The 47195-nt window shown below is 63.2% G+C and carries 41 protein-coding genes; 10 read left to right on the plus strand and 31 right to left on the minus strand.

Going from position 1 to position 47195, the window contains the following annotated elements; all coding sequences use genetic code 11:
* Window positions 1-66: 66 nt before the first annotated feature.
* From B348_RS0123635 to B348_RS1000000131650, 16 genes are all read right to left on the minus strand, one after another.
* Window positions 67-900 carry an urease accessory protein UreD gene (locus B348_RS0123635; protein WP_017738505.1) on the minus strand — a complete coding sequence of 278 codons (834 nt, stop codon included), beginning with the start codon at window positions 898-900 and terminating at the stop codon, window positions 67-69.
* A 31-nt stretch (window positions 901-931) separates the two neighbouring features.
* Window positions 932-1630: an urea ABC transporter ATP-binding subunit UrtE gene (urtE, locus tag B348_RS0123640; protein WP_017738506.1), complete on the minus strand. Its 699-nt coding sequence runs from the start codon at window positions 1628-1630 to the stop codon at window positions 932-934.
* A 132-nt stretch (window positions 1631-1762) separates the two neighbouring features.
* A complete protein-coding gene (gene urtD / locus B348_RS0123645) occupies window positions 1763-2596 on the minus strand; it encodes an urea ABC transporter ATP-binding protein UrtD (protein ID WP_026137014.1) in 834 nt (277 codons plus the stop codon).
* Window positions 2593-3660 (minus strand): urea ABC transporter permease subunit UrtC, encoded by a 1068-nt coding sequence (gene urtC / locus B348_RS0123650; protein WP_017738508.1) that lies wholly within the window; start codon window positions 3658-3660, stop codon window positions 2593-2595. The genes urtD and urtC overlap by 4 nt, the downstream gene beginning before the upstream one ends.
* A complete protein-coding gene (gene urtB, locus B348_RS0123655) occupies window positions 3660-5162 on the minus strand; it encodes an urea ABC transporter permease subunit UrtB (RefSeq protein WP_017738509.1) in 1503 nt (500 codons plus the stop codon). Before urtB ends, urtC begins: the two co-directional genes overlap by 1 nt.
* 140 nt (window positions 5163-5302) lie before the next feature.
* Window positions 5303-6568 carry an urea ABC transporter substrate-binding protein gene (gene urtA / locus B348_RS0123660; protein ID WP_017738510.1) on the minus strand — a complete coding sequence of 422 codons (1266 nt, stop codon included), beginning with the start codon at window positions 6566-6568 and terminating at the stop codon, window positions 5303-5305.
* Window positions 6569-6754: 186 nt separating this feature from the next.
* The gene (locus B348_RS0123665) at window positions 6755-7765 is read right to left on the minus strand and encodes an iron ABC transporter permease (protein WP_017738511.1); all 1011 of its coding nucleotides are present in this window, start codon (window positions 7763-7765) and stop codon (window positions 6755-6757) included.
* Complete coding sequence (locus B348_RS0123670) at window positions 7762-8709, minus strand: ABC transporter substrate-binding protein (RefSeq protein ID WP_017738512.1); 948 nt, start codon at window positions 8707-8709, stop codon at window positions 7762-7764. The genes B348_RS0123665 and B348_RS0123670 overlap by 4 nt, the downstream gene beginning before the upstream one ends.
* Window positions 8706-9488, minus strand: a complete 783-nt coding sequence (locus tag B348_RS0123675) for an ABC transporter ATP-binding protein (RefSeq protein ID WP_017738513.1) — start codon at window positions 9486-9488, stop codon at window positions 8706-8708. Before B348_RS0123675 ends, B348_RS0123670 begins: the two co-directional genes overlap by 4 nt.
* A gap of 142 nt (window positions 9489-9630) precedes the next feature.
* Window positions 9631-11739 (minus strand): TonB-dependent siderophore receptor, encoded by a 2109-nt coding sequence (locus tag B348_RS0123680; RefSeq protein WP_017738514.1) that lies wholly within the window; start codon window positions 11737-11739, stop codon window positions 9631-9633.
* 150 nt (window positions 11740-11889) lie between these two features.
* On the minus strand, window positions 11890-13272 hold the full coding sequence (locus tag B348_RS0123685; protein ID WP_017738515.1) for a PepSY domain-containing protein: 1383 nt from the start codon (window positions 13270-13272) through the stop codon (window positions 11890-11892).
* A gap of 116 nt (window positions 13273-13388) precedes the next feature.
* A complete protein-coding gene (locus B348_RS0123690; protein ID WP_032865147.1) occupies window positions 13389-15449 on the minus strand; it encodes a TonB-dependent copper receptor in 2061 nt (686 codons plus the stop codon).
* 93 nt (window positions 15450-15542) lie between these two features.
* Entirely contained in the window at window positions 15543-15944 is a 402-nt protein-coding gene (locus B348_RS0123695; protein WP_017738517.1) for a DUF2946 domain-containing protein, read from the minus strand.
* Between the two features lie 11 nt (window positions 15945-15955).
* Window positions 15956-16438, minus strand: a complete 483-nt coding sequence (locus B348_RS0123700; RefSeq protein ID WP_017738518.1) for a copper chaperone PCu(A)C — start codon at window positions 16436-16438, stop codon at window positions 15956-15958.
* A gap of 46 nt (window positions 16439-16484) precedes the next feature.
* Window positions 16485-16880: a DUF2946 domain-containing protein gene (locus B348_RS0123705; RefSeq protein ID WP_017738519.1), complete on the minus strand. Its 396-nt coding sequence runs from the start codon at window positions 16878-16880 to the stop codon at window positions 16485-16487.
* A 278-nt stretch (window positions 16881-17158) separates the two neighbouring features.
* Window positions 17159-17515 (minus strand): hypothetical protein, encoded by a 357-nt coding sequence (locus B348_RS1000000131650; protein WP_157356553.1) that lies wholly within the window; start codon window positions 17513-17515, stop codon window positions 17159-17161.
* A gap of 437 nt (window positions 17516-17952) precedes the next feature.
* On the opposite strand from B348_RS1000000131650, the gene B348_RS0123715 reads away from it, so the two are divergent.
* Window positions 17953-18201, plus strand: a complete 249-nt coding sequence (locus B348_RS0123715) for a DUF6124 family protein (RefSeq protein WP_017738521.1) — start codon at window positions 17953-17955, stop codon at window positions 18199-18201.
* 119 nt (window positions 18202-18320) lie between these two features.
* Here the strand turns inward: B348_RS0123715 and B348_RS0123720 are convergent, their stop codons facing one another.
* Both B348_RS0123720 and B348_RS0123725 read right to left on the minus strand, forming a co-directional pair.
* Window positions 18321-19040: a cobalt-precorrin-6A reductase gene (locus B348_RS0123720; RefSeq protein ID WP_017738522.1), complete on the minus strand. Its 720-nt coding sequence runs from the start codon at window positions 19038-19040 to the stop codon at window positions 18321-18323.
* The gene (locus B348_RS0123725) at window positions 19037-20242 is read right to left on the minus strand and encodes a bifunctional cobalt-precorrin-7 (C(5))-methyltransferase/cobalt-precorrin-6B (C(15))-methyltransferase (RefSeq protein ID WP_017738523.1); all 1206 of its coding nucleotides are present in this window, start codon (window positions 20240-20242) and stop codon (window positions 19037-19039) included. Before B348_RS0123725 ends, B348_RS0123720 begins: the two co-directional genes overlap by 4 nt.
* Before the next feature lie 38 nt (window positions 20243-20280).
* On the opposite strand from B348_RS0123725, the gene cobG reads away from it, so the two are divergent.
* The 5 genes from cobG (at window position 20281) to B348_RS0123750 (ending at window position 25630) form a co-directional block, all read left to right on the plus strand.
* Window positions 20281-21627: a precorrin-3B synthase gene (gene cobG, locus B348_RS0123730; RefSeq protein ID WP_032865150.1), complete on the plus strand. Its 1347-nt coding sequence runs from the start codon at window positions 20281-20283 to the stop codon at window positions 21625-21627.
* Window positions 21620-22246: a precorrin-8X methylmutase gene (locus tag B348_RS0123735; RefSeq protein ID WP_017738525.1), complete on the plus strand. Its 627-nt coding sequence runs from the start codon at window positions 21620-21622 to the stop codon at window positions 22244-22246. Before cobG ends, B348_RS0123735 begins: the two co-directional genes overlap by 8 nt.
* Window positions 22246-22977: a precorrin-2 C(20)-methyltransferase gene (locus B348_RS0123740; protein ID WP_017738526.1), complete on the plus strand. Its 732-nt coding sequence runs from the start codon at window positions 22246-22248 to the stop codon at window positions 22975-22977. Before B348_RS0123735 ends, B348_RS0123740 begins: the two co-directional genes overlap by 1 nt.
* The gene (gene cobJ / locus B348_RS0123745; protein WP_017738527.1) at window positions 22977-24614 is read left to right on the plus strand and encodes a precorrin-3B C(17)-methyltransferase; all 1638 of its coding nucleotides are present in this window, start codon (window positions 22977-22979) and stop codon (window positions 24612-24614) included. The genes B348_RS0123740 and cobJ overlap by 1 nt, the downstream gene beginning before the upstream one ends.
* Before the next feature lie 236 nt (window positions 24615-24850).
* A complete protein-coding gene (locus tag B348_RS0123750; protein ID WP_017738528.1) occupies window positions 24851-25630 on the plus strand; it encodes a hypothetical protein in 780 nt (259 codons plus the stop codon).
* Here the strand turns inward: B348_RS0123750 and B348_RS0123755 are convergent.
* The 13 genes from B348_RS0123755 to B348_RS0123815 all read right to left on the minus strand — a co-directional run bounded on the left by B348_RS0123755 (window position 25627) and on the right by B348_RS0123815 (window position 42618).
* On the minus strand, window positions 25627-26223 hold the full coding sequence (locus tag B348_RS0123755) for a MarC family protein (RefSeq protein WP_017738529.1): 597 nt from the start codon (window positions 26221-26223) through the stop codon (window positions 25627-25629). The genes B348_RS0123750 and B348_RS0123755 overlap by 4 nt on opposite strands.
* Before the next feature lie 163 nt (window positions 26224-26386).
* The gene (locus tag B348_RS0123760) at window positions 26387-29158 is read right to left on the minus strand and encodes a hybrid sensor histidine kinase/response regulator (RefSeq protein WP_017738530.1); all 2772 of its coding nucleotides are present in this window, start codon (window positions 29156-29158) and stop codon (window positions 26387-26389) included.
* A gap of 107 nt (window positions 29159-29265) precedes the next feature.
* Complete coding sequence (gene purD, locus B348_RS0123765) at window positions 29266-30558, minus strand: phosphoribosylamine--glycine ligase (RefSeq protein ID WP_026137017.1); 1293 nt, start codon at window positions 30556-30558, stop codon at window positions 29266-29268.
* 167 nt (window positions 30559-30725) lie between these two features.
* Entirely contained in the window at window positions 30726-32333 is a 1608-nt protein-coding gene (purH, locus tag B348_RS0123770; RefSeq protein ID WP_017738532.1) for a bifunctional phosphoribosylaminoimidazolecarboxamide formyltransferase/IMP cyclohydrolase, read from the minus strand.
* 82 nt (window positions 32334-32415) lie between these two features.
* Window positions 32416-32736 carry a DNA-binding transcriptional regulator Fis gene (fis, locus tag B348_RS0123775; protein ID WP_002555375.1) on the minus strand — a complete coding sequence of 107 codons (321 nt, stop codon included), beginning with the start codon at window positions 32734-32736 and terminating at the stop codon, window positions 32416-32418.
* Complete coding sequence (dusB, locus tag B348_RS0123780; RefSeq protein ID WP_017738533.1) at window positions 32733-33746, minus strand: tRNA dihydrouridine synthase DusB; 1014 nt, start codon at window positions 33744-33746, stop codon at window positions 32733-32735. Before dusB ends, fis begins: the two co-directional genes overlap by 4 nt.
* Window positions 33747-33931: 185 nt before the next feature.
* Window positions 33932-35173, minus strand: a complete 1242-nt coding sequence (locus tag B348_RS0123785) for a DUF3426 domain-containing protein (RefSeq protein ID WP_017738534.1) — start codon at window positions 35171-35173, stop codon at window positions 33932-33934.
* A gap of 30 nt (window positions 35174-35203) precedes the next feature.
* Window positions 35204-36082, minus strand: a complete 879-nt coding sequence (gene prmA / locus B348_RS0123790; RefSeq protein WP_017738535.1) for a 50S ribosomal protein L11 methyltransferase — start codon at window positions 36080-36082, stop codon at window positions 35204-35206.
* 267 nt (window positions 36083-36349) lie between these two features.
* On the minus strand, window positions 36350-37711 hold the full coding sequence (accC, locus tag B348_RS0123795; protein ID WP_017738536.1) for an acetyl-CoA carboxylase biotin carboxylase subunit: 1362 nt from the start codon (window positions 37709-37711) through the stop codon (window positions 36350-36352).
* Between the two features lie 17 nt (window positions 37712-37728).
* Entirely contained in the window at window positions 37729-38190 is a 462-nt protein-coding gene (gene accB / locus B348_RS0123800; protein ID WP_017738537.1) for an acetyl-CoA carboxylase biotin carboxyl carrier protein, read from the minus strand.
* Between the two features lie 24 nt (window positions 38191-38214).
* On the minus strand, window positions 38215-38670 hold the full coding sequence (aroQ, locus tag B348_RS0123805; RefSeq protein ID WP_017738538.1) for a type II 3-dehydroquinate dehydratase: 456 nt from the start codon (window positions 38668-38670) through the stop codon (window positions 38215-38217).
* Between the two features lie 262 nt (window positions 38671-38932).
* Window positions 38933-40894 (minus strand): methyl-accepting chemotaxis protein, encoded by a 1962-nt coding sequence (locus tag B348_RS0123810; RefSeq protein WP_017738539.1) that lies wholly within the window; start codon window positions 40892-40894, stop codon window positions 38933-38935.
* A gap of 53 nt (window positions 40895-40947) precedes the next feature.
* Entirely contained in the window at window positions 40948-42618 is a 1671-nt protein-coding gene (locus tag B348_RS0123815; RefSeq protein WP_017738540.1) for a PleD family two-component system response regulator, read from the minus strand.
* 280 nt (window positions 42619-42898) lie between these two features.
* On the opposite strand from B348_RS0123815, the gene B348_RS0123820 reads away from it, so the two are divergent.
* From B348_RS0123820 to speA, 4 genes are all read left to right on the plus strand, one after another.
* Window positions 42899-43966 (plus strand): DUF2333 family protein, encoded by a 1068-nt coding sequence (locus B348_RS0123820; protein WP_017738541.1) that lies wholly within the window; start codon window positions 42899-42901, stop codon window positions 43964-43966.
* Window positions 43967-43968: 2 nt separating this feature from the next.
* The gene (locus tag B348_RS0123825; protein ID WP_026137018.1) at window positions 43969-44505 is read left to right on the plus strand and encodes an NUDIX hydrolase; all 537 of its coding nucleotides are present in this window, start codon (window positions 43969-43971) and stop codon (window positions 44503-44505) included.
* Between the two features lie 195 nt (window positions 44506-44700).
* A complete protein-coding gene (locus B348_RS0123830) occupies window positions 44701-45072 on the plus strand; it encodes a translation initiation factor Sui1 (protein WP_012722004.1) in 372 nt (123 codons plus the stop codon).
* A gap of 144 nt (window positions 45073-45216) precedes the next feature.
* On the plus strand, window positions 45217-47130 hold the full coding sequence (gene speA, locus B348_RS0123835; protein WP_017738543.1) for an arginine decarboxylase: 1914 nt from the start codon (window positions 45217-45219) through the stop codon (window positions 47128-47130).
* The last annotated feature ends 65 nt before the right edge of the window (window positions 47131-47195 follow it).

Raw genomic sequence — 47195 nt, forward strand, 5'->3', positions numbered from 1 at the left:
TCAGGCAATGCATTTGTTGCTGACCCACCGCTATCGCAGGCAAGCCAGCTCCCACAGTTTTGATCTTCATGTGCTCCAGATTCTCGGTGCAATGGCTTCCCGGCCTAGCACTGCCGGGCGTAGCAATTTCCATAAATCAATCAACCATGCCCGTGCCAACAACGCCTCACTGGCCAGGCAGCGGGCAACCAACAGGCCCGGCAATTGGCTCAAGTCGCCGCGAACGGCATGGGGCAGGGCGCGGCAGGTTTCCAGTAATTCAGGGTCAATCTCGCCCGTCAGCAGCAACGTGGCAAACACCGGTTGCCCATCCAGCCCAATCGGCGAGTCGAGCAAACCATCGGCGCCGACAATGCGCTGGCGCTCGTGCCAGAGCAACTGGCCGTCGCGGCGGATATCCAGCTGGGATTGAAAGTGCCCCAGGTCAAAGCGCTCGCCGCTGGCGGGGCGGCCGAGGGCGACCACGTCCCAGTAGAACAGGTGCGCATCGCCTTGCAGCTCGATGCGGGTGGTGAGTTCGGCCTGGGCCGCGCTGAACACGATGGTTTCCTGGGGCAGCCATTCCAGCGTCGCACCCGCTTCGACCGTGAGGTCAAGCTGCTGGAACGCCGGGCCGCTGGCGCGGTACCACTTGGCCGCGCCGGGGCTGGTCAACTGCGCCCAGGCACCCGCGCCGACGTGGGCGCTGATGTCCAGGCGATCACCGCCGGCAATCCCGCCGGGCGGGTGCACGATGATGTGCTGGCACACCTCGGGGCCTTCGGCGTACAGGTGCTTTTGCACCCGCAGCGGGCCGAGGTGGCGGCGCATCACCGGGCGCGTGGTGTCGCCGAAACGCGCGTAGCCGAGGTTCAGCTCGGCGTGCCAGCTGGGGGTGAACAGGGCAGAGGGCAGGTTCATGTCGTTGTGCTTATCGTTAGGACGCTACAGATTAGATCGTAACGAGGCCGCGCACACCCTCGCTCTCCATGTTTTCGCCACGGCCCTGGGCCACAATTTCGCCTCGGGACATCACCAGGTACTGGTCGGCCAGTTCGGCGGCAAAGTCGTAGAACTGCTCCACCAGCAGGATCGCCATATCGCCACGGGCCGCGAGTTTTTTGATCACCGCGCCGATCTCCTTGATCACCGACGGCTGGATGCCTTCGGTGGGCTCATCGAGGATCAGCAGGCGTGGCCGGCTGGCCAGCGCGCGGCCAATCGCCAACTGTTGCTGCTGGCCGCCGGACAAGTCACCGCCGCGCCGGTGTTTCATTTGCAGCAGCACCGGGAACAGCTCGTAGATAAACGCCGGGACTTCCTTGGCTTCCGAGCCGGGGAAACGTGCGAGGCCCATCAGCAGGTTTTCTTCCACCGTGAGCCGGCCAAAAATCTCGCGGCCCTGGGGCACGTAGGCGATGCCGGCGTAGACGCGCTGGTGCGGCTTGAACGTGGTGATGGCCTTGCCTTCCCAGTTCACTGCGCCTTCCTTGGCGGGCAACAGACCCATCAGGCACTTGAGCAGGGTGGTCTTGCCCACGCCGTTACGGCCGAGCAGGCAGGTGACTTCGCCGACCTTCACGTCAAAAGACAGGCCGCGCAGAATGTGGCTGCCGCCGTAGTACTGGTGCAATTTGTCGACTTGCAACATCTTCAAAACCTCCTCGATCCCCCTGTGGGAACCGGTTCAAATGTGGGAGCTGGCTTGCCTGCGATGGCGGTGTACCTGATGCACCGCTATCGCAGGCAAGCCAGCTCCCACATAAAGCAGTCCGTGTCTGGGTTAGCGACCGAGATAGACTTCGATCACCCGCTCGTTTTCCTGCACCTGCTCCAACGACCCTTCAGCCAGCACGCTGCCCTGGTGCAACACGGTCACATGGTCGGCAATCGCGCCGACAAAGCCCATGTCGTGCTCCACCACCATCAACGAGTGCTTGCCCGCCAGGCGCTTGAACAGGTCGGCGGTGAATTCGGTTTCGGCGTCGGTCATGCCCGCCACCGGTTCGTCCAGCAGCAACAGTTGCGGGTCTTGCATCAGCAGCATGCCGATTTCCAGGAACTGCTTCTGCCCGTGGGACAACAAGCCGGCCGGGCGCTGTACCGAGGCGGTCAGGCGGATGGTGTCGAGGACTTCGTCGATGCGGTCCTTCTGCTCGCCACTCAGGCGCGCGCGCAGGCTGGCCCACACGGACTTGTCGGTCTTCTGCGCCAGCTCCAGGTTTTCGAACACGCTGAGGGCTTCGAACACCGTGGGTTTCTGGAACTTGCGGCCGATGCCGGCCTGGGCGATCTGCACTTCGCTCATGCCGGTGAGGTCGAGGTTTTCGCCAAACCAGGCGGTGCCATGGCTGGGCCGGGTCTTGCCGGTGATCACGTCCATCAGCGTGGTCTTGCCCGCGCCGTTGGGGCCGATGATGCAGCGCAACTCGCCCACGCCGATGTACAGGTTCAAGTTGTTGAGGGCCTTGAACCCGTCGAAGCTGACGCTGATGTCTTCCAGGGTCAGGATGGTGCCGTGGCGCGTGTTCAGGCCCTTGCCGGCGGCCTGGCCAATACCGATGGCATCGCGGCCGCTGCCGGCGTCGAAAATAGGTTCCAGCATGACGTTCCTCATTTCTTCAGCAGCCCGATCACGCCCTTGGGCAGGTACAGGGTGACGATGATGAACAGCGCCCCCAGGAAGAACAGCCAGTATTCCGGGAAGGCCACGGTGAACCAGCTCTTCATGCCATTGACCACGCCGGCGCCGAGCAGCGGGCCGATCAACGTGCCGCGCCCGCCGAGGGCGACCCACACGGCGGCTTCGATGGAGTTGGTCGGCGACATCTCACTGGGGTTGATAATGCCCACCTGCGGCACATACAACGCCCCGGCCAAACCACACAGCACCGCGCTCAACACCCACACGAACAGCTTGAAACCACGCGGGTCGTAGCCACAGAACATCAGGCGGTTCTCCGCATCGCGCAGCGCCGTCAGCACGCGGCCGAACTTGCTTTGCGCCAGGCGCCAGCCGATGTACAGGCTCGTCACCAGCAGCAACACCGTCGCGACAAACAGCACCGCCCGCGTCCCCGGTTCGGTGATGCCAAAACCGAGGATGCTGCGGAAATTGGTGAAGCCGTTATTGCCGCCAAAACCGGTCTCGTTCCTGAAGAACAACAGCATCCCGGCAAAGGTCAGGGCCTGGGTCATGATCGAGAAATACACGCCCTTGATCCGCGAGCGGAAGGCGAAGAAGCCGAACACCAGCGCCAGCAGACCCGGGGCCAATACCACCAGGCACATGGCCCAGAGGAAGTGTTCGGTGCCGACCCAATACCACGGCAGTTCGGTCCACGACAAAAAGGTCATGAACGCCGGCAGCTCATCGCCGGACGCCTGGCGCATCAGGTACATACCCATCGCATAGCCGCCGAGGGCGAAGAACAAACCGTGGCCGAGGGACAACATCCCCGCATAGCCCCACACCAAATCCAGGGCGAGGGCGACGATGGCGTAGCAGAGGATCTTGCCCACCAGCGTCAGCGTGTAGGCCGAGATATGAAAGGCGCTGTCGGCCGGCAGCAGCGACAGCAACGGCAGCGCCAGCAGCAGGATCAGGATCACCCCACCCACGGCGATTGTCACTTTGGGGCCGGCCTTTTGCGCGGCCGTGAGCATCAATGGCTGGTTCATCAGTCGATCACCCGTCCTTTCAGTGCGAAGAGTCCTTGCGGGCGTTTCTGGATAAACAGAATGATCAGCGCGAGGATCAGGATCTTGCCGAGCACGGCGCCGATCTGCGGTTCGAGAATCTTGTTGGCGATGCCCAAACCGAACGCAGCCATGACGCTACCGGCCAATTGGCCGACGCCGCCGAGCACCACCACCAGAAACGAGTCGATGATGTAGCTCTGGCCCAGGTCCGGGCCGACGTTGCCGATCTGGCTCAGCGCGACGCCGCCCAAACCGGCGATGCCGGAACCGAGGCCAAACGCGAGCATGTCCACCCGCCCGGTGGGCACGCCGCAGCACGCCGCCATGTTGCGGTTCTGGGTCACGGCGCGCACGTTGAGGCCCAGGCGCGTCTTGTTCAGCAGCAGCCAGGTCAGCACCACCACGCACAGCGCAAACGCGATGATGACGATGCGGTTATACGGCAGCACCAGGTTGGGCAGCACTTGAATGCCGCCGGACAGCCAGGCGGGGTTGGACACTTCGACGTTCTGCGCACCGAACACCAAACGCACCAGCTGGATCAGCATCAGGCTGATGCCCCAGGTGGCGAGCAGGGTTTCCAGTGGCCGGCCATACAGGTGACGAATCACCGTGCGCTCCAGTGCCATGCCGATGGCGGCGGTGACAAAAAACGCCACTGGCAGCGCGATCAGCGGGTAGAACTCGATGGCCTGCGGCACATAACGCTGCATGAGCATCTGCACGACATAGGTGGAGTAGGCACCGAGCATCAGCATCTCGCCATGGGCCATGTTGATCACGCCGAGCAGGCCGAAGGTGATCGCCAGACCCAGGGCCGCGAGCAGCAGGATCGAGCCCAGGGACATGCCGCTGAAGGCCTGGCCGAGGATCTCGCCGACCATCAACTTGCGCTTGACCTGGGCCAGGCTGGTTTCGGCGGCGGTGTGCACGGCGGCGTCGGTTTCCACGCCGGGGGCGAGCAAGGCTTCCAGGCGCGTGCGGGCCAGCGGGTCGCCGGTGTTGCCGAGCAAACGCACGGCGGCGAGGCGCACGGCCGGGTCGCTGTCCACCAGTTGCAGGTTGGCCAGGGCCAGGCTGAGGGCGGTGTGCACGTCCTCATCGGTCTCGCTGGCGACCTGCTGGTCGAGGAATTTCAATTGCGCGGGTTGCGCGGTTTTTTGCAGGGTTTGCGCAGCGGTCAGGCGCACCTTAGGATCGGCGGCGAGCAATTGCTGGCTGGCGCGGACGTTGTCGATCAGGCCGCGCAGGCGGTTGTTCAGGCGCACGGTCCTGGTTTCGCCGTTGAGCGTGAGTTGGCCTTGTTGCAGGGCGTCCACCAGCTCGATGCGCGCCGGGTCGGGCTGGGCAGCCCAGTCTTGCAAAAGCTTGGCTTGTTGCGCCGGGTTGGCGGCGAGGAAATCTTCGGCGTCGCTGGCGTGTGCGGCGAAAGGCAGCAACAGCAGGGCGGCGAGGATGAAGCGGTACAGGGCAGTGGGCATAGTCTTGGGCCTTGCTCAAACTAATGTGGGAGCTGGCTTGCCTGCGATGGCGGCGACTCGGTGTGCCTGATGCACCGCTATCGCAGGCAAGCCAGCTCCCACAGGGATCGTGTCGGCCTCACGTGCCGACACCCCTCGGATCAGTTGCTCTTGACGGCGTAATCCGGCTTCTTGTCATTGCCCGGAATGTACGGGCTCCACGGCTGTGCACGGATCGGCTCATTGGTCTGCCACACCACCGAGAACTGCCCATCGGCCTGGATCTCGCCGATCATCACCGGCTTGTGCAGGTGGTGGTTGGTCTTGTCCATGGTCAGGGTGAAGCCCGACGGCGCGGCAAACGTCTGCCCGCCCAGCGCTTCACGCACTTTGTCGACGTCGGTGGACTTGGCTTTCTCCGCCGCCTGCGCCCACATGTGGATGCCCACGTAGGTGGCTTCCATCGGGTCGTTGGTCACGGCCTTGTCGGCGCCCGGCAGGTTGTGTTTCTTCGCGTAGGCTTTCCAGTCGGCGACGAATTTCTTGTTCACTGGGTTCTCCACCGACTGGAAGTAGTTCCAGGCGGCGAGGTTGCCCACCAGCGGCTTGGTGTCGATGCCGCGCAGTTCTTCTTCGCCCACGGAGAAGGCCACCACCGGTACGTCGGTGGCTTTCAGGCCCTGGTTGGCCAGTTCCTTGTAGAACGGCACGTTGGAGTCGCCGTTGACGGTGGAGATCAGGGCGGTCTTGCCGCCGGCGGAGAATTTCTTGATGTTGGCGACGATGGTCTGGTAATCGGCGTGGCCGAACGGGGTGTAGACCTCTTCGATATCTTTATCCGCCACGCCTTTGGAATGCAGGAACGCGCGCAGGATCTTGTTGGTGGTGCGCGGGTACACGTAGTCGGTGCCCAACAGGAAGAAGCGCTTGGCGCTGCCGCCTTCTTCGCTCATCAGGTATTCCACGGCCGGGATGGCTTGCTGGTTCGGCGCTGCGCCGGTGTAGAACACGTTCGGCGACATCTCTTCGCCTTCGTATTGCACCGGGTAGAACAGCAGGCCGTTGAGTTCTTCAAACACCGGCAACACCGATTTGCGCGACACCGAGGTCCAGCAGCCGAACACCACGGCGACCTTGTCCTGGGTCAGCAACTGCCGGCCTTTCTCGGCAAACAGCGGCCAGTTCGACGCCGGGTCGACGACCACCGGTTCGAGCATCTTGCCGTTCACCCCGCCCTTGGCGTTGATCTCGTCGATGGTCATCAGCGCCATGTCTTTGAGCGACGTTTCGGAGATGGCCATGGTCCCGGACAGCGAATGCAGGATGCCGACCTTGATGGTCTCGGCGGCCTGGATCGTCCAGGTCATGCCCATGGCGGCAATGGATGCCGAGAGAGTGAAAGCCTTGATCAAGCTGCGACGCTTCATGGTGCAATCTCCGAGAACTCAACATTGTTATGAGGGGTGCAAGTCGAGGAGGTGATTGCAAGCGCTGTGCCTAGTCGGGAAACGGCATGAAATGGTCGTTTCGCCCGGGGCGACGAGGGGTTGGCGCACCATGAAATGGCAAGCCGGGCTGCCAGGTGCGCCGCTGTGCGCTACAACGGGGCGCGTTCAGCGCTTGCGCATCAGGCCGATAAAAAACAGCCCGCCGATGGCCGCCGTGGCCACGCCGATGGGCAGGTCTTCGGGGGCGATCAGGGTGCGTGCGGCCACGTCCACCCACACCAGGAACAGGCTGCCCAGCAGCGCACACACCGGCAACAAACGGCGATGTTCGGCGCCCACCAGACGCCGCGCGATGTGCGGGATCATCAGCCCGACAAAGCCGATGGAGCCGCTGATGGACACCAATACACCGGTCATCAGCGAGGCCACCAGGAACACCTTCAAACGCACCGTGCGGGCGTTGATACCGAGGGTCACGGCGGTTTGCTCGCCGGCCATCAGGGCGTTGAGCGGGCGGGCCATGCCGACCAGCACCAGCAGCCCCAGCAGCACCGTCGCGGTGGGGATCGCCAGCAGTTCCCAGCGCGCCAGGCCCAGGCCGCCGAGCATCCAGAACATCACCGCCGACGCGGCGCGATGGTCGCCCATGAACAGCAACAGATTGGCCGCTGCCATCATCACAAACGACACCGCCACGCCGCACAGCAGCAGGCGATCACTCTCCAGGCGGCCATTGCGGCTGGCCACCGCCAGCACCACCAGCATGCTTGCCAACGCGCCGATGAAGGCGGCGATGGGCAAGGTCAGCAGGCCGACGATTTCACCCACGTGCAGCACCACGATCACTGCGCCCAAAGTGGCACCGGACGTGACGCCCAGCAGGTGCGGATCAGCCAGCGGATTGCGCGTGACGGCCTGCAACACCGCGCCAATCAAGGCCAACCCGGCGCCGACCAACGCGCCCAGCAACATGCGCGGCACGCGAATCAGCCAGACGATATGTTCCTGCCCCGCCGGCCAATTCACCTCGCCGATGCCAAAGGCCTTGTGCAGCATGATCCGCCACACCACGTCCACCGGCACCCGCGCCGGTCCAAAGCCCAGCGAGAGGACGCAGGACACCAGCAACAGCGCAGCCAGGGCCGCGAGCAACAAGGCATAGCGACGGCTGATCATTCGCCGTGGAACCCCTTGGCCAGCGTCTCGACGGCCAGCACGTTGTCGATGCCCGGCGTGGCCTGCACATACGGGATCACGATAAAGCGCTGGTTCTTGATCGCATCCACGCCTTGCAATGCGGGGCTGTTCAGCAGAAACGCCTGTTTCTGCTCGGCGGTGATTTCGCTGTAATCGACGATCACGATCACCTGCGGGTTGCGCTCTACCACGGTTTCCCAGTTGACGCGGGTCCAGCTGGCGTCCACGTCATCGAGGATATTGCGCCCACCGGCCGCCGCGATCAGCGCCTGGGGCATGCCCAGGCGGCCGGAGGTCATGGCGCGGTCTTCGCCGCTGTCGTAGAGGAACACGCGGGGTTTATCGGCCGGCAGGTCTTTTTGCACCTCATCGACCTGGGCCTGCATCTGCGCGATCAGGGTGTTGGCGCGGTCTTGCACGTCGAAGATCCTGCCCAGGTTGCGCAGGTCGTTATAGGTGTCCTCCAGTGTCGCGGCCGGGCGCTTCATCACGAAGGCGCAGGATTCGGTCAGCTCGTACACGTTGATGCCCAAGGGTTGCAGCGTGGCTGGCGTGAGGTCGCCGCCGACGCGCATGCCGTAGTCCCAGCCGGCGAAGAAGAAATCCACGTTGGCGTTGAGCAGGGTTTCTACCGAGGGATATTTGCTCGCCAGTTCCGGCAAACCGTCGAGGGTATTGGCCATTTCCGGCGTCACCGACTTCCAGCCGGTCACGCCGCTGTAGCCGGCCATGCGCGGCTTGAGGCCGAGGGCGAGCATCATCTGGGTCATGTTGATGTCGTGGCTGACCGCGTGCTTGGGCGCTTCCTGAAAGGTTACGTCGCGGTTGCAGCTTTTGACGGTGACCGGGTAATGGGTGGCCTCGGCGAAGGCTTCAGCGGCACCGGACAACAGGGCTACAGCCAGCAGGGAACGCAGGATCATGGTTGGGTTATCCAGGTGATTCGGGGGTGGTCGGACAAGGGGTGGCGGTCGATCAAGGCTTCGACGCCAAACACTTCGCGCAGCAGTTCGGCGGTCAGCACTTCATGGGGCGTGCCGCTGGCGACGATGCGCCCGTGGTGGATCACATACAGGCGGTCACAGAAAGCGGCGGCCAGGTTCAGGTCATGGATGCTCGCCAGGGTGCCGATGTTCAGGCGCTTGACCAGCCGCAGCAGCTCCAGCTGGTAGCGCGGGTCGAGGTGGTTGGTGGGCTCGTCGAGAATCAGCAATTGCGGTTGCTGGGCCAGGGCGCGGGCGAGGATCACCCGTTGTTTTTCACCGCCGGAAAGGGTGGCGAAGGCGTGGTCTTCGAAGCCGTGCATGCCCACTGATTCGAGCGCGGTTTGCACCAGCTGCTGGTCGTGCAGCGTATCGCCATCGAACACGCCTTTGTGGGGCGTACGGCCCATGGCGATCACTTCATCCACCCGCAGGCCAAAGGCATCGGGGAATTCCTGGAGCACCACGGCGATGCGTTGCGCGCACCATTTGGCGCTTTGCTTCCACACGTTCTGGTGGTCGAACATGACGTCGCCGCGCGCCGGCTGGGTAAAGCGATAGGCGCAGCGCAGCAGGCTGGTCTTGCCGCTGCCGTTGGGGCCGATCAGGCCGACGAACTCCCCCGCACCGACCTGCAGGCTGGCGTCACGCAGGTGGAACTGGTGATGGCAGTGGCCTGCGGGGGACCAATTGAGGTCAGTTAGGGTTAGCGATGTCATCAATACTCTCAGGTCCAACGCAGATCAAAACTGTGGGAGCTGGCTTGCCTGCGATAGCGGTGGATCAGGCAATACATCTCTGCCAGGTTGACCGCTATCGCAGGCAAGCCAGCTCCCACATGGGGCTCTGTGGTGTGTTCGGTTAGAAGGTGTAGTCCGCCGTGACGAAGAACGAGCGCGGTTCACCGAGGATCCACTGCTGCCCATCATTGTATTGGCTGACCGCATAGGTGCGATCAAACAGGTTATTCAACTGCAACCCCAGCGTGGTATTGCGCATCGCCTTCCACGACACCGTCGCATCCACCACGGTATAGCTCGGCAGCTCATTTTGATTGGCCATGTCGGCATACCGCGCATCCACATACCGCACGCCGGCACCGGCGCGGATGTCGTCGGTCACGGCCTTGCTCAGCCACAGGTTGGCGGTGCGGCGCGGTACGTCCACCGGGCGGTTGCCGTCGCGGGAGACTTGCACGCCGTTGACGTCCTGCTTGAAGTCGTCGTATTGCGCATGCACCAGCGCCGCGTTGGCTTGCAGGGCCCAGGCGTGGGGCAGTTGCAGGTCGAGGCTGGCTTCCAGGCCACGGGAGGATTGCTGGCCGACTTGCTGCTGGCGGCTCGGGTCGCCCGGTACGTCGGTGAGCAGTTTCTTTTTGACGATGTGGTACGCGGCCAGGGTCCACTCGCCACGCTGGTCCCAGAAGGCTTGCTTGATACCGATCTCGGTTTGCTTGGCGGTGGACAGGTCGAACTGCTGCTGACCGGGGCTCAGGGAAATCAGGCCGCCGACGCCGTCGGTGCTGGTGGCGTACTGGCCGTAGAGCGAGGTGTCCGGGGTGATCGCGTAGACCAGGCCGGCTTTCCAGTTATTGCCGGTGAGGGTCTTGTCGGACTGCTCGCCGGTGCGCAGGTTGTCGCGGTCGACGTGGGCGTAGTCGCGACGGATGCCGGTGACCAGCGCCAGTTGATCGGTGAGTTGCAGGCGGTTTTCGGCGAAGCCGGCGACGGTTTTGGTGGTGGTGGCGAACAGCGGTTGGAACGCGCTGTCGCTTGCGAACTGGCCGGGTGCCGGATGGTTCACGTCGATGGGTTGGCCATCGGCAAAGCTGTCGGTGAACGGCGAGTTGCTGGCCAGGCGGAAGCGGATGCGGTTGTATTCCACGCCGGTCACGGTCTGGCTGTCGAGGCCGAACAGGGTGTGCTTGAAGGTGAACGTCTGGCGGTCGCCGACCTGTTCCTGGTTGTGCTTGATCCCGTAGTTGCCGCTGCGGGTGAGCTGGCCGTCGGTGAAGTTGTAGTTCTCGGCGTTCTGCCAGCGGCGCTGGTTTTTCAGGTAGAACAGCTCGTTGCTGGCGCTGACGTTATCGCTGATCTGCCACTCGCTGGTCAGGCGCGTCCACTGGTCGTTGTAGTGCTGGATGTCGTCGCGGACGTTGTAGTTTTTCTCGCGCAGGCCTTTGTGCAACTGGCCGTTGATCAGCGGCGTGCCGAAGTAGTTTTGCGGGCGCTGGTCGCCGTAATCGCTGGCGAGGGTGAAGCTGAGGTTGTCCGCCGCCTGCCAGCGCAGGGCGCCGCTGATGAAGTCGCTGCTGGAGTCGCCACGGTCGATGAAGCCGTTGCTGCGCAGGCGGTTGAGGTTGAGGCGATAGCTCAGGGTGTCGGTCAGCGAACCGCCGCTGTCGAGGGCCTGTTGCTGGCGGTCATAGGAACCGTAGCCGAGGCGGATGTGGTTTTCGATCTCGCCTTCAAACGGCTTTTTCGGCACGGTGTTGATCACCGCGCCGGTGGCGCCTTCGCCGTACAGCACCGAGGCTGGGCCGCGCAGCACGTCCACGCGTTCCACCGCCCAGGTGTCCACCGGGAAGGTCGAGGTGCCCATGCCCATGTACATGCGGGTGCCGTCGTAGAGCTGCATCACCGAGCCCTGGCCGGTAAAGCCTCGGGCCGACAACGAGGTGCCGCCGTCGCCCGGCGTGCCGGTGCGGCTGATGCCGGTGGCGCGGGAAATCGCGTCCTGCACGCTGGCGTCGCCCCGTTCACGGATTTGCGCGCCGGTCTGGCTTTCGACGCTGCCGGGGGTTTGCAGGGCCGTGAGGTTCAGGCGCGAACCGGCGGTGGTCGGGGTCTTCAGGTCGATGTGTTCATCATCGACAGCCGGAGCGGTGACGGGGCTGGCGGGCAGGGTCAGGGCCTGGGCGCTGGTGTGCAGGGCGAGCAGGCACAGCCCGGACGCGAGGTACTTGTTCATCGGTTGATCAGTCTTCTTGGCAGGGTGCTCGCCGCAGGGCGCGGCGAGCAACGATAACGCAGTAAGTGTTATAAGTTAACACTTATTCGCTGCGCGGCAAAACGTCGCGCAAGGCTACAGAAGTGCTCTATGGCGGGCATCTCACGGGTTTCATGTCGAACCTGAGGCAGATTCATGTCGGTTGAAAAACCGTGACAGCACCAGGCGATCCAAGGCCCACACGAGGATCAACGACGCGCCCACCAACGGGAAAATTATCGCCAGGCCGAGCATGATCACCATCGCGGTTTTCCACTTCGGCAGGTCATGGCGCAGCGGCGGCACCCCGAGCTTGCCCTGGGGTTTGCGCTTCCACCAGATCACCACGCCGCTGACGGCGCTGAGCAGGATCATCAGGCAGATCAGCAACACGATCAGTTGGTTGACCCAGCCGAACATCTTGCCTTCGTGCAGCATCACCCCGGTTTCGGTGGCGCGGGCGACGGTGTTGTAGTGCTGCCAGCGCACATCGGCGAGGACCTTGCCGGTGTACTGGTCCACATGCAGGGTGGCGTCGTTGCGCGGGTCGTCGGCGAACACCGCGACGGTGAACACGCCTTCGGCGGTGGTGGGGAAGGTGATGCTGTAGCCGGGCTCGACCTTGCGTGCGTTGGCCAAATCCACCACCTGTTGCAGACGCAGGGTCGGCGCGGCGGGAGCAGAATGCATGGCGCCGTGGTTCATGTGCTCGGCGTGGTCGCCAGACATCGGCATCGGCGTGTTTTCCATGGCCCAGGGCACGGTCTGTTGGCTCGCGGTATTGAGCACGCGCGCCTGCTGGTCTGACTGCGGCACGTCGTTCCACATCGCGGCGGGGAATTTGTTCCACAGGTCGGCGTATTGCTTGCCCCAGAAGCCGGTCCAGGTCATGCCGCTGAGCAGCATCACCAGCAACAGCGCCGCGCCCCAGAAACCGGTGACGGCGTGCAGGTCGCGCCAGAGCACGCGGCCGCGACTGCTGAAGCGTGGCCACAACACACCGGCCGGCGATCTACCGCGCGGCCACCACAGGTACACGCCGGACACCACCAACATCACGCCCCAACCGGCGGCGAGCTCCACCAGGCGGTCGCCGACGGTGCCGATCATCAGCTCACCGTGCAGGGCGCGGGCGATGGCTTGCAGGTTGTACTTGGCGTCCTGCTCACCGAGGACGCTGCCGCGATAGGGGTCGATGAATACCGTGAGTTCGCGGCCTTTGTCGTGCAGCACGAACTGCGCGCTGCTGGTGGTGGTGGCAGGCGGCAGGTATTTGCTGATGGCGGCCTGGGGGTAGGCGGCTTTGGCGCGTTGCAGTTGCTCGTCGGCGGTCAGCGCGTGTTCGGCGGCCGGGACGGTGAGCAGGTGGCCGTACATCAGCGGGTCGAGCTGGGGTTTGAACAGGTAGATGATGCCGGTCAGGGCCAGCAGCACCATGAAGGGGGCGACGAAGAGGCCGGCGTAGAAATGCCAGCGCCAGGCCAGGTTGTAGAAGGAGATGTTTGGGGTGCTCATCAGGGGTGCTCCGCAACGCTTAATTTATTGTAGTCAGTCAGGCCGCTATCGCAGGCAAGCCAGCTCCCACAGGTGGAATGCGTTTCACTGTGGGAGCGGGCTTGCCCGCGATGCTTTTAGAAGCTCATGTCGACCTTGGTCCACAGGGTGCGACCAGGCTCCTTGATGGCCTGCGGATCATTGGCCGGGTAGCCGAACCCGGCGTTGCCCGCCAGGTTCAAATGCTCGGCGTAGGCCTTGCCGAACAGGTTGTCCACACCGGTGCTGACCTTGAAGTTTTTGTTGATGCGGTACGCCGCGTTCAACGAGAACACGCCAAAGCCGCCGCTCTTGTCGTAGTCCTTGCCGACCACGTTGCCCTTGTTCTGATCGATGCGGTTTTGTGCCGCGACCACCCGCCACAAGGCGCCGGCGCTCCAGTCGTCTTCGCTGTAGGTGAGGCCCAGGCGTGCGTCCAGCGGCGGCATTTGGGGCAGGGCCTTGCCGTCGCTGCTGTTCTTGCCCCAGGCGTAGGCGAGGGTGGCGTCGGTTTTCCAGTGGCGCGTCAGCTTGTACGCCGCGCCCAGTTCGCCGCCCATGATCCGTGCGTCGACATTGCGCGCCTGGGAGGTGGTGCCCATCATCCCAGGCTTGTAGTCGAACAGGATGAAGTCCTGCACGCGGCCGATGTAGCCCGAGGCCCAGGCTTCGAGGTCGGCGCTTTTGTACTGCGCGCCAAAGTCGAGTTGGGTGGTCTTCTCCGGTTTCACGCCGTCGAAGGCATTCACCGCACCCGCTGCGCCGGTGTTCGGCGAAAACAGTTCCCAGTAGTCGGGGAAGCGTTCCGAATGGCCCAGGCCGGCGTAGAGGGTGGTGGGGCTGTCGGCCAAGTCGTGTTCATAACGCACGAAGCCGGACGGCAAGGTGTCGGCGCGGGTGTTGTCGGCCGTCGGGTTGGCGCGGGCGCTCATGCCGGAGCCGGTGCGCTGGCGGAAATCCTTGGCCGAGGCGCGGTCCAGGCGCGCGCCGGTGATCAGGCGCTCGCGGTCGGCGGCGTACCAGGTGAGTTCGCCGAACACCCCGTAGTTGTGGAAGTTGGCGTCCTTGACCCGGGGCAGGTCCTTGTAGGTGTCGATGCCCATGCTGCTGCGCTGGCGGTGTTCGTTGGTCTGCGCATCGAGGCCGCTGATCAACTGCACATCGGCCCAGCGCCAGGTGGCCTTGATCCGCGCGCCAAGAGTGCGGCGGTCGACGTTGGACGCCATCGGCCCGGCCATCATCCCGGTGCCGGACGGCGTGCGCAGTGTGTAGTTGTCCATCACATGGTCGGCGTAGTTGTAGTAGACCTGGGCCTCGACCTTGTCCAGCACCTCGCCGATGTTGGATTTTTCGAAGCGCAACCCGAGGCTTTCCCGCAGGAACTGCGAGCCGTCCATGCCGCGTCCGGCGTAGCGCGCTTCGCCATCGCCACGGCCGGCGGTGAGTTCCAGCAGGGTGTCGGCGTCGGGGGTGAAGCCGACGGCCACGTCACCGTTCCACTTGTCGTAGCGCGAGGCGACGGTGTCGTTGTTGCCGTCCTTGTAGTCATCGGCGTGGGCCTGGTTGCCGATCACTCGCACATAGCCAAGCGGGCCACCGGCGGCGGCATCGATGACCTTGTCGAAGCGCCCGTTGGAGCCGGCCAGCACGCTGGCGTTGAGGCGTGTGCCCAACTCGCCGAACTGCTCCGGTTCACGTTCGAACAGGACGGTGCCGGCGGAAGCGCCCGGGCCCCAGAGCACGGTTTGCGGGCCTTTGATCACGGTGAGCTTGTCGTAGGTTTCCGGGGAAATGTACGAGGTCGGCGCGTCCATGCGGCCGGGGCAGGCGCCGAGCATCATGCTGCCATTGGTGAGGATATTCAGGCGCGAGCCAAACATGCCGCGCAGCACCGGGTCGCCGTTGGTGCCGCCGTTGCGCACCAGGGCAAAGCCCGGGATGGTCTTGAGGTAGTCGCCGCCATCGCTGGCGGGCACCGGTTGGCGCGGGTCCTTGGGGTTGGTGATTACGGTCAGCGGTGAGCTGGGGGCAATCGCGGTGATGACGGTGGGGCTCAGTTCGTTTTCATCGGCGTGAGCCAGTGGCACCAAGAGTGCGCCGCACAGAACGGCGAACACGGGGGTACATCCCAAACGGGAGTCAGCAGTAAACCTGGACATGACAAATTCCATCAATCAATCGTAAACAACACGGCCAGCAGCCTGCGGCTGTCTGTCTAAAGTCGGCCGGGGTGAAGTGACGCTGTGAAGTGCTTACGCGATGATGGGCGGCGCGCGGCTGCGGGCGCCGGGGAAGATGCTCTGCCGGGCATGTCCCAGGCGCGTGGCGGGGATGAGGGCGGTGGCCGGCGGTGGGGCGCCGAGGGTAAGCGTGGAAACGCCGCCGGGCAGGGCGGGGCAGCTGTAGAGCAGGTCGCAATAGCCGCACTTGGCCCAGAGGGCGTGGTGTTCGTCAGGGGCTTTGGGGTGATGGGATTCGCCGTGGTCCATCGGCATGTCCATGGACATGCTCATCGACATACCGGCGTGATGATCCATCGGCATCGCTTGGGAAATCAGCGGACCGATAAAGATCATCAGCATGGCGAACAGGCTGATCCAACTGCCGCGCGTTACGCGGGCGTGTGGCGACAACCTGGCGCGGGGGGCGCCCATCGAGTGTTGGCCTAGTGGGCGTGTTTATGCTCGTGGGCGGCCATCGGCGGCACCTTTTGCACCGACACTTCGACCTCGACCTTGCCGGCTTTTTCGAAGGTGAGGGTCAGCGGGAATTGCTTGCCGTCGGCCAACAGGCTGCGGTCTTTGAGGCCCAGCAGCATGACGTGGTAGGCCATCGGCGCGAAAGTCAGCTCGCCCTTGGCGGGCACGGCGACGTTGGGGACTTGCTGCATCTTCATCAGGTCGCCCTGCATGACGTGTTCATGCAACTCGGCCTTGTCGGCGACGGGCGTCTCGACGCTGAGCAGGCGGTCCGGCGTTTCGCCGGTGTTATGAATCACAAAGTACGCCGCCACCGTTGGCGCATTCGGCGGCAACTCCTGGGACCAGGGGTCGCTGACCAGCAGGTCGCCGGCCTTGTAGTCATCGGCATTGGCAGCACTGAACACCGGCAGCAGCAACGCGGCCAGAAGCAGGGAAGATTTGAGCATGGCAGTTCTCCAGAACGGTTCTAAACGCAGTTCACTTGCGAAGACATCAGGCCGTTGGAGAGGCGCGCGGGTTGAGGCTCGGCCATTGCTGGCGCGGGGTCGGGCTTTGCAGCTGGGGCGGCGGCAAGCTTTGAGCGGTGTTGAATTGGGTGAGGTACAACTGCGGCACATGCCCCGGCAACGCCACCAACGGCGCGGAGCCCGAGCAACACCAGCAATGCTGCATGGTGGAGTGATCGTCCTGCTGCGGTGCCGGGATGTCCAGCTTGCCCAGGGCGATGGTCTTGAGCGTGGCGCCATTGGAGGAACAGAAACTGCCCCACAACAATTGCTGCACCGGGTCCTGGGATTGCTGCATCGCGCTGGCCATTGGCATGGCAAAGGCGTTGAATAGCACTGCAAGGCAGGCGATCCAGGCGATTGCAAAGCGTTGACGGGCCATGGCGGACAATCCGTAGGGTTAAACGATCAGGTGGGTATTTAGCCTGATCGTAGGGGATAAGTAAAAAGGGGTGGTGTGGTTTGGTGTCGCAGTGACTGATCTCAGGATAGACGCAAACCACGGATTGCCATTTTTGCAGATAGGGCACGATGCTCAAGGCGATGCATAAACCTGTGGGAGCTGGCTTGCCTGCGATGGCGGTGTGTTTGTGACATGGGCGCTGACTGGCCCACCGCTATCGCAGGCAAGCCAGCTCCCACATTTTGGATTGCGCTCGGCTATCGCTTGCTGTTTAGCCTGCTGGTTGCACGAGCAATGTCGTCTTGCCCCATTTTGATCAATGAACCATCGCCCGGGTCTTCTTCGATGCAGGCCTCGAGGAACGCATCCATATCTTCTTGTGTAAGGAGATAGTCGGCAACGTCGAAACGAGTGAATCCTGTCTTTCTGTCAGGGAGGTATTGGGCTTTTTCCAACCATTGGTTTAATCGCGCTGCGACTGCGGGTTCATCCGATTCCAAGGCCTCGGCTTCAAGGCTTAGCGCTTCTGCAAACTCGGGATTGGCGATTATGTGTTCGATAATCGTCTGTTCGGCTGGTCGAATTAAGCACTGGGTGTGGGTTTTCTTCGTCATGCGATGAACCTCATGTTTAACGTCAGTGGACGAAATGTTGAGGATCATCGCCATTGGAATACCGGGCTAGGAAGCCAGCGGGTTCCGGTGTCTTTGTAGGTCTGTTCCTATTAGGTTTCTGTGCTGCTCGAGCTTTGAGGTTCTCTGCAGAAATCTTCGACAAGCCTTTAAGGTTGCCCCTAGGAAACTCAATCCCTAGTCTCCGTACACCGCTGCAAACGCAGCGGCCGGGCGTCGCGGCCCGAACAGATCAAGCATTGCCTCCTTTCAGTTGACACTTTTTTATCGTCTACTGTGCGGCGCTATGGTGGCTGTGCGCGGGATACCTTCGGGTATGCCGGTTTCCTTGATCTCCGGTCCGCGAACCTGCGTACAGCTGCCACCCTATCGCGTCGCGGCGATGAGTGGCAGCTCCACTTAGATTAAGGAGCTTCACAATGATCAAACCCACCCCCAACCCCCCCGTTCGGCTCTTCACCGTTGCCGAAGGCATCAGCACCGAAGACCTGTTGGTCAACCTCAGCGAAACCCTCGCCTCAGCCAATGCGCTGAGCTGCGATCTGGCATTTAACCTGGAAGGCTCGAAACGAGAGGAGTTGCTTGGCGTTGCGCAGTTGATTGAGCTGGCGCAGGCGCTCGCGGATCGTGTGCACGAGGGTTTCGGCCCTGCGACAACTGCAGCCTGACAACACCGTCCAAAATGTGGGAGCGGGCTTGCCCGCGATTGCGGTACATCAGTTATAGATGAGCTGGCTGACAGGACGCCATCGCGGGCAAGCCCGCTCCCACAGGGGATTTGTGGTGGTTAGAGAGTGGTGATTGCCTGTAGTAGCGAAGGTACGGTGGTGAATTCTTGATCTACCTGAGCCAGAACGGGCCGCTTCAACACCAACACCGGCACCCCAAGCTCCCTTGCCACCTCCAGCTTCGGCTCCGTCGCCGTGCTCCCGCTGTTCTTGCTGATCAGCACATCAATCCCACGCCGTTCGAACAGCACCCGCTCATCCTCGATCAAAAACGGCCCGCGCGCGCCGATCACTTCGCAGCGTTCATTGCCCGGATACACATCCAGTGCACGCAGCGTCCAGAACTGCTCCGGCGGGATTTCATCAAGGTGCTGCAACGGCTCACGCCCCAAGGTGAATAGCGGGCGCTTGAATGGCTTCAACGCTTCAATCAAAGAAGCCCAATCACTGACCTCCCGCCAATCATCCCCCGCCTGCGGCTGCCACGCCGGGCGGCGCAAGGCCCAGCAGGGCACGCCGCTCAACTGCGCGGCCTCGGCCGCATTGCGGCTGATCTGCGCTGCATACGGATGGGTCGCGTCGAGAATCAGGCTGATCCCTTCATCCCGAACAAACTGTGCCAAGCCCTCGGCGCCGCCATAACCACCGACCCGCACCTGGCAGGTCAGGTCGGTCGGTACGCGCCCAACGCCGGCGAGGCTGTAGATATGTTCCGGGCCCAATGTGCGAGCGATGGCCAACGCTTCCGTCACGCCGCCCAGCAGCAGGATACGTTTCATAGCGGCTTGACCACTTCCAGCAAGGTGATTGGCAACGCCTGCCGCCACGTATCAAAGTCCCCCAGCGGCTGCGCCTGGGCCACGTGGATGCGCGTGAGTTCGCCGCCATGCCGGGCGCGCCAGTCCATCAGGGTCAGTTCAGTTTGCAGGGTCACGGCGTTTGCCACCAACCGCCCGCCTGGCCGCAGGTGTTGCCAGCACGTGTCGAGCACGCCGTCGCGGGTGACGCCGCCGCCGATGAAGATCGCGTCCGGGGCTTCCAGGCCGTGCAGCGCATCCGGGGCCTTGCCACGGATCAGTTGCAAACCGGGCACGCCAAGGGCGTCGCGGTTGTGTTCGATCAAGCCTTGGCGGCCTTGATCGGCTTCAATCGCCAGCGCGCGGCAACTCGGGTGCGCACGCATCCACTCAATCCCGATGGAACCGCTGCCCGCGCCCACATCCCACAGCAATTCCCCGGGCATCGGCGCGAGGCGGGCGAGGGTCATGGCGCGCACATCGCGCTTGGTCAGTTGGCCGTCGTGTTTGAACGCCGAATCGGGCAGGCCGGCCAGGCGTGACAGGCGCTGAGCCTGCGGGTCAGCCACACAGTCGATGGCGACGAGATTCAAATCGGCGACTGACGCGTGTTGCCAATCCACAGCTCGCCCATCAAGACGCCGTTCATCCGAGCCGCCCAAGTGCTCAAACACAGACATGCGGCTCGGCCCAAACCCGGACGCGGCCAACAACGCGGCAATCAACGCCGGACTGCCGCCGTCATTGCTCAACACCAACAACCGCACGCCACTGGCCAGATGCGCATTCAACGCCGCCAACGGCCGCGCCACCACGGACAGCGTCACCACGTCCTGCAACGGCCAGCCCAAGCGCGCCGCCGCCAACGACACCGACGACGGTGCCGGCAGGATCAGCAGCTCATCCGCCGCCACCTGCCGTGCCAGGCTCGCGCCCACGCCGTAGAACATCGGATCGCCGCTGGCCAGCACGCACACGGGCTCGCCGCGCCGCGCCAGCACCGGCTCCAGTGAAAACGGGCTCGGCCACACCTCGCGTGCGCCACGAATACACACCGGCAACAGGTCCAACTGGCGCTGAGCACCTATAATCCGCGTGGCGCGCAACAGGGCGTGCCGGGCATTGCGGCCCAGGCCCTTGAAGCCGTCTTCACCGATGCCTACAACCGTCAGCCAGGGCGACATAAAGATTCCTTGAGCGACATCCGACGGGCAGGCTTTTCATGCCGCCGGACAAAGCAGGCATAATACCGCGCCTTTACCCATCGACCGGTAGCCCCGTGAAACCATCGCCCGCTGTGAATACCTTGCGCCCCTCGGCTTGTCCGGGGTTGCTGCGTATTGTCCAGGCGTTGGACGGCGGCATTTGCCGGATCAAACTGGCCGGCGGTTCCATCACCGCCGCGCAAGCCCATGCGGTGGCGGACGCGGCCCAGGCCTATGCGGGCGGGGTGATCGAGGCGACCAACCGCGCCAACCTGCAGATTCGCGGGATCGGCAGCGAAGAGGGCGCGTTGATCGCCATGTTGCTGGCCGCCGACCTGGGCCCCAACAACGCCGCGGGCGACGACGTGCGCAACCTGATGCTCAGCCCCAGTGCCGGGATCGACCCGCAGATGCTGTTCGACACGCGCCCGCTGGCCGATCAGATCCTCGATACCCTGCAAGGCCATCCGCGTTTCCATGAGCTGTCGGCCAAGTTCGCCGTGCAACTGGATGGCGGCGAGGACCTGGCGATGCTTGAACATCACCATGACCTGTGGCTGTCGGCGTTCGTGCGCGATGGCCAGACGCTGCTTGCGTTTGGCCTGGCCGGTTGCCCGGGGCTGGATGCGCCGCTGGCTGCCGTGCCGCTGGAGCAAGGACATGCACTGGTGGTGGGCGTGTTGGAGGCGTTTCTCGACCTCGCCACGCCAGAGCAGACCCGCATGCGTCATCTGGCTGTGGATAAGTTATTGAGCCGCCTCAGCCTGCCGTTGCTACCGGCCGACGGCTTCAAACGCCCGCCCAGCGGCGAGTTGCTGCACCTCGGCACTTATCCACAGGTGCAAAAAAATCAGTTCTACGTGGCTGCCATCGCACCGTTGGGCCGCCTGGACGCGACGATGCTCAAAGGCGCTGCGCAACTGGCCAGCGACTACGGCGACGGCACGTTGCGCTTCACCCCTTGGCAAGGCGTGCTGCTGCCCTGCGTCGAAAAACCCCACGCCGTGACCGAACGCCTCATGCAGCTGGGCTTTCTGTGTTCAATCGACCAGCCCCTGGCGCGCATGACCGCCTGCACCGGCTCCAGCGGCTGCGGCAAGGCCCTGGCCGACACCAAGGCTGATGCGGTGCAACTGGCCGCCCTGCAATCGGCGCATGACGTGCACCTGTCCGGCTGCCCGCGCTCCTGCGCCGCCGCGCACACCGCGCCGGTGACCTTGCTGGCCGTGAGCCCCGGCCACTACGACCTCTATTTTCGCGATGCAGCCCAGCCCGGTTTCGGCCGGCTGCACGCGCATGCCCTTTCTATTGAAGCGACGGGCGCCTTGCTGCGCGCCCGCCCACGGAGCAACACCGATGATTGATTACATCCGCGACGGTCAGGAGATCTATCGCAACTCCTTCGCCATTATTCGCGCGGAAGCCAAGTTGGAGCGCATCCCGGCCGACCTGGAAAAACTCGCGGTGCGGGTGATTCATGCCTGCGGCATGGTCGACGCCATCGACGGCCTGCAATTCTCCGAAGGTGCAGGCAAGGCCGGGCGCGATGCGCTGGCCGCTGGCGCGCCGATCTTGTGCGATGCGCGGATGGTCTCCGAAGGCGTGACCCGTGCGCGCCTGCCGGCCAACAACGAGGTGATCTGCACCCTGCGCGACGACAGCGTGCCGGAGCTGGCGCGGGAGCTGGGCAACACCCGTTCCGCTGCCGCGCTGGAGCTGTGGCGCCCGCATTTGGAAGGCAGCGTGGTGGTGATCGGCAACGCACCGACCGCCTTGTTCTACCTTCTGGAAATGATTGACGCCGGCGCACCGAAACCGGCGTTGATCCTCGGCTTCCCGGTGGGTTTTGTCGGCGCCGCCGAATCCAAGGCGATGCTCGCCGCCGATAGCCGTGGCGTGCCGTTCGTGATCATGCAGGGCCGCCTGGGCGGTAGTGCGATGGCCGCCGCCGCGGTGAATGCCCTGGCCACGGAGGTCGAATAATGCAGGCGCGCGGACGTTTGATCGGCCTGGGCGTCGGCCCCGGCGACCCGGAACTGATCACCCTCAAGGCCTTGCGCCTGCTGCGTGAGTCGCCGGTGGTGGCGTACTTCGTGGCCAAGGGCAAGAAGGGCAACGCCTTCGGCATCATCGAGGACCACCTGGTGCCTCAGCAGACCCTGATGCCGCTGGTGTACCCGGTGACCACCGAAGCCTTGCCGGCGCCGATGTCGTACGAGCAAGTGATCAGCGACTTCTACGACGCCGCCAGTGTGGACGTGGCTGCGCACCTGGACGCCGGTCGCGACGTGGCAGTGATCTGCGAAGGTGATCCGTTCTTCTACGGCTCCTACATGTACCTGCACGACCGCCTCGCCGAACGTTATGACGCGCAAGTCATCCCCGGCGTGTGCTCGATGCTTGGCGGCGCCTCGGTGCTCGGTGCGCCGCTGGTGTATCGCAACCAGAGCCTGTCGGTGCTCTCGGGTGTGTTGCCCCATGACGATCTCAAGCGCCGTTTGGCCGATGCCGATGCGGCCGTGATCATGAAACTGGGCCGCAACTTTCCGAAAGTGCGCCAGGTGCTGGAGGAACTCGGCCTGGCCGGGCGCGCGTTGTATGTGGAACGCGCGACCATGGCCAATCAGAAGATCGTGGCGCTGGATCAGGTGGATCCGTCGTCGTCGCCGTACTTCTCGCTGATCATCGTGCCCGGTGAACGGTGGCAAGGTTGATGAGCCCGGCGATTGTCATTCTGGGCCAGGGCAGCCTGGCCACTGCGCGCAAGATCCAGCAGGTTTACCCCGGCGCGTTGATCCACGGCTTGGCTACACGGGTTGAAGGCGCGGACCAGACCTACAGCGAATTCGGCGCGACCCTGCGTCAGCTGTATCAACAGGGCACGCCGCTGATTGCGCTGTGCGCTGCTGGCATCGTGATCCGCACCCTCGCGCCGCTGCTGCTGGAAAAGGGCGAAGAACCAGCCGTGCTGGCGGTGGCCGAAGACGGCAGCGCCGTGGTGCCGCTGCTCGGTGGCCTGGGCGGTGTGAACGTGATGGCGCGGGAGATTGCTGCTGCGCTGGACGTGGCCGCTGCGATCACCACCAGTGGCGAGCTGCGATTTGGCACCTGCCTGCTCAACCCGCCAAGCGGTTATGAACTGGCCGACCTGGAGTTGGGCAAACGCTTCGTCTCCGACCTGCTGGCCGGCGCCAGCGTGCGCATCGAAGGCGCGGCGCCGTGGCTGGACCAGGCCGACTTGCCGCAGGATCAGCAGGCGCACCTGGCGATTCATGTGGGCAGTGCCGCGCGTGTGCCGGCCGCCAACGAATTGCTGATCTATCCGAAGACCGTCAGCGTGGCCTGCAAGCCGGGCGCGCAGTTGGCCGAGCGTGTGCGCTCGGCGTTGCATGACGCGGGCATTGCCGTGCAATCCCTGGCGTGCCTGTTGGCCAGCGACACGCAGATGGCCGAAGCCTCGTTGCATGAAGCGGCGCTGGAGCTGGGTGTGCCGCTGCGGTTTGCCCGCGTCAGCCAGGACGCGGACATCGTGATCAACGTTGCCGAGCAGCCGCTGGATCTGTCGCAGGTGGGCCGTGTGCGCGGCCGTCTCGCCGTGATCGGCCTGGGCCCCGGCGCGGCCGAACTGATGGTGCCAGCGGTGAAGGCCGAGCTGGCCCGCTGCACCGACGTGCTCGGCTACGAAACCTACGTGCGCATGGCCGGGCCGTTCCGTGACGACCAGGTGCAGCACTGCACCGATAACCGCGAAGAAATGCAGCGCGCGCGCCACGCGTTCGAGCTGGCCGCCCAAGGCCGCTCGGTGGTGGTGGTGTCGTCCGGCGATCCGGGGGTGTTTGCCATGGCCGCTGCGGTGCTCGAAGCGTTGCATGAGTCCAGTGAGCCGGCGTGGCATCAGGTTGACCTGCAGATCCTGCCGGGCGTCTCGGCGTCCCTCGCCACCGCTGCCCAGGCGGGCGCGCCGTTGGGGCATGACTTCTGCGTGATGTCGTTGTCGGACAACCTCAAGCCCTGGTCGATCATCGAAAAGCGCCTGGACCTCGCGTCCCAGGCCGACCTGGCGCTGGCGTTCTACAACCCGATCTCGCGCTCGCGGCCGTGGCAACTGGGGCGTGCCCTGGAAATCGTCGCGCTGCATCGCACGCCGGAAACGCCGGTGGTGCTGGGCCGTGATATCGGGCGCCCGGGCCAGACCCTGCGTGTCACCACCCTTGGGCAACTGACGCCTGAGCAAGTGGACATGCGCACCATGGTGTTGATTGGCTCATCCACTACCTGCGTGTTCCCGCGCGCCGGTGGCGGTGAATGGGTGTACACGCCGCGTTGGTACGGCGAGAAACCCGCCTCCTGAAAACAGCCTCGCGGCTGCCGGAAAGCTCCGAATGACCCAGGGATTCACCTGCGGTTGTCCGGGGCTTTTTCTTTTTTACGCAATGAAATCCGGAAGGCCCACAGCTACCCCGCGCGATTGCTGGGCGCTGGGTTTTGGCGGGTGGCGCCAAGCTATGTTTGTGGCGTGGAAAGCCTGGCGGCCACTGGACTAGTGTGAGGGCAAGCCCCATGTGGGGTGCTTGTGGAGAACTGAAAATGGAGCGACATCACAAAAGGATCATCAGTGCAAAACGGCGCAAGTTGATTGCCGCCTACAAGCTGCCAGGCTCGCCGGGAGCGAATAGCTCAGCGCCGGTGGACATGGCGGATGACAGTAATGCGGCGGTGGTCAACAACGGCGTGATCTCGTTCGTCGCGGGCATGTCGGCGTTGAATCGGGAATACATTCGCAAGAGCTACCTGCTGGCGAGCAGTTACGTCAGCGATGTGTTGAAGGTCCACCGAGGGACCGAAGCGTGGTACGACGAATTTATCAAGGTGATGATCAGCCTGGGCTGGCTGCCGCTGCGCAGCAGCTTTGAGCGGGTGGCCAGTTCCGGCAGGGGCCTGACGGTGCAACTGGCGGCGCTGAACATGATTGCCGCGATGCTGGCTTCCACCTCATTGGCCTCGCCGCTATTGGCGGCGTTGCCGAAGTTGGCGGCAGATGCGCTGGAGGCCATGAAACAGGCTCCGGCGTCCTTTGAGCTGTTCAAGCGCAACAGCACGGTGCAGGAGGGGGGCGACTTCGGCCTCGCGTCGTGCGCGCAGACCGATGGCGAAGTGACGATGGTGCTGGTGACCTACAGCACCCGTGGCGTGAGCAAGCAGGTCGGCCTGCCGTTCCTTGAGTGGGACAGCTCATCTTCCGAGGCTTTCAGCGGGCAGACCTGCCTGGTGTTGAATACCTCGGTGGTCAATGAAAAAACCATCCAGCTGATGCGCGAGAGCGCGGGTGACAAGGTGCAGCTGGCCATCGCCAAATACCGGATCTAAGGCACCAGGTAGCCGCGCACCCCGGTAAAGATGATTTGCGCGGCGAGGGCGCACACGAACAAGCCCATCAACCGACTGACAATCTGCAAGCCCTGGTCACCGAGAATGCGTTCGATGCGGTTGGACAGGTACAACACCACACCCACCGTGAGGCTGGCCAGGGCGATGCTGAGGATGGCGGTGAGCTTGTCATCCCAGTGTGGCTGGCTGACGCCCATCACCAGCAGCGCACCGATGGTGCCGGGGCCGACGGTGAGGGGGATGGTCAGCGGCACGATGGTCACGTCCTGCTGCACGTTGTCGCTCTGCACCGCCGACTTGCCCTGGGCCATGCCCAGGGCGGAGATGAACAGCACACTGCCGGCGCCGATGCGGAACGCATCCACGGTGATGCCGAACACACTGAAGATCACGCGACCGAACAGGTAGAGCAGCACGCTCGATACCAGGGTCGCCAAGGCGACTTTCCAGGCCAGGCGCCGCCGTTCTTTGTTGGAGTAGCCACGGGTGAGGCTGATAAAGCAGGACAGCACGAAGAACGGGCTGTAGAGCACCAGCATTTTCAGGTAGACGCTGAATAACACGTGGAGCATGGGGGCGGCTCGCGGCGGGAGAAGTGTGTCGAGTCTATCAGGCGACGCAGATCAAATGTGGGAGCTGGCTTGCCTGCGATAGCGGTGGGTCAGGCAACGGGTTTGTGTCTGAGGTACCGCTATCGCAGGCAAGCCAGCTCCCACAGGGGATTTGCATCTCAGGTCAGGAAGGCGCGTGTTCAGGCCTTTGTTGGCGCTGCGCCACCCAGTACTCCACCAGCTCACGCAGTTGCGACAATTCCACCGGCTTGGCCATGTGCCCGTCCATCCCGGCCTGGCGCGCGCGCTCCTTGTGTTCCGAGAGGATGTGCGCGGTGAGCGCCACCACCGGCGTGCGGATGCGCTGGTGGCTGACTTCCCACGCGCGCAGTTGCTGGGTCGCCGAGAACCCGTCGAGGATCGGCATTTCGCAGTCCATCAGCACCAGGTCATAGCGCTGGGCTTTCATCGCTTCCAGCGCTTCCTCACCATTGCTGGCGGTGTCCGGGTTGAGGTTGAGCTTGCCGAGCATGCCCCGGATCACCTTGGTGGAGATGCTGTTGTCTTCGGCCACCAGGATGCGGAAGTCGGCGGGGACGGTCACCGCGGCCGGCGCGCTGGGCAGCGGGCGTGGTTGGGTGTTGCCCTTGCTGCGTTGAGTCAGTTCGTCGGCCAGGGTGGTCTTGAGGGTGTAGCCCGCCACCGGCTTGGCGAGGATGCGCTTGATCCCGCAGTTGCGCGCGATGATCTTGCTCGGCGCATTGCTGATGCCGGTGAGCATGATCAACAGGATGTCGTGGTTCAGGCTCGGGTCTTCCTTGATCTTCGCCGCCAATTGCATGCCGGTCATGCCGGGCATGTTCTGGTCCAGCAGCACCACGTCGAAGTAATCACGCAGGTGCGCCTTGGTGCGCAGCAGCGCCAGGGCTTCTTTGCCGGACGGCACGGCGCTGACGTTCAAGCCCCAGGCGGTGCATTGCTGCACCAGCACTTTGCGACAGGTGTCGTTGTCGTCCACCACCAGCACGCGCGCGTCCTTGAGCGGGCCGTCGAGGTCGGAGGTCGGGTGTTCCAGGCGTTCGGGGTCCAGCGGCAAGGTCAGCCACAGGGTGCTGCCCTGGTGGCTGCCGCTCTTGATGCCGAACTCGCCGTTCATCAGCAGGATCAGTTGGCGGGCGATGACCAAACCCAGGTGGCCGCTCAAGCGGGTGGCCGAGAGGAAGTTCTTGCTGTGCAGTTCGCTGTGCAAGAGGGCGTCACGCTCGGCCGCTTCCATCGGCAGGCCGCTGTCTTGCACGGCAATGCGCAGGCGCGGCTTGGTGCTGCGCTCGTCCAGGGCGACGACGATCAGCACTTCGCCTTCGTCGGTCTTTTGCAGGGCGTTTTCCAGCAGGCTCAACAGCGCCTGGCGCAGGCGGGTCGGGTCGCCGCTGATGACACGTGGCACCTGGGGCTGGATAAAGCTGATCAGCTCGACGTTCTGCTGCTCGGCCTTGGCGCGGAAGATGCTCAGGCAATCTTCGATCAAGGCGTTGAGGTCGAACTGCACGTCGTCCAGTTCGATCTGCCCGGATTCGAGCTTGGAGATATCGAGGATCTCGTTGATCAGCGTGAGCAGTTCGTTGCCGGCGCTGTGGATGGTCTGCACGTAGTCGCGCTGTTTCACCGACAGCGGCGTGCCCAGCAGCAACTCGGTCATGCCGAGCACGCCGTTCATGGGGGTGCGGATCTCGTGGCTGATCTTCGCCAGGAACTCGGCCTTGGCCGCGATTTCGGCGTTGCTGGCGGCGAGGTCGCGGCTGAGGCTGAAGCGGGTTTCGACGATGGCGCGCTGGCGTTCGCCGAGGGCCAGGCTCATCAGCAAGCCGCTGAGGCAGATAAAGGCGAGCAGGGTGACGATCAAGCCTTGCGGCGCCAGCAGCGTCAGGCCGAGCAGGGCGGGGAGGATGATCAGCGTACCGGTGTTGAACACCACCATCGCGGCCACGAACAGGCGCGCCGGGCGGTAGCCTTTCTGCCAGTGATAGGCCGAGACAAACAGCATGCTCAGGCCGGCCAGGGCCACCAGGGCGTAGGTGATGATGTTCAGCGGCAGGGTGTTGACGAACAACAGCAGCAGGCCGCACAGCACGATGAACAGGATGTCGGCCATCAGCAGCTTGTTCAGCGGGTGCGGGCCCAGCGGCATGAAGAAGCGGTAGGCAAACATCAGCCCGCACGGCGCCGTCAGCAACAGGGCGAGGTAGGCGCCTGGGGTCTGGATCGCATGCCAGTTCGGCAGCCACGGCCCGATTACGTTGAGCAGCAGTGCCAGGCTCAGCATCACCAGCACTTCGCACGCCGCCAGCCACAGGCTGCTGCGTGAGCGGTGGTAGGCGAAGCGCGTGAGGTTGTGCAGGATCAGCATCAGCAGGCAGCCGAACAGCAGGCCGTAGATCAGCGTCTGGGTCTGGTTGGCGGCGGCGAGGACGGCCGGTTCCAGGGTGATGTAGGGGCGCAGTTCGTGTTCGGAGACCAGGCGCAGGTAGACCTCGAGGGGTTTCTGGCTCTGGGGCATGGGCAGCATGAAATCGCTGCTGGGCAGCGGACGCTCAGCCTGGGGCTGGCGCGTGCCGGTGCTCTGTTGTTCCACCAGGGTGTCGCCGTCCAGGACGTAGAGGCTCAGGTGGGACAGGTCCGGGGCAAACACCCGTAGCACTTGTTCGTGCCTGCCGGGTTGCAGCTTGAAGCGTACCCACAACGCACCGTCCGGCTGTGCGGCCGTGATCCGGTCGAGTTCGATGGGGCTGAATTGATTGGTGTAGCGGGGGGAACGGATGTCGCTCAGTTGCAGATCGGCCTGTTCATCAAGCAATACCGCCCAACCACTGCCTTGTGCCGCAGCCTGGGCCGGGAACAAGCAGAGCAGTGTCAGCAGACTGACTGTGAAACCTATGGCGATCCTGAGCCAGCGCACGGCGAAATCCCTTCGTAGGTTGATGCACGGGTTAACTATGCGCGGGGCGACATGTGTACGGCAAGGGCCAGGGGCCCTTGCCTAACCGAACGGATAGCTACGACTGATCAGTTGTTCTCGCCACGTTCACGGGCAATCGCGCGATAGCCGATGTCGGTGCGGTAGAAACAGCCTTTCCAGTCGATCTTCGCGGCCAGCTTGTACGCCTGCTGTTGCGCGGCGTCCACACTGGCACCCATCGCGGTGGCGCACAGTACGCGGCCACCTGCGGTCACAACCTTGCCATCCTTGAGCGCGGTGCCCGCATGGAACACCTTGCCTTCCAGCGTAGCAGCTGCGTCCAGGCCTTCAATCACATCGCCCTTGGCGTAGTCGGCCGGGTAACCGCCGGCGGCCAGCACAATACCGACGCTCGGGCGTGGGTCCCACTGCGCTTCAACCTTGTCCAGGGCCTGGGCCAGGGCGGCTTCCACCAGCAATACCAGGCTCGACTGCAGGCGCAGCATCACTGGTTGGGTTTCCGGGTCGCCGAAGCGGCAGTTGAACTCGATGACCTTCGGGTTGCCCGCCTTGTCGATCATCAGGCCCGCGTAGAGGAAACCGGTGTACACGTTGCCTTCGTCGGCCATGCCGCGCACGGTTGGCCAGATCACCAGGTCCATGACGCGCTGGTGCACGTCAGCGGTGACCACCGGAGCCGGGGAGTACGCACCCATGCCGCCGGTGTTCGGGCCGCTGTCGCCGTCGCCGACGCGTTTGTGGTCCTGGCTGGTGGCCATCGGCAAGACGTTCTTGCCGTCGACCATCACGATGAAGCTGGCTTCTTCGCCGTCGAGGAATTCCTCGATGACTACGCGCGAACCGGCTTCACCAAAGGCGTTGCCGGCGAGCATGTCGCGCACGGCGTCTTCGGCTTCTTGCAGGGTCATGGCGACGATCACGCCTTTGCCGGCGGCCAGGCCATCGGCCTTGATCACGATCGGCGCACCTTTTTCACGCAGGTAAGCCAGGGCTGGCTCGATCTCGGTGAAGTTCTGGTAGTCGGCGGTCGGGATCTTGTGGCGCGCGAGGAAATCCTTGGTGAACGCCTTGGAGCCTTCCAGCTGGGCAGCGCCAGCGGTAGGGCCGAAGCAGTCCAGGCCACGGCTGCGGAACAGGTCCACGACGCCGGCAACCAGCGGCACTTCCGGGCCGACGATGGTCAGGGAGACATTCTTTTGCGCAAAATCGGCCAGTTGCTCAAGGGCCAGCACGTCGATAGCGACGTTCTCGCACTTGGCTTCAATGGCGGTGCCGGCGTTGCCGGGAGCTACGAACACTTTCTGGACGCGTGGGTCCTGGGCTACTTTCCAGGCCAGGGCGTGTTCACGGCCACCGCTGCCAATGATCAAAACATTCATTTCAAAAACCTCGGATGACGCTGAATTCTGGAAACAATGCGGGCTGCTTTTTTGTGGGAGCTGGCTTGCCTGCGATGGCATCGACTCGGTGCATCTGATACATCGAGTCGCCCGCATCGCAGGCAAGCCAGCTCCCACACAAGCCAGTGCCCACCAGGCAAATTGGATCAGTGGCGGAAGTGGCGCATGCCGGTGAAGACCATGGCGATGCCGGCTTCATCAGCCGCTGCAATCACTTCGGCGTCGCGCATCGAGCCGCCCGGTTGGATTACGGCGGTAACGCCGGCTTTCGCGGCGTTGTCCAAACCATCGCGGAATGGGAAGAACGCATCGGAAGCCATCACCGAGCCCACTACCTGCAAACCCGCGTGCTCAGCCTTGATCGCGGCGATACGCGCCGAGTTCACGCGGCTCATCTGGCCGGCGCCGACACCGATGGTCTGGCGGTTCTTGGCGTAGACGATGGCGTTGGATTTAACGTACTTGGCCACTTTCCAGGCGAAGATCAGGTCGTTGATCTCTTGCTCGGTCGGTGCGCGCTTGGTCACAACCTTGAGGTCTTCGCTGCCGATCATGCCGATGTCGCGGCTCTGTACCAGCAGGCCACCGTTGACGCGCTTGTAGTCCCAGGCGGCAGCACGGTCAGCCGACCACTCGCCGCAGGCCAGCAGGCGCACGTTGGCTTTGGCGGCCACGATGGCACGGGCTTCTTCGCTGACGCTTGGGGCGATGATCACTTCCACGAACTGACGCTCGACGATCGCCTTGGCGGTCTCGGCATCCAGCTCGCGGTTGAAGGCGATGATGCCGCCGAACGCGGATTCGGTGTCGGTGGCGTAGGCCAGTTCGTACGCCTGGCGGATACCGCCTTCAGCGTCCGGGCTCACGGCCACGCCGCACGGGTTGGCGTGCTTGACGATCACACAGGCCGGCTTGACGAAGCTCTTCACACATTCCAGCGCGGCGTCGGTGTCGGCCACGTTGTTGTAGGACAGTTCCTTGCCTTGCAGCTGGGTCGCGGTGGCGATGCCCACTTCGGCGGGCTTGGCTTCCACGTAGAACGCCGCGCTCTGGTGCGGGTTCTCGCCGTAGCGCATTTCCTGGGCCTTGATGAACTGGCTGTTGAAGGTGCGCGGGAACTGGCTGCGGCCTTCGGTCGACAGGGTTTCAGCGGCCTGGTTAACGGTGCCCATGTAGTTGGCGATCATGCCGTCGTAGGCGGCGGTGTGTTCGAACGCCTTGAGCATCAGGTCGAAACGCTGGGCGTAGGTCAGGCCGCCGGCTTTCAGGCCTTCCAGCACATTGGCGTAGTCGCTGGCGTTCACCACGATGGCCACGTCTTTGTGGTTCTTGGCTGCCGAGCGCACCATGGTCGGGCCGCCGATATCGATGTTTTCGATAGCGGTCGGCAGGTCGCAGCCTGGCTTGTTGATGGTGGCTTCGAACGGGTACAGGTTGACGGCCACCAGGTCGATCGGCTTGATGCCGTGTTCGGCCATGATCGCGTCGTCGGTGCCGCGACGGCCGAGGATGCCGCCGTGGATTTTCGGGTGCAGGGTCTTGACCCGACCGTCCATCATTTCTGCGAAACCGGTGTAGTCCGCCACTTCCACTGCGGCCACGCCGTTGTCCTGCAGCAGTTTGAAGGTCCCGCCCGTGGAGAGGATTTCCACGCCCAGGGCTTCCAGCTCCCGGGCAAATTCGAGGATGCCGGTCTTGTCGGAAACGCTGATCAAGGCGCGGCGGATCGGCAGGCGGGTAGTCTGGTCGGTCATTTCAATTTCCATCAAAAGCAAAGGAGTCAGCAAAAAAGGCGACCGTTTTTTACGCGGGCGCCTTTCTGGTTTGATTGAATGCTTACAACAAATCGTACTGCTTGAGCTTTTTGCGCAAGGTGCCACGGTTGAGGCCCAAGAGCTCACTGGCTTTGGTCTGGTTGCCCTTGACGTAGTTCATCACGCTTTCGAGCAAGGGCGCCTCGACTTCGGAGAGCACCAGGTTGTACACGTCCGTGACGGAAGCGCCCTCAAGGTGGGCGAAATAATTGTGCAGCGCCTTCTCGACACTCCCGCGAAGGGTCTGGCCTTCTTCGCTTGGCGTGTTCAGGTGCTGTTTCAAATTGACGTTGTCGCTCACGGGTGTTGTTCCACTCACTAAAGTCTCGGTCATCATCGTCATGCGGCCACCCCCTCTCCGTCCCCTGTCCCCAGGCTCTTGTAACGCTCGCTGAAGAACTCACGAACGTTGGCGCACTGTGCTTCCGTATCATCCAAACGATTGAAGTGGGCGCGAAACTCCCTGGCGCCCGGCAGGGTTGCGAGATACCAGCCGACATGCTTGCGAGCAATGCGTACTCCCATCACGTCTCCGTAGAAGGCGTGCAGGGCGGCCAGATGCTCTAGCAGAATACGTTCCACCTCGATCAACTCCGGTGCCGGCAACACTTCGCCGGTACGCAGAAAATGCTCGATCTCACGGAAAATCCATGGCCGCCCCTGGGCAGCCCGGCCGATCAACAAGCCATCGGCACCGGTGGCGTGCAGCACGCGCCGGGCTTTCTCGGCTGAGTCGATGTCGCCATTGGCAAACACCGGCATCGACACCGCCTGCTTGATCGCAGCGATGGTGTCGTACTCGGCTTCACCGGTGTAAAGGTCGGCGCGGGTGCGGCCATGCACCGCCAGCGCTGTAATTCCTGCCTGTTCGGCGATCTTCGCCACCGTCAGGCCGTTCTTGTTGTCCCGGTCCCAGCCGGTACGGATCTTCAGGGTCACCGGCACATCCACTGCGGCGACAACGGCCTGCAGGATCTCGGCAACCAACTGCTCATCTTTCAACAGCGCGGAACCGGCGGCCTTGTTGCAGACCTTCTTGGCCGGGCAGCCCATGTTGATGTCGATGATCTGCGCCCCCAATTCCACGTTGGCCCGGGCCGCATCCGCCAGCATCTGCGCATCACCCCCGGCGATCTGTACCGAGCGGGGCTCGGGATCACCTTCGTGGATCATGCGCATCCGCGATTTGCGGGTGTTCCACAAGCTCATGTCGCTGGTGACCATTTCCGAGACTACAAGACCTGCGCCCAACCGCTTGCACAGCTGACGAAAGGGCTGGTCGGTGACGCCCGCCATCGGGGCGAGAATCAAGCCGTTGTGCAATGTGTATGGGCCGATGCGTACCGCCGACATAGGACTTCCCTGTTGTGGGGCCGGATCATTAGAGTTCGAAAAAGGGTTGGCATGATACCCGCTCTCGATGACTGGATAAAGGCTGAATTGGATAAAATCTGAACAGTTATTTCTTTATCGCCGCCGGTTTGGTTGCGCGGCGAAAAGTCAACAAACCGCCGTCAAGCCTTTGTATGCCGGCCGATTCACTCGGGCGAGTGGAAGCTCAGGCTGTAGTTCACGGCTTTGTTGCCTGGATCAAGGATGTCCAGGGAGATATGGATCGGCGTTTGCGACGGCATCTCGCTGACCCCGGCCAACTCGCCGCTCAGATATTCGGCAGGCTTGAAGCGACGACTGGCAATCAGGCTGCCGTTGAGGTCGGCAAAGCGCAGCTCCAGCAGCGGGAAGGGCTGGGAGAACGTGGCGCGGTTATAGATGATGGCATCGACCACCAGCGCGCCGGCGAACTCCGGGTGGCTGCGCACCACCAGGTTGCTGCTCTTGATATGGGCGATGTCGACCCGTGATGGCACGGTGCAGCCGAGGGTCGGGCACAGTTGCTGGAACCATGGACGATAGGCGTCCTGGCGGGCCAGGTCGTCGAATTGATAGGCGATGTACTGGCCGGCGAGGCCTGCGGCGGCGATCAACACCAGCAGGATCCAGATCAGGCGGCGGCCCCAGCCCTGCGGGCGTTTTTGCGCGTAGAGGTGCAGCGGGTCGTCTTCCAGGTCCTGCAGCACTTCGTCGTGCACGCTGGTGGTCGCGCGTGGGCGCTTGCGGCGCGAGGTCGGGCGCTCGTCGGCGTCCTGCTCTTCTGCGGCCTGGGTCAGCGGTGTGAACGGCGGGTCGATGTCGTCCTCGTCCGGCGTCGAGCGCAGTGGCGGCTCGTCGTCCAGGTCGTCGGTGTGGAATGACATGGACGGTTCGGTGCGCTGCCGGGTCGCAGGAGCGTTCGTCGGTTCGGCGTCATTTTCGTCGGCTGCCACGCGTTCTGCCGGCGGTTCGCTGAACAGGCTGGCGGCCCACTTTTCTTCCTCGGCCTTGACGGTGTCGCGGCTGGCGCTGAGGGGTTCGTCTTTTTGGCGACGGTCGGTGCCGGGTTGGCGACGTTCTGCGCCCAACGGTTGGGTGTGCTGAATCTCGCGGCGTTCGAGCTTGGCCAGTTCCTGGTCGAGGTCCAGGTTATCCAGGTCCAGTTCTTCGGCGGTCCACTGTTTCTGGCTGATGGCGCGGGGCGGCTCGGGGGCCGGTTCAACGCTGCTCGGCACCTCGGGTTCCGCCGCCGTGGCGCTGGCGCGCTGCTCCAGCAGCTGGCGCACCGCATTGAACACTTGCAGGCACGAGCCGCAGCGCACCACGCCGCGGGCCACGCTCAGTTGAGCGTGGTTGACGCGAAAGCGCGCTTGGCAATGTGGGCACTGGGTGACGAAACTGTCGGTCATGCGGCCATCCGATTCAGGCAAGCGCTCATTCTAGCGCCGACGCCCGCTGATGCGTACCCAGCCATCACGGTTGGCGATCGGGTCCAGTTCGAAATCCTTGGCGTAGGCGGCGGCCACGTCTTCACCTTGCTCGGCGAGGATGCCCGACAGGGCCAGGCGGCCACCCGGCTTGACCAGGCTCGACAGCTGCGGCGCCAGGGAAACCAGCGGCCCGGCGAGGATATTCGCCACCAGCACATCGGCCTGCACCTGCGGCAGGTCTTCTGGCAGATAAAGTGGGAATTTGCCTTCAGGAATGTTGTTGCGCCCGGCGTTGTCGCGGGAGGCTTCCAGGGCCTGCACGTCGATATCGGTGCCCACGGCCTCTTTGGCGCCCAGCAGCAGGGCGGCAATCGCCAGGATGCCCGAGCCGCAACCGAAGTCCAGCACGTTGCTGTCGGTCAGGTCCTGGCCGTCCAGCCATTCCAGGCACAGCGCGGTGGTGGGGTGGGTGCCGGTGCCGAACGCCAGGCCCGGGTCTAGCAGCAGGTTGACGGCGTCAGGCTCCGGCGCGGCGTGCCAGCTCGGCACGATCCACAGGCGCTGGCCGAAACGCATCGGCTGGAAGTTGTCCATCCAGCTGCGTTCCCAGTCCTGGTCTTCGATGACTTCGCTGTGATGCTCCGGCAGCGGGCCGCCGGTGAGCAGTTCCATATGGGCCAGTACGGCGGCGGCATCGGTGCCGTCTTCGAACAGGGCCAGCAAGTGGGTGTGGGACCACAGCGGGGTGGTGTTGAGTTCGGGTTCGAAGATCGGCTGGTCTTCGGCGTCCATGAAGGTCACCGACACGGCGCCCACTTCGAGGAACGCGTCTTCGTAGGTTTCGGCTTGTTCTGGGCTGATGGCGAGACGGACTTGCAGCCAAGGCATGGCGGGCACCTTTGAAAAATTGAATGTGCGACGGGTGGGTCGCGAAAGGGCGCAAGTTTACGCGAGCGGCGGGAGGGGTGTACACATAACAAATGTGGGAGCGAGGTTGTGTGGGAGCTGGCTTGCCTGCGATAGCATCGACTCGGTTTGGCTGACAAACCGAGGTGCCTGCATCGCAGGCAAGCCAGCTCCCGCAGAAGATTGGCTGTGTTTTGCTATCCCACAAACAACAAAACCGCCCGAAGGCGGTTTTGTTGGGTGGAGCACTTACTGGTTGGCCAGCTTGTGTTCCAGGTAGTGAATGTTCACACCACCTTCGCAGAAGCCTTCATCGCGGACCAGGTCCCGGTGCAGCGGGATGTTGGTCTTGATGCCGTCTACCACGATTTCGTCCAGGGCATTGCGCATACGGGCCATGGCCTCGTCGCGGGTCGCGCCCCAGGTGATCAGCTTGCCGATCAGCGAGTCGTAGTTGGACGGAACCTTGTAGCCGCTGTACAGGTGCGAATCCACACGTACGCCGTTGCCGCCGGGCGCGTGGAAATGCTTGACCAGGCCAGGGCTTGGGATAAAGGTTTTCGGGTCTTCGGCGTTGATACGGCACTCCAGGGAGTGGCCGTGCATCTTCACGTCGTCCTGGGTGAAGGACAGCGGGTTGCCAGCGGCGATGCTCAGCATCTCCTTGACGATGTCGATACCGGTGACCATCTCCGAAACCGGGTGCTCTACCTGCACACGAGTGTTCATCTCGATGAAGTAGAAACGACCGTTCTCGTAGAGGAACTCAAAGGTACCGGCGCCACGGTAGTTGATGTCGATGCACGCCTTGACGCAGCGAGCCAGGACTTCTTCGCGCGCTTTTTCGTCCAGGCCCGGTGCCGGCGCTTCTTCCAGTACCTTCTGGTGACGACGTTGCAGCGAGCAATCGCGGTCGCCCAGGTGGATGGCGTGGCCCTGGCCGTCGGACAGTACTTGCACTTCCACGTGACGTGGGTTGGTCAGGTACTTTTCCAGGTAGACCATCGGGTTGCCGAACCAGGCGCCCGCTTCGGAGCGAGTCTGCTTGGCCGCTTCGATCAGGTCTTCTTCCTTGTGCACCACGCGCATGCCGCGACCACCACCGCCACCGGCGGCCTTGATGATCACCGGGTAACCGACTTCACGACCAATGCGCAGAGCGGTTTCCTCGTCTTCCGGCAGCGGGCCGTCGGAACCTGGAACGGTTGGCACGCCGGCCGCGATCATCGCGTCCTTGGCCGACACCTTGTCGCCCATCAGGCGAATGGTTTCGGCTTTCGGGCCGATGAAGGCGAAGCCGGATTTTTCCACCTGTTCGGCGAAATCGGCGTTTTCCGCGAGGAAGCCGTAGCCCGGGTGGATGCCATCAGCGCCGGTCACTTCAGCGGCCGCGATGATGTTGGAGACTTTCAGGTACGAGTTCGTGGCCAGTGGCGGGCCGATGCAGATGCTTTCGTCCGCCAGTTTCACGTGCATCAGTTCGGTATCGGCCGTCGAGTAAACAGCGACGGTCTTGATGCCCTCTTCCTTACAGGCGCGCAGGATCCGCAGCGCGATCTCGCCGCGGTTGGCGATCAGGACTTTTTGCAGTTTCTTCGCAGGTTTCAACATCGAAGGCGCTCCGCGGTTCAAACGATGGTGAACAGCGGCTGGTCGTACTCAACCGGCTGACCGTTTTCTACCAGGATGGATTCGATCACGCCGGCTTTTTCAGCGGTGATGTGGTTCATCATCTTCATCGCTTCGACGATGCAGATGGTGTCGCCCACTTTCACGGTTGCGCCGACTTCAACGAAGGCTGGCGAGGTCGGTGCCGGGGTGCGGTAGAACGTACCGACCATTGGCGACTTGACCACGAAACCGTTCAATACAGGGGCAGCTGGCGCAGCAGGAGCAGCGGCGGCCGGTGCAGCAGCCGGAGCGGCAGCGGCTGGAGCCGGTGCTTGCATTTGCGGTGCGTAGAACTGTTGGGCCGGGGTCTTGCTGTGGCGGCTGATCCGTACGGATTCTTCGCCTTCCTTGATTTCTAGCTCGTCGATACCGGACTCTTCCAGCAGCTCGATCAGTTTCTTAACTTTACGGATATCCATGAATCATCAACTCCCAAGGGTCGGTCAGGGGCGCTTGGCCGGTTGTTCAATGTGTTCCAGGGCGGCCTCCAGGGCCAGTCGGTAACCGCTGGCGCCAAGGCCGCAGATCACACCTACCGCTACATCGGAGAAGTAGGAGTGATGGCGGAAAGCTTCGCGTTTGTGCACGTTGGACAAATGCACTTCGATGAATGGGATGCTCACCGCCAGCAGCGCGTCACGTAATGCAACGCTTGTATGCGTAAAAGCGGCGGGATTGATCAGGATAAAGTCCACGCCTTCGCCGCGCGCGGCATGGATGCGATCAATCAATTCGTACTCGGCGTTGCTTTGCAGGTAGAGCAGATGGTGGCCGGCTTCACGGGCCCGGCGTTCCAGATCGAGGTTGATCTGTTCCAGGGTCACTGCCCCGTAGACGCCCGGTTCACGGGTGCCGAGGAGGTTCAGGTTGGGTCCGTGCAGAACCAGAAAGGTCGCCATCGGCTGTTCCTTGTTATTGATAGGGGTACGGCAGAACCCGGCGACTATGCCGCAAAGCCTTTGTGACTGTCCAGTTCTATGCAGTAGGCAGCACGATTAGCGAGGATAGCGCAAAATTTGTGACTGCCGGGCTGGATCCGGTCAGTGTGGGAGCTGGCTTGCCTGCGATAGCTGTCTGTCAGTTGATGCATCTTTGACTGATATGCCGCTATCGCAGGCAAGCCAGCTCCCACATTTGGTCTCCATCCAGGCTGAGGCCGTGTTAAACGCGGAAAGCTTGCACCGCCGTGTTGAGCTGTCCACCGAGTACCAGTAAGTGCTCGCCCTGGCTACGGCCCTGGCCGATGCGCAGCAGATTGTCCTCACCCAGCTGATGAATCCGCTCACTGTTGTCACGAATCTCACTCACCGCGCCACTCTGCTGTGCGGTCACATCGGCAATGCGCACCGCCGTGTCGGAAATGGTCTGGATCGCCCCGACGATTTCATCCAGCGCGCCGTCGGCCGCTTGCGCTTGCTGGGCGGTGGCTTCGGCGTGTTCGACCTGGGCGCGCATGCCTTGCACCGATTGGTGCGCGGCGGTTTGCAGGCCGGCGATCAGGGTCTGGATCTCGGCGGTGGCGCCGGCGGTGCGTTGGGCCAGGGAACGCACTTCGTCAGCGACCACGGCAAAACCACGCCCGGCTTCACCGGCGCGGGCGGCTTCGATGGCGGCGTTGAGCGCCAACAGGTTGGTCTGGTCGGCAATCGAACGGATCACCGTGAGGACGCCGCCGATGGTGGCGGATTCTGCGGCGAGCTTCTCGATCATCTGCGCATTTTGCTGCACTTCACCCACCAACGCGTGCAGCCCGGTGAGGCTCAGGCCGATTACCCGCTGGCCCTGTTCCACGGCTTCACCGGCGCTGCGGCTGGCGCCGGCGGCCTGGCTGGCGTCGCCGGCCACTTGTTGAATGGTCGCTTCCAGTTCGCCCAGGGAGTCGCGGATCTGCGCGGTGTCGCCGGCCTGGCGCTCGGCGCCGTCATGCAGGCCGCTGCTCAGCTCGGCGAGGGCGCGGCTGCTGCCGGCGACTTCCTCGGCATTGCCGCGAATGGTGCCCACCAACGCCACCAGATAGGCGCGCAGGCGGTTCAGGGACGCCTCGATGTCGTGCAATTCGCGGTTGGTCTTGCCCAGGGCGATTGGCTGGCTGAAGTCGCCTTCGGCCCAAGTGGACAGCGCTGGCGCCAGGTTGGTCAGCACCCGCGCCAAACGGCGTTGCAGGGTGTCGATCAGCAGCGCGATCAGCAGGATCAGGCCGATCATCACGCCTTGCATCACCCGCACTTCGCCCTGGATCCTGCCGTGTTGCGCACGCACCACGGGCTCCAGGCCGGCGATGGCTTGCTGCACGGCGTTGATTTTCAGGTGGGTGCTGGCGGCGAGGTCGGCGCGTTGCTGGATCTGTTCGCGGGTGCGCTTGAGTTCGGCGGGGTAGCGGGTCAGCAGGCTGTTGAGTTCGCGCTTGAGGTCGACGCCAGTGTCCTGAACTTCGGCTTTTACGCTGTTTTCCAGGCCCATCAAGGCGGAAAAGTCGTCGGCGCTGGACTCGGCGCTGGCCTTCACGCCCAGCAGTGGCAGCTGCCCCAGCACGTCAGCCTGGCTGCGGATATTGCCGACTTCGCGCTCCACATCGTCCGCCAGTTCGGCGCGGCCGCTGCTGACCAGTTTGTCGCGGGCCAGGGACAGCTTGCCCAGGTGTTGCGCGGCGGCCAGCAGCGGCGGCAGGTAGCGTGCGGCGTCCGCGGAGTTCACGCCGAGGGCGTATTGGCTCAGTTGTTCCAGGTTCGCGCCCAGCTCGCGCTCGGCTTGCAGCAGCAAGGCTTGCGGGTCGCCGGCCAGCTTGCCGGCGGCGAGCAGGTCGGTCTTGCCGAAGGCGTCCAGGTCGGCAAGGCTCGGGCGCAGGTTTTGCGCGAGGTCGGCGGGCAGTTCATCCAGATGCTGCAGCAGGCTTTCCAGGCTTTGGCTGGCGCTGCTCAAACGCAGGGCGTCGCCGCTGGCGAGGTAGTCGTCGATATTGCGCGCGGCCTGGTTCTGGAAGGTCTGGGACAGGCCCAGGTAGCGTTCCATCAACAAATACGGGCGCTCCAGTGCCCGTTGCGACCACCAGAGTGTCGCCCCGAGCGCCAGGCACACGGCCACCAGCAGAAGGGTATTGAGATTGGTCAGCAGCTTCAGGCGCATGCGTGGTTTCAACCGACAGCAAAAGGTAAGTGCCTGAAGTTATTGCGTTTTCGTTACAGGGTTATGACGGTATCAGTGGAATCTGGTGAAAAGGTGGCACTTTGCTTTGACGTGCGCGCAGCCTGTACCCGGTTGCGTCCGGCGTGCTTGGCGCGGTACAGCGCCTCGTCGGCCTGGGCGGCCATCATCAGGCTGTCGGAATCGTCGCACAGCTCCACCAGGCCGGCGCTGAAGGTGCACCACAGGTCTTGCGGCTGGGCCGGGTAGTGAATTTCGGCAAAGCGCCCACGGATTTCATCCAGCACCTTGCAGGCCGATTCCAGGTCGGTGTCCGGCATGACGATGGCAAATTCTTCGCCACCGTAGCGCCCGATGTAATCGGTCTTGCGCAGCCGCTGCTTGAGAAACAGCGCCAGGCTCTTGATCACGCGGTCGCCCATGGGGTGGCCGTGGCTGTCGTTGACCCGCTTGAAGTGGTCGATGTCGAGCATGGCAAAGCTCAACGGCTTGTTCTCGCGGCGTGCGCGGAAGCTGCAGTCTTCGAGCAATTGCAGGATATGGGTGTGGTTGTACAGGCCGGTCAGGCTGTCGCGCACCATCCGCGCCTTGAGGTGGCGCGCACGCGCCGCGCGGTTGCGCACGGTGGTGATCAGGTGGCGCGGCTTGATCGGCTTGGTGAGGAAGTCGTCGCCGCCTTCGCTCATGGCGTCCAGCTGCTTGTCCAGGTCGTCTTCGGCCGACAGGTAGATGATCGGCACGCTGACGTAGCGGTCGTTATGGCGGATCACCTTGGCCAGTTCGGTACCGGTACAGGCTGGCATATACATGTCGAGGATGATCAGGTCGGGCTGGAAGTCGGCCAGCTCGGCCATCGCCTGGATCGGCTCGATCAGCGTGCGGGTGACGATGCCGGCACTGTTGAGCAGCCGCTCGGTGTGCAGCGCCTGGGCTCGCGAGTCGTCGATGATCAGCACTTTATAGGGTTCGTACTGGGCGACGCAGGTGAGCACTTCGATTTTTTCCAGCAGGCTGGAGGCTTCCAGGGTGCCGGTGAGGAATTCCTGGCCGCCGGCGCGCACGGCGGCGAGGCGGGTCGGGGTGTCGGTCTCGTGCAGGCTGAAAAACAGCAGCGGCAGCTTTTGCTCCAGGCCTTCCTGGGCTTCGGCGGCGAGTTGCAGGCCCAGGCCCGGGCCGCAGAAGTCCACGTCCATGACGATGGCCGAGGGCAGGCGCTCGGCCATCGACGCACGAAACGCCGCCACACTGTCCAGGGACTGGGCGCTCATGCCAAAGAATTCCAGCTGCTTGGCCAGGCGCTCGGCGCGGTCGTGATCGGCAAGCATCACGTAGATCGGTTTGCGCATCGGCGGCAGGAAGGTTTGTTCGAGCTGATCGCCCTGGCGCAGGCCGGTGCGCGACAGGCGCTGCATCAAGCGATTGAGTTCGGTGATCAGCTGGCTGCTCAGGCGGCCACGGTTTTCGTCCACCAGCTTGAGCGACTCGCCGATGTGCCGGGCCAACTGGCCGTGCTCGGGCTGTTCGAAACGCTCGGCAAAACGCAGCAGGCGCAGGTTGGCCTCGCTGAGTTCGGAGAGGTCGGCGTTGGACCATTCACTGCGTTGCAGGCGCTGCCAGATCTCAAGAATTTGACGTGCCTGATGAATTACCCGCTGGGCAAAATGGTGCTTGAGACGCTCACGGCTGGGGTCTTCTGGCTCGGTCATATCCTGACTACTAGTTAGGCTGCATGCTGAGGTCGAACTGATGGCTCTATGCTAGCACCTCTTTTCTGTTACATGAGTGTCATGCGTCAATTAACTGCGAGACTTGTGCATTCAATTTTTGACTCAAGGGTCGCGCAGCGCGAAAAGCGTGCATCCTTTATAGTGCTTGCGCTAAAAGCCCCGCGCCGACGGGCACGATGGGGTAGGGTTGTGGTCGGAGTGTTTGAACGCACCCGGACTATAGACGTGCATGAACTCAAGTGATTGAAAGGATATCGCCATGCTGGACTGGAAAAACCGTGCAGACAGTGCCAAAGGCCCCGCCCCTGAGCCCAAGTCGGCCAACCGCAGCTACTTTCGCACCCTGCTGATGAGCCGGGCCGTGCTCAGCCTGCTGGGCTTGTACCTGTTGGTCACCGGCGGCCTGGGGTGGTACTGGAGCCAGGAACCGGCGCTGTTCCCGGTCCAGCAAAACGCGCAGATTGCCGCCGAGAAGGAAGGCAAGCAGATGGTGGTGGGCTACACCACCGTCGAAACCCTCAAGACCGTGGTCGGCACCTTGCTGAACAAGCCCGGTGGTTATATTTCCAACGACCGTTTCCCGCCTGGCCTGTGGATGGACAACATGCCGAGCTGGGAATACGGCGTGCTGGTGCAGGTGCGCGACCTGACCCGCGCCCTGCGCAAAGACTTCGCCCGCTCCCAGTCGCAGTCGGCTGAAGATGCGGACCTGGCCAAGGCCGAGCCGCGCTTCAACTTCGACAACAAGAGCTGGGTGCTGCCGTCCAGCGAGTCGGAATACCAGGAAGGCATCAATTCCCTGAGCCGCTACGAAGCGCGCCTGTCCGACCCGAACCAGCGCGGCGCGCTGTTCTATGCCCGTGCCGACAACCTCAACAACTGGCTGGGTGACGTGGCGACCCGCCTGGGTTCGCTGTCGCAACGCCTGTCGGCCAGCGTTGGCCGGGTCAAATTGAACACCGCACTGAAAACCGAAGCCCTGGCGCCGGGTGAAGTGCCGCAGGTCGATGAAGAAGTGGTGGAAACCCCATGGATGCAGATCGACAACGTGTTCTACGAAGCCCGTGGCCAGGCCTGGGCGTTATCCCACCTGTTGCGCGCCATCGAAGTGGATTTTGCCGACGTACTGGCGAAGAAAAACGCCACGGTCAGCGTGCGCCAGATCATTCGTGAGCTGGAGGCCTCGCAGGAACCTGTATGGAGTCCTATGATTCTTAACGGCAGTGGCTTCGGTGTACTGGCGAATCATTCGCTGGTGATGGCCAACTATATTTCCCGGGCCAACGCTGCAGTGATCGACTTGCGTCAGCTCCTCAACCAGGGTTGATGATGGACGCTACTGAAAAAGAGGCCGCGCACCGTGCGGCCTCTGATGCTGAACTGATCTGCTGGGTGGACGAAGAGGACAACCTCCTCGGTCACCTGGTCCGGTCCGACCTGCGCCAGCGCGGCCTTATCGGCCGTTGCACCTTTATCTTCCTGTTCAACTCCCTAGGCGAGCTGTGTGTGCACCGACGCACCCTGAGCAAAGCCATGTACCCCGGTTTCTGGGACACGGCGGCGGGTGGGATGGTCGCGGCGGGGGAGAGTTATGCCGCTTCGGCGGCCCGTGAGCTGGAAGAGGAACTCGGCGTGGCCGGGGTAGAGCTGGTCGAGCATGACCACTTTTACTTTGCCGACGGCGACAGCCGGCTCTGGTGCCGATCCTACTCTGCCGTGTGGGACGGGCCCCTGCGTTTGCAGCCCGAAGAAGTCATGGAAGCGCGCTTTTTACCCCTCGAAACGGTCCTTCAGGAAGCGGAACAAAAGCCCTACTGCCCGGACGCCCAGGAAGGCTTGCGCCGCTATCTGGACCTGCGTCGCTAAAGTTGCATAAATTGGCGCGTTTTGGCCCTTAGCAAGTCGGCTTTTTGCCGTTACACTGCGCGACTTTTCACCCGAGCCACCCTGCTATTAGGAGTAAGGCGGTTCGGTAGCGCTGCCCCTGCCTGAGTGGGGCTTCGCGGTCGGTAGTCCCGTTGCGGGTACCGATCTGTCTTTGTCCTCCCAAGAGGATTGCCGGTGGCCAAAAAAGCCGCATCCTTCGCCGCCCTTGGTGGCCTGGTATTTTCCACCGACGCAGGTCGCCACTGCCCGGACTGTCGTCAGCCCGTGGATTCGTGTACCTGCAAACAGACCCTGATCCCCGAAGGCGACGGTATTGCCCGCGTACGCCGCGAGAGCAAGGGCCGTGGCGGCAAGACGGTGACCACCATCACCGGCGTGCCGCTGGCCGAAGAGGCCCTGAAGGAACTCGCCACCACGCTGAAAAAGCGCTGTGGCACCGGTGGCGCGTTGAAAGACGGCGTCATCGAGATCCAGGGCGATCACGTCGAGCTGCTGTTGGCCGAGCTGATCAAGCTCGGTTACAAGGCCAAGAAGTCCGGCGGCTGAGAAGCCTCTTTCCGACCTGTGTCTAAACTCTGTCCTGCGCGTGGGGTCCTACCTTGCACGCAGGCAAATCGTCATTTTCATTCTTTAGACTGCGCCAGCCTCTGATAGGGGCGGCGCCTTCGACTTCATTTATAGGGGACTTCGATGTCCGTACGACGCACACGCAAAGACGATGGCAGCCAATGGACAGTTGCGGACAGCCGCAGTGTTTATGGGATTCGCCATTGGGGGGCCGGGTATTTCGCGATCAATGATGCCGGTCGCGTTGAAGTCCGTCCGAACGGCCCGAACAGCACGCCGGTCGACCTGTACGAGCAAGTGGACGAGCTGCGCAAAAGCGGCCTGTCCCTGCCACTGCTGGTGCGTTTCCCCGACATCCTGCAAGACCGTGTACGCCAGCTGACCGGCGCCTTCGATGCGAACATCGAGCGCCTGGAATACCAGAGCAAGTACACCGCGCTGTACCCGATCAAGGTGAACCAGCAGGAAGCGGTGATCGAGAACATCATCGCCACCCAGGACGTCTCCATTGGCCTCGAAGCCGGCTCCAAGCCTGAGCTGCTGGCCGTGCTGGCGTTGGCGCCGAAGGGCGGCACCATCGTCTGCAACGGTTACAAGGACCGTGAGTTCATCCGCCTCGCGCTGATGGGCCAGAAGCTCGGCCACAACGTCTTTATCGTGATCGAGAAAGAATCCGAAGTTGAGCTGGTGATCGAAGAAGCCGCCAACCTCAAGGTCAAGCCGCAGGTTGGCCTGCGTGTGCGGTTGTCGTCCCTGGCGTCGAGCAAATGGGCAGACACCGGTGGCGAGAAGTCCAAGTTCGGCTTGTCGGCGGCGCAACTGCTGTCCGTGGTCGAGCGCTTCCGCGCGGCCGGCCTGGACCAGGGCATTCGCCTGCTGCACTTCCACATGGGTTCGCAGATCGCCAACCTGGCCGACTACCAGCACGGGTTCAAGGAAGCCATTCGTTACTACGGCGAACTGCGCAACCTCGGCCTGCCGGTGGACCACATCGACGTCGGCGGCGGCCTCGGCGTGGACTACGACGGTACCCACTCGCGTAACGCCAGCTCGATCAACTACGACATGGACGACTACGCCGGCGTGGTCGTGGGCATGCTCAAGGAATTCTGCGACGCGCAGAGCCTGCCGCACCCGAACATCTTCTCCGAGAGCGGCCGTTCCCTGACCGCCCACCACGCCATGCTGGTGGTGCAAGTCACCGACGTCGAGAAACACAACGACGACGTGCCAGTGATCGAGAACAAGGAAAGCCTGCCGGAAACCGTGCAATGGCTGGTGGACCTGCTGGGCCCGACCGACATCGAGATGGTCACCGAAACCTACTGGCGCGCCACCCACTACATGAGCGACGTGGCCACCCAGTACGCCGACGGCAAACTGACCCTGGCGGAAAAAGCCCTGGCCGAACAGTGCTACTTCGCCGTGTGCCGCCGCCTGCACAACTCGCTGAAAGCCCGCCAGCGCTCGCACCGCCAGGTGCTGGACGAACTCAACGACAAGCTGGCCGACAAGTACATCTGCAACTTCTCGGTATTCCAGAGCCTGCCGGACACCTGGGCCATCGGCCAGGCCCTGCCGATCCTGCCGCTGCACCGCCTCGACGAAGAGCCGCTGCGCCGCGCCGTGCTGCAAGACCTGACCTGCGACTCCGACGGCAAGATCAAGCAGTACGTCGACGAGCAGTCGATCGAGACCAGCCTGCCCGTGCACGGCTTGAACGAAGGTGAAGACTACTTGCTGGGCATCTTCCTGGTGGGGGCTTACCAAGAGATCCTTGGCGACATGCACAACCTGTTCGGTGACACCGACTCGGTGAACATCTACCAGCGTGAAGACGGTTCGGTGTACAGCGCCGGGATCGAGACCCACGACACCATCGAAGACATGCTGCGCTATGTGCACTTGTCGCCGGAGGAGTTGATGACCCACTACCGTGACAAGTGCGCGAGCGCGAAGATCACTGCGGCGGAGCGTGCCCAGTTCCTCGACGCGTTGCGTCTGGGGCTGACCCGTTCTTCGTACCTATCCTCGTAACCTGAGCTGGCACACATCTAGAATGTGGGAGCTGGCTTGTGTGGGAGCTGGCTTGCCTGCGATGG

It is taken from the genome of Pseudomonas sp. CBZ-4, from assembly GCF_000346755.1.
GTDB lineage: Bacteria > Pseudomonadota > Gammaproteobacteria > Pseudomonadales > Pseudomonadaceae > Aquipseudomonas.

Bases quoted from the DNA above. Each gene is read 5' to 3' on its own strand.
- B348_RS0123635 (WP_017738505.1), bottom strand. From the start codon at position 900: ATGAACCTGCCCTCTGCCCTGTTCACCCCCAGCTGGCACGCCGAGCTG.
- urtE (WP_017738506.1), bottom strand. From the start codon at position 1,630: ATGTTGCAAGTCGACAAATTGCACCAGTACTACGGCGGCAGCCACATT.
- urtD (WP_026137014.1), bottom strand. From the start codon at position 2,596: ATGAGGAACGTCATGCTGGAACCTATTTTCGACGCCGGCAGCGGCCGC.
- urtC (WP_017738508.1), bottom strand. From the start codon at position 3,660: ATGAACCAGCCATTGATGCTCACGGCCGCGCAAAAGGCCGGCCCCAAA.
- urtB (WP_017738509.1), bottom strand. From the start codon at position 5,162: ATGCCCACTGCCCTGTACCGCTTCATCCTCGCCGCCCTGCTGTTGCTG.
- urtA (WP_017738510.1), bottom strand. From the start codon at position 6,568: ATGAAGCGTCGCAGCTTGATCAAGGCTTTCACTCTCTCGGCATCCATT.
- B348_RS0123665 (WP_017738511.1), bottom strand. From the start codon at position 7,765: ATGATCAGCCGTCGCTATGCCTTGTTGCTCGCGGCCCTGGCTGCGCTG.
- B348_RS0123670 (WP_017738512.1), bottom strand. From the start codon at position 8,709: ATGATCCTGCGTTCCCTGCTGGCTGTAGCCCTGTTGTCCGGTGCCGCT.
- B348_RS0123675 (WP_017738513.1), bottom strand. From the start codon at position 9,488: ATGACATCGCTAACCCTAACTGACCTCAATTGGTCCCCCGCAGGCCAC.
- B348_RS0123680 (WP_017738514.1), bottom strand. From the start codon at position 11,739: ATGAACAAGTACCTCGCGTCCGGGCTGTGCCTGCTCGCCCTGCACACC.
- B348_RS0123685 (WP_017738515.1), bottom strand. From the start codon at position 13,272: ATGAGCACCCCAAACATCTCCTTCTACAACCTGGCCTGGCGCTGGCAT.
- B348_RS0123690 (WP_032865147.1), bottom strand. From the start codon at position 15,449: ATGTCCAGGTTTACTGCTGACTCCCGTTTGGGATGTACCCCCGTGTTC.
- B348_RS0123695 (WP_017738517.1), bottom strand. From the start codon at position 15,944: ATGGGCGCCCCCCGCGCCAGGTTGTCGCCACACGCCCGCGTAACGCGC.
- B348_RS0123700 (WP_017738518.1), bottom strand. From the start codon at position 16,438: ATGCTCAAATCTTCCCTGCTTCTGGCCGCGTTGCTGCTGCCGGTGTTC.
- B348_RS0123705 (WP_017738519.1), bottom strand. From the start codon at position 16,880: ATGGCCCGTCAACGCTTTGCAATCGCCTGGATCGCCTGCCTTGCAGTG.
- B348_RS1000000131650 (WP_157356553.1), bottom strand. From the start codon at position 17,515: ATGACGAAGAAAACCCACACCCAGTGCTTAATTCGACCAGCCGAACAG.
- B348_RS0123715 (WP_017738521.1), top strand. From the start codon at position 17,953: ATGATCAAACCCACCCCCAACCCCCCCGTTCGGCTCTTCACCGTTGCC.
- B348_RS0123720 (WP_017738522.1), bottom strand. From the start codon at position 19,040: ATGAAACGTATCCTGCTGCTGGGCGGCGTGACGGAAGCGTTGGCCATC.
- B348_RS0123725 (WP_017738523.1), bottom strand. From the start codon at position 20,242: ATGTCGCCCTGGCTGACGGTTGTAGGCATCGGTGAAGACGGCTTCAAG.
- cobG (WP_032865150.1), top strand. From the start codon at position 20,281: ATGCCGCCGGACAAAGCAGGCATAATACCGCGCCTTTACCCATCGACC.
- B348_RS0123735 (WP_017738525.1), top strand. From the start codon at position 21,620: ATGATTGATTACATCCGCGACGGTCAGGAGATCTATCGCAACTCCTTC.
- B348_RS0123740 (WP_017738526.1), top strand. From the start codon at position 22,246: ATGCAGGCGCGCGGACGTTTGATCGGCCTGGGCGTCGGCCCCGGCGAC.
- cobJ (WP_017738527.1), top strand. From the start codon at position 22,977: ATGAGCCCGGCGATTGTCATTCTGGGCCAGGGCAGCCTGGCCACTGCG.
- B348_RS0123750 (WP_017738528.1), top strand. From the start codon at position 24,851: ATGGAGCGACATCACAAAAGGATCATCAGTGCAAAACGGCGCAAGTTG.
- B348_RS0123755 (WP_017738529.1), bottom strand. From the start codon at position 26,223: ATGCTCCACGTGTTATTCAGCGTCTACCTGAAAATGCTGGTGCTCTAC.
- purD (WP_026137017.1), bottom strand. From the start codon at position 30,558: ATGAATGTTTTGATCATTGGCAGCGGTGGCCGTGAACACGCCCTGGCC.
- purH (WP_017738532.1), bottom strand. From the start codon at position 32,333: ATGACCGACCAGACTACCCGCCTGCCGATCCGCCGCGCCTTGATCAGC.
- fis (WP_002555375.1), bottom strand. From the start codon at position 32,736: ATGACGATGATGACCGAGACTTTAGTGAGTGGAACAACACCCGTGAGC.
- dusB (WP_017738533.1), bottom strand. From the start codon at position 33,746: ATGTCGGCGGTACGCATCGGCCCATACACATTGCACAACGGCTTGATT.
- B348_RS0123785 (WP_017738534.1), bottom strand. From the start codon at position 35,173: ATGACCGACAGTTTCGTCACCCAGTGCCCACATTGCCAAGCGCGCTTT.
- prmA (WP_017738535.1), bottom strand. From the start codon at position 36,082: ATGCCTTGGCTGCAAGTCCGTCTCGCCATCAGCCCAGAACAAGCCGAA.
- accC (WP_017738536.1), bottom strand. From the start codon at position 37,711: ATGTTGAAACCTGCGAAGAAACTGCAAAAAGTCCTGATCGCCAACCGC.
- accB (WP_017738537.1), bottom strand. From the start codon at position 38,190: ATGGATATCCGTAAAGTTAAGAAACTGATCGAGCTGCTGGAAGAGTCC.
- aroQ (WP_017738538.1), bottom strand. From the start codon at position 38,670: ATGGCGACCTTTCTGGTTCTGCACGGACCCAACCTGAACCTCCTCGGC.
- B348_RS0123810 (WP_017738539.1), bottom strand. From the start codon at position 40,894: ATGCGCCTGAAGCTGCTGACCAATCTCAATACCCTTCTGCTGGTGGCC.
- B348_RS0123815 (WP_017738540.1), bottom strand. From the start codon at position 42,618: ATGACCGAGCCAGAAGACCCCAGCCGTGAGCGTCTCAAGCACCATTTT.
- B348_RS0123820 (WP_017738541.1), top strand. From the start codon at position 42,899: ATGCTGGACTGGAAAAACCGTGCAGACAGTGCCAAAGGCCCCGCCCCT.
- B348_RS0123825 (WP_026137018.1), top strand. From the start codon at position 43,969: ATGGACGCTACTGAAAAAGAGGCCGCGCACCGTGCGGCCTCTGATGCT.
- speA (WP_017738543.1), top strand. From the start codon at position 45,217: ATGTCCGTACGACGCACACGCAAAGACGATGGCAGCCAATGGACAGTT.